This window comes from Pseudomonas sp. GM74 (assembly GCF_000282455.1).
Taxonomy (GTDB): domain Bacteria; phylum Pseudomonadota; class Gammaproteobacteria; order Pseudomonadales; family Pseudomonadaceae; genus Aquipseudomonas.
Genome location: NZ_AKJG01000046.1, coordinates 113,317 through 157,550 on the forward strand (window position 1 = coordinate 113,317; position 44,234 = coordinate 157,550).

Genomic DNA, 44,234 nt, shown 5'->3' on the forward strand with positions numbered 1-44,234 from the left:
AAACTGTGTATCCGTTGTGAGTCGCACATTGCATTGGTGGGAGCATTGCACGACAACAACATCACCTTCATTCAAGTGTTCACGCTTGTGTAAAAAGTTCATGGGGCCTCCTGGCCTTGTTTGCTGGCATCTTGACATTATCACTTTTTAATTCCCTGAGGCATCACCGGAATTTGATCTATGACTAACGAGCAACAAGCATTAGTTGAAATGCCCATCTGGATGGTTGTCGTACTGTCCTTGGTAGGTGGCGTGTCTGGCGAGATGTGGCGAGCCGACAAGGCCGGGGTTCGAGGCTGGCCGCTGTTGAGGCGGTTGGCGCTGCGATCCGGTGCCTGCGTTGCTTGCGGGTTGTCGACCATGATGCTGCTGCACGCTGCCGGGGTTTCAATTGTGGCGGCAGGGGGCATCGGATGTTTGACGGCCATGGCCGGCGCCGATGTTGCCATCGGGTTGTACGAACGCTGGGCGGCGAAGCGGTTGGGCCTTTCCGATTTGCCACCGAGCGGCGGGGGGGCGGCCTGAAATCGCCGGGGACCCTGGGGTTATCCGGTGGGTACGGGGTCGGAAACCCGCGGGAAAGTGTTAGCGGCAGGCTTGCCAGCTTACTGAAATTCAATCCATTGAAATTGAAAGGTTTGCATTGAAAAGCCGTTGAAAAGGAGGGCTTATGACAGAACCAATGTACCTGTCAAAGAGCGCCTTCGCGGCTCGGATCGGCAGGGCCCCCAGCTACATCACTTGGTTGAAAAACAACAACCGTCTGGTACTCACCGCCGATGGTAAACAGGTCGATGTCACGGCCAGCGAAGCGTTGATTCGCGACACCGCTGACCCGAGCAAAGCCGCCGTTGCTGATCGGCATCACCAGGATCGGCTGCAGCGTGACGTGTACAGCCAGCTGTCCAGCCAGGTCGAGCCGACTTCCATGGCTGCGCCGCCGCCAGTGATTGCCCCTACCGGGCAATTGCCGGACTTCCAAAAAGCCCGTGCCCTGCGCGAACACAACCTGGCCCAGCTCGCCGAGATCGAATTGCACAAGGCCAAGGGCTCACTGGTGTTCGCAACGGCGGTGCAGACGGGCGCTTACAACGCTGGCCGCATGCTGCGCGATCAGTTGCTGGGCATGCCGCCGCAGCTGGCTCCCGAACTGGCCTCCATGACAGACCCTTGGGAAATCGAAAAGCACCTGACGGCAGCGATCCGTCGCTCGCTGGAGGATGCCGAGCGCATGTCCTCAGCGGACCTTGAACACGCACTGACTATGAGTTGACCTATGCCCACGGACATTCCTGACGGTGCAGAGGTATACCGCGAGGCATATTTCCGTGGGCTGCGGCCCGATCCGGATGTCTGGATCGATCAGTGGGCCGATGAGTACATGCGCATCCCGCGTGACACCGGCGCCGCTGAGCCCGGCCAGTACCGTACCTCGCGCACACCGTATGCTCGCGAACCCATGCGGTGCCTGTCACCGGCTCACCCCTGCAAGCGCGTGATCACCATGGTTGCGTCGCAGCTGATGAAAACTCAGATTGGTCTCAACTGGATCGGCGGCCTGATGCACATGGCACCGTCGAACATCCTGGCACTGTTGCCCAGCCTGGGCCTGGCCAAGCGGGTGTCATCGCGGATCAGCAAAACCATCAAGGCGACGCCGGTATTGCGCGAGCGTGTCGCGGCTAACCGCTCCCGCGACTCACGCAATACCATGGACACCAAGGAGTTCGAGGGCGGGACGTTGTACGTCACCACTGCCGGCTCGGCGGCCAACTTGTCGGAACTGTCGGCGCGCTACGTGTACGGCGATGAGATCGACCGCTGGGAAGTGGACATCGGCGAGGAGGGCGACCCGATCGAGCTCGCGGAAACCCGTGGCAGTACCTTCGGCCGCAACGCCAAGTTCTACTTTTCCAGCTCGCCAACGATCAAGGGCGCCTCACGGATTTCCGACCTGTTCGACGGCAGCGACCAGCGTCACTACTACGTGCCGTGTCCGAGCTGCGGCCACATGCAAACTCTGGAATGGGAGCGGTTGCATTACTCGAAGGATTACAGCGTCGTGCACTACCAGTGCGCCGGGCCTGATTGCGACGTGCTGATCGAGGAGTTCCACAAGGGCGAAATGCTCGCCAGCGGCGAGTGGCGTGGCCATGCCGAAGGCGATGGCGAGACTGTTGGGTTTCACCTCAACGCGCTGTATTCACCGCTCGGCTGGATGGACTGGAAGTCGCTGGCCAAGCAATTCGAGAAGGCCAAAAAGGCCCAGGCCAAAGGCGATCTTGAGCCCATGCAGGTGTTCTACAACACCCGTCTGGCCAAAGTGTGGGACAGCGCGCAGGAGCAAACCAAGGCCGATACCTTGCGCAAACGGGCACGGATGGAGCTCTTCGGACTGGGGTCGATGCCGGCGGCGGTGTTGATGATCACCGGTTCCGTCGACGTGCAGGCCAACCGCCTGGAGTTCATGGCCATGGGCTGGGGCGTCGGCATGGAGCGTTGGGTTATCGACTACCAGATCGTCTCGGGCGATCCCGCCGATGAGCGCACCTGGGCCGCACTGGACGAACTGCTCAAGGCCAAGTACCGCCATCCATGCGGTGTCGGTCTCGGCATTCTCGCGGTGGCGGTCGACTCCGGTGGCCACCACACCGATGAGGTGTACCAGTTCTGCCGCGTGCGCCGCTGGCGCAACGTGTTCGCCATCAAGGGGGCCAGCAAACCCGGCAAGCCGGTCATTGCTCAGCGCCCATCCATGGTTGACGTGACCTGGAAAGGCCAGACCGAACGCAATGGCGCCGAGCTGTGGTTCGTCGGTACCGATACGGCAAAGGACTGGATCTATAACCGCTACCCATTCGAAGCCGGCCCGGGTGCATTGCACTTCGCCAATGACCTGCCCGATGACTTCTTCGATCAGTGCGTCGCGGAGCGCAAGGTGGCGCGCTACATCCGTGGTCACAAGCGTATCGAATGGGTCAAGGGCAAGGCCGAGCGCAACGAAGCGCTCGACCTGATGGTGTACTGCCTGGCCATGGCGCATTACCTGGGCATCAACCGCTACAAGGAGCATGACTGGGAGCGGGTGCGTCAGTCTCTGGCGCAGTCAGGATTGTTCGACGAGGCGTTGGGCATCAAGCCCGTGCAAGGCGAGCGTCTCAGCAATACCGCGCAGGCTACACCCGCTGTCGTACCACAACCGGCTCCGCAACACGCTGCGTCCGTCGTGCCATCACGACTTGCAGCACCGCCATCTCAACGCCGCAGTTCCACCAGCGGTTACCTGAAGAGACGCTGATATGTCATTTACCCAAAAGCACCTCGACGCGGTTGAGGCGGCCATCGCGCGCGGTGAAAAAACCGTGCGTTACACCGACCGTACCGTGGAATACCGCTCTGTCGACGAACTGCTCAAGGCTCGCGACGAAATCCGCACCTCGCTGGTGAACTCGGCCGGGCCGCGCTCCCGCGTCGTTCGGCTTTGCCACGGAGGCAAAGGACTCTAATGGCCCGCTATCCGACGCTAACCCGTAACGGATTCGTGTTGCCGTCGAACATCAAGGCCAGTTACGAAGGCGCCGGAGAGGGTCGTCGATCCACTGGCTGGGATGCGCCGGACAACGGGATCAACAGCATCAACACCCCGGCGCTGCGCAATCTGCGCTCACGCTCGCGGGCAGCGGTTCGAAATGATCCGTATGCCTATAACGTGATCGACAAGCGCGTCAGCAACCTGATCGGTACCGGCATTACGCCGCGACCGAAAACCGATAACGAAGCCCTGCGCAAACTGCTGCAAGAGCTTTGGGATGACTGGGTCGATGAGTCGGATGCCGATGAGCGCACCGACTTCAACGGCCAGCAGGCGCTGGTGGCCCGCACGGTGGAAACTTCGGGCGAATGTTTTTTGCGGTTGCGTCCGCGCGGCCTGGACGAAGGCTTCGCGGTGCCGCTGCAGCTACAAATTCTGGCCCCAGAGTTTGTGCCACATGACAAGTTCGAGACCACCCGCGACGGCAACTTCATTCGTGCCGGCATCGAATTCACCCCCGGCGGCAAGCGGGTGGCGTACTGGATGTACCTGGCGCATCCACGCGATGCCTCGTCGCTGAATGCGGGTTACAACCAGCTGGTGCGCGTACCAGCCGCGCAGGTGCTGCACATCTTTGAACCGGTCGAGCCGGGTCAGCTGCGCGGCGTACCACGCTTGTCTCCGGTGTTGAAGCGCTTGCGCAGCCTCGACAACTATGACGATGCGGTGTTGTTCCGTCAGGAAGTGGCCAACCTGTTTGCCGGCTTTATCACCCGGCCACCACCGGAGTCCGGCCCCGTGCCAAGGGACCCGGTCACCGGGCTGCCGCTGAGTCTGGATCGCGACGGCTTCACACCGATGGTCGCGCTGGAGCCCGGCACCATGCAGGAACTGGGGCCGGGTGAAGAGGTTGAATTCTCCAAACCACCGGACGCCGGCAACAACTATCCCGACTTCATGCGGCAGCAGTTGATGGCAGCTGCTGCGGGCACCGGGACGCCGTACGAAATCCTCACCGGCGACATGCGCGAGGTCAACGACCGGGCGCTGCGGGTCGTGCTCAACGAGTTCCGCCGTCGTCTGGAGCAACTGCAGTTCAGTGTGTACGTGCACCAGCTCTGTCGCCCGGTCCGGGCGGCCTGGATGGATATGGCCGTGCTGTCAGGTGTCCTCCAGCTGGATGACTATGCCCGGCGCCGTCGTGAGTACCTGCGCACCCGCTGGGTACCGCAAGGCTGGGCCTACATCCAGCCGGTGCAGGACGTGCAGGCACGGCGAATGGAAGTGCAGGCCGGCTTCGCTTCGCGCAGTGAAATGGTCCTGCGCACCGGTTATGACGCTGAAACGGTCGACGCGGAAAACGCCGCCGACCTAGCCCGGGCCACCAAGCTTGGCCTCAATTACACCACTCTTGAAACGTTCGTCCCCGTCGACGACAAGGAGCAACCATGAGCAAGAAGGCGCGGCCACGCGTTTATAACCGGGCGGGCAAACGCGTGCAGGTGCAGGACAAGACCTGGTACGCGCTGCAAGCCAGCGGCGAGGCTGCCGAGCGGGTGATCGAGGTCTTTGTCTATGGCGAGATCGGCGCCTGGGGCATTACTGCCAATCAGTTTGTGCAAGACCTGCGCGCGATGGACGATGGCGTGTCACCGGTGATCGCCGCGTTCAACAGCATCGGCGGCGACCTGTTCGACGGACTGGCGATGCACAACGCTCTGTCGCGTTTGGGCGAGCGCTGTACCGGTCGCATTGACGCATTGGCGGCCAGTGCCGCCAGCGTGGCGGTGTGCGGCGCGCACCGCGTCGTGATTGCGTCCAACGCCATGCTGATGATTCACAACCCGTGGACCTATGCGGCCGGGGACGCCGACGATTTTCGCAAGGTGGCCGATGTCCTCGATCAGACGATGGAAGCCATCATTGCGGCCTACAAGGCCAAGGCTCCGGACATCGATGAGGACGAGTTGCGGCGCCTGGTGGCCAATGAAACCTGGTTGACCGCCAGTGAAGCGGTGGCTCTGGGGCTGGCCGATGAAGTCGGCGACGGTGTGACGGTGAAGGCTTGCCTCGGCCAGGGGGCGGTGCTGCAGCGTTACCAGCACGCGCCGGCCGAACTTCTGGCTCAGTTCGACGAGCCACCCGAGCCGGATCCTGAGCTGGAGCCCGAAGATCCGCCGTTGGTACCACCGGTGGTCGACGCGGCCAAGCTGGCCCTGTTGGTCACCCAACGATGCGCCGAGTCGGGCATCAGCAACCTGGTCGAGCCGCTGCTCAGCTCCACCCGACTTGAAAGCGAAGAGATCGTCCAGGCCGGCCTGACGCGGGCCAAGGCCGTGAACGACCTTTGTGTAGCTGCGCGTTTGCCCGAGTTCAGTGTCGAGTATGTCGCGGCGGGCCTGGACGTTGCGGCGGTCCGAGCGCGTCTGTTCGACAAGATCGTCAGCAGCGGCAAGGGCTTCGAAATTGACAACAGCTTGCCGCTGGACAATGACCCCGCACCTAAGGTGCAGGCCAAGCAACTTGATCAACCTTCTATCTGGTCCGCGCGCCAAGCCGCGCAGTCCGGTCAATCCCGACCCGCAACAGGAGCAAGACGATGAGTATCCAACGAGAGCCGATGCATGCAGGCGAATTTCTCCTGTCCGAAGCGGCGGGCACCATTTCCCGCGAAGCTATCAATGTCGCCGCCGGTCCAGCATTGGAACCGGGGCAGATCCTCGGCCTAGTCAGCTTGACTGGTGAATTCGCCCCCTACAACCCGACGGCCGAAGACGGCAGCGAAAACGCGATCGCCATTCTCTACGGTCCGTTGGGCGAGTCGGATCTGGTCCGACGCGGGCGGGCAGTGGTGCGGCTGGCTGAAGTCAGCGAAGCCCATCTGACGGGGTTGGATCCTGCTGCTGAAAAGGCGTTGGCCACTCACTTCCTGATCGTTCGCTAAGACGGTCAACCTGATTATCCAACCCGCCGAGTGCGGGTTTTTGCATTCTGGAGATTGCTTCATGGCTGACATTGAAATCTTTAACGACGATGCGTTTTCGGTCTCCTCGCTGACCGCCGCCATCAATGAACAGGAATACCTGCCGGGCCGCATCAGCAGCCTCGGCCTGTTCCAGGAAGAGGGCATCACCACCCTGACCGTACAGATTGAAAAGGACGGCGACACCCTGGCCTTGGTGCCAGCCGGTGAGCGCGGCACCTCCGGGCTGGTGGTGGCTGGCAGCAAGCGCAATCTGATCCCGTTCAACACCGTGCACCTGCCGCAACGCTTTGCGATCAAGGCTGACGAGATCCAGGGCATTCGTGCCTTTGGTACCCGTTCTGAATTGCAGGCCGTGCAGGACGTGGTCAACAAGCGCCTGGCCAAAGCGCGCCGACAGCTGGATGCCACGCACGAATTTCAGCGTATGGGCGCGCTGAACGGCCAAATCCTCGACGCGGACGGCACCACCGTCTTGCTCGACATCTACAAAACCTTTGGTGTGACCCGCAAGAAAATGTCCATGGGGCTGAACAGTCCGGACACCGAGCTTCGCGTCAAGTGTGGTGATGCGCTGGACCTTCAGGAGGAAGCCCTGGGCAGTATCACCAGCACGGGCTCGCGTGCGCTGTGCGGTAAGAATTTCTGGAACAAGCTGCTGGTCCACAAGTCGGTCAAAGAGACTTACCTCAACAGTCAGCAGGCGGCTGCTTTGCGTGGTGATGCCCGTGAGAGTTTCGAGTTCGGCGGCATCGTCTGGGAGCGCTATCGCGGCAAGATCGCCGGTGTGACCTTCATCCACGACGACAAGGCGCTGCTGATTCCCGAAGGTGTGCCGGACCTGTACATCTCGGTGTTCGCGCCGGCGGACTACATGGAAACGGTCAACACCGAAGGCGTGCCGTACTACAGCAAGATCGAGCCGCTGCCGTTCAACAAAGGCATGGCCGGTGAAGCGCAGTCGAATCCGCTACACCTGTGCACGCGCCCGCTCGCGCAGATCCTCCTGGAACTCTGACCGTGGCCTTTCGCGACCTGGTCGCCGAGGTCGACGCGGTGGTGTTCGAGACGCTGGGCGACAGCGCACGGATCGAAGGTCGAGCCGAGCCGGTCCTCGGCATGTTCGCGGCGCCCTGGCTGCAGCCGAAGTTCGGCAAGCTCAACACCGGGTTGCGTGAGCCTCGTTTCGAAATCCGTGTCAGCGATTCCCACGGTCTGGAGCAGGGCCTGTTGGTCAGTATCGATTTACCGGCCCTGGACGGCGGTGGCGATTATGACCTGGTGCAGCTGGAGCCGAGCGGCGACGGTTTGGTTGCCTTGATCCTGAGGATGCGTGCATGAGCGTTGGTAGCTATTACAAGTCGTCGGCCGACGGCGGGATGGTCACCATCCAGTCGTCGTCGGCGGATCTGCAAGCGTTCCAGGACTTCGCCAAGGTGGTGCCCAAGGCGGCTGCGGCCGCGCATCGTCGAGCGATCAACAAGACGTTGGGCCGGTTGCGCACGCACATCGCCCGGGCGGTCAGTCGACAGGAACGCATCGCCGTTGCGGCGGTGCGTCAACGGTTGCGCAGTTACCCGGTCACCGGTGGGGCTATGAGCGGCAAGCTGTGGTTTGGCTTGAACGCCATCGAGTCCAGTCGGATCGGTCGCGCGCGGCAGACTGGCAGCGGCGTGTCGGTGGCAGGACGGCGTTACCAGGGTGCGTTCCTTAAACAGGTCTACGGCAATAAACCCGATATCTGGATCCGCACGGCGAGCAAGCATTTCGATGCGGACGATTACCCCGACAGTACGGTGTCATCAGGGCGCGGGCCGAGTTCGGGGTGGGTCGCTGAAAATGGCAGCCGGTTTCCACTGGCTAAGGCCAAGGTGTCCTTGGAACAGGCGCGACCGCATTTCGACATTTGGGTGCGTAAGGCCGATGAGATTTTGCTGCTGATCCTGCAGCAAGAACTCAACTTCGAGCTGCAAAAGTACTTGAGGAGTTAGTGCCGTGTCGGAAGAACCTTTTAGCCTAGGTCAACTGTATCGGGCCATTGAGCAACAACTGCTGGCGGAGATGCCGGGTGTGTGTGCGGTAACGGCCTGGCCGAATATTAAAGATCGCGTGGCGCTGCCAGCGGTGTTTCTGGAGATGGCCGAGATTGAACCCGGTGTCGATATTGGCACCGGCGAAACGACCTTGGTGTGCAGGTTCGAGGCACGCATCGTCGTCGATCCGATCAAACCGCTCCATCATCAGCAGGCCGTGCAACTGGCCACCCAGCTTGCGGTGATTTTGCGGGCGCAGACCTGGGGGCTGGCGGTTGAACCGGCGGTGTTCATTCAGGCCGGGCAGGACTGGACCCGGCCAGAGCTGGATGGCTACACCGTCTGGTTGGTGGAGTGGCATCAGCAGATTTACCTCGGTGCACAGCAATGGCCATGGCCGGATGAGCAACCGGGCTCGCTGTGGTTCGGTTTCAACCACGATCCGAAAGAGGCGTTCTTTCCGGCGGATGACGTGCCATGAGTTTCGCCCTTGCTGAACATGACCGCATGATTGCCGCCATGCTGATGCCCTGCGTGGTGGTCGGTGTGGATTTGGCAGCAGGCGTTGTTCGGGTGCAGGTCGGTGATTGGGTCAGCGCGTGGGTGCGCTGGCACAGTCTGGCGGCCGGCAAGGCCCGTCACTGGCGGGCGCCGAGCCTGAACGAACAGGGGGTGCTGTTCAACCCCAGCGGCCAAGCCGGCATGGGCACCTTCATTCCCGGGCTGTACGGGGATGCCGGTGGCCAACCGGACAACCGCGATCACGTGGAGGTCTGGCGCTTTGATGATGGCGGTTCGTTGATCTACGACTGGGCGGCCAAGAGCTATAGCATCACCCTGCCGAGCGGCACGGTGACCATCAAAGTCGCCAGCACGGAGGTGGTCGTAACGGACAGCGCCATCAACGTGACCACCGGGAACATCAACCTGAAAGCAGCGGTGACCATCGACGGCGCCTTACACGTCACGAAGGGCATCACCAGTGCGGGCGCAATCATCGACGCCGGTGGCAACAGCAACCACCACACGCATTAATTTCAATCTCCCAACGGCCCGCCATGTGCGGGTTTTTTTATGCCTGGAGCAAACACATGGCCAAGATCGATGCGCCTAACAACGACCCACAAGCGAGCCCTGAGCCGTTGCCGCAACCCGTGTCGGTACCAGTTTCTACGTTGATGAAGTTTCGCGACAAGGTCTACACGTCCCGCCAACTGATCCTGCCTGAAACGCAACGCAGCCTGCCGGTGGCCAGGGGCATGGTCGAAGTGCTGGGCTCCGACACCGAGGCCGTCAAGTTTCTGAAAGCCCATGACGAATTCGAACTGCTGAAGGAGTAACCCAGATGATCGGAATGGATCGCCACACCGGCCAGCCCATTTCCGGCATCGAGCATTTGCGGCAGTCCATCGGGGACATTCTGGGCACGCCACTGGGCAGTCGTCGGCATCGACCAGAGTACGGCAGTACGCTCCCGCGCTTTGTCGACCTGCCCATTAACGAAGGCTGGAAAAGCTCCGTGCAGGCGGAGGCCGCCAGGGCCTTGGGGCGCTGGGAGCCGCGTTTGAAGCTGGACCAGGTGCGGGTCATTTCGGTGATCGGTGGGCAAATCAATCTGAAAATCGCCGGCAAGTATCAAGGCGATGGCGTGCTGTTGGAGGTGGGCGTATGAGCATCGTTGATCTGTCGTCGCTTCCCGCGCCGAGCGTGCTGGAGCCGTTGGATTTCGAAGCCGTGTATGAGGAAGGCCTGGGGGTCTTTCGCGGCTACATGGGCGACAACTGGAACGCCGCGCTGGAAAGCGATCCGGTGACCAAGGTGTTGGAAGTCGGGGCCTACATCAAGGTCGGCAACCGTGCCCGAGTCAACGATGCCGGCAAGGCGCTGTTACTGGCACACGCCATCCGCGATGATCTCGATCACTTGGGAGCCAACGTCAATCTCAAACGGTTGGTCATTCAGGCCGAGGATCTTCTGGCGGTACCGCCGGTACCGGAGGTCAGGGAAGATGACGACCCGTTCCGTGAACGCATTCAGTTGGCCTACGAAGGGTTGACCACTGCCGGCCCGCGTGCCAGCTACATCCTGCATGCGCGCAATGCGTCGGGCCTGGTCGCGGATGCCACCGCCGAAAGTCCGGCACCCTGCAACGTTACGGTCACGGTGCTGAGTTCCGAGGGCAAAGGCGTGGCCAGTCCTGAACTGCTGGCCACGGTCAAGGCGGCACTGAATGACGAGGACGTCAGGCCTGTGGGTGATCGGCTGACCGTGCAAAGCGCGCAGATTATCGACTACCGCATCGATGCGATTCTGCACATGAGCAGTGTCGGGCCTGAGGTGGACGCCAGCCTGGCTGAGGCCAAAAGCCGCATTAACGCTTGGATCAATCCACGCAAGCGGCTCGGGGTCGAAGTGGCGCGCTCGGCGGTGGACGCGCAGCTGCATATCGCCGGCGTGTCTCGTGTTGAGCTGGTCGGCTGGGTCGACCTAGCCCCGACCAAGGCGCAGGCGGTGTACTGCACCGAAGTCACCGTAAATCTGGCGGGCTGACATGAACAGCCTACTGCCGAGCAATAGCACGCAACTGGAGCGCGCCCTGGAGGCGGCGTTCTACGAAAAAACCATTGTCCCGCTGCGCACGCTCTACAACGCCGACACCTGTCCGGTGCATTTGCTGCCGCACCTGGCGTGGGCCTGGTCGGTCGATCGCTGGGATTATCGGTGGAGCGAGGCGACCAAGCGCGCCGCGATCAAGGCGTCGTATTACATCCATGCCCACAAGGGCACCATCGGCGCCTTGCGTCGGGTGGTCGAGCCCCTGGGCTACCTGATCGAGATTATCGAGTGGTTCAACACGGTTCCGGAGGGGGTGCCAGGCACCTTCGCGCTCAAGGTGGGCGTGCTGGACACCGGGATCACCGAGGAAATGTATCAGGAGCTGGAGCGCCTGATCGACGACGCGAAGCCGGTGACGCGGCATCTGACGGGCTTGGCGATCAGCCTGGAAAGCCAAGGCATCTTGAACGTCGCGATCAGCGTGTACGAAGGCGATGAAATCGACGTTTACCCACCGGTTGCGCGTGACATCGAGGTCAGCGGCACCCTCGGCGTGGTTGGCCGCGAACACTCCATAGACACCCTGGACGTTTATTATGATTGATGCGACTTCGCAGTTTTTCGCCACCCTCACGAATGTGGGGATGGCCAAGCAGGCGAACGCCGACGCGCTCGGCATTGCCTGGACGTTTGCTCAAATGGGTGTGGGGGATGCCAACGGCACCGACCCGGTACCCAGCGCGACGCAGACCCAACTGATCAATGAGCGCCGGCGCCGGCCGCTGAATCAGGTGCGGGTCGACCCGAACAATGCAGCAGTGATCATCGCCGAACAGATTATCCCGGCCGATGAGGGGGGGTGGTGGATTCGCGAAATCGGCCTCTACGACGCGGACGGCGATCTGGTGGCGGTGGCCAACTGCGCGCCGAGTTACAAGCCAGTGCTGTCGCAAGGCTCGGGCCGCACGCAAGTGGTGAGGATGAATTTCATCGTGGCCAGCACCGGCAACATCACGCTGAAGATTGACCCTGCGGTGGTGTTGGCGACTCGCGAATACGTTGATACGCGGATCGTGGAAGAGCTGAATAAGCTCGACAGCAAGCAATCGGTGCGTGTGGCCACCACGGCCAACATCGTGCTGGCGGGCCTTCAGTCCGTCGACGGCGTGGCCCTGGCGGCCGGCGATCGCGTGCTGGTGAAAAATCAGGTCGTGGCCAAGGACAATGGCATTTGGCTGGTGGCGGCGCTGGCGTGGAAGCGCGCGGCGGATGCCGACAGCAACGCCGAAGTGACCTCGGCGCTGTTGACGTCGGTCGAGCAGGGCACCACGCAAGCCGACACCCGTTGGCAGTTGATCACCGATGGGGCGATTGTGGTCGGCACCACGGCGCTGACCTTTCAGAACGTGACGCAAGGCTTTGCGCCGCTCAACTCCCCAGCATTTTTGGGGGCGCCCACTGTTCCCACTCCGGCACCGTTCGACGTCAGCAAATTGGCGATCAACTCGGAGTTTTTGCAGCGGGCACTCGGCAGCTATTCCGGGTTTTCCCCGCTAAACGCATCCAGAAGTCTGACACTTGCTGATGTTGGGCGAGCGCTGTGGCCGTCTGTGGCGGGCCTTACGCTGACGTTGCCAACACCAACGAGTCTCGGCATACCCGGCGGTGCCGGCGTGGCATTAACCATTTTTTGCTCCTCTGCGGGCCTGACATTGGCGGCTGGCGTTGGGGCGGTTATCAACAACTCACTGTCTACATTCGTAATGAAATCCGGTCAGTCGCTCACACTGCTGGCAGTGGCGGGCAGCGGCTGGCAAATCATGAACTCGACGGCCGATCTAGTGGTTAACGCTGACTTCGCATCTCTTCTTGGGGCGACGTTTTCAAGCCAGCAACTCCCTGGTCTGTCGATCAAAGTTGGCAGTGTCAGCAACGCCTCGACGGCTACCTCAATTCCGTTGACGCTTCCCGTCGCCTTCCCGGTGGCCTGTGTCGCCCTGATCTTTACCACGGCGAATGGGTTGCCTGCGGCTTACCCCCATCAGGGGAAAGATCGGACCGGCGCGACGGTCTTAAGAGGCGCCAATGCCAACTATCAATTCGATTATGTGGCTGTGGGGTATTAATCAATGACCATCTACTACGGTCGCGTCAACGAAACACGGGGTGGGTTTTTTGATACGAATTCCCACGGTGAAATCGGCAGCCCTGACTGCACCATTCCGGAGGGTGCAAAAGCGCTTACCGATGAGATGTATGCCGAGTTAACGGCGCCCCGAACTGATAACAAGCTAGTCTACCCGGACCCCGATGGGTTCCCGGTGTTGATTGACCCGCCGCCGCCGTCGCCGGAGGAACAGGCCGCCACCGAACGCGCCTGGCGTGACGCGCTGTTGTCGGAAACGGATGGCGTCGTGACCCGGCACCGTGACGAGGTCGAGGAAGGACTGGCGACCACGCTCACGGCCGAGCAGTACAACGAACTGTTGGCGTACCGCCGGCAGCTACGCGACTGGCCGCAAGGCGCGGAGTTTCCCCTGGTGGATCATCGCCCGATCGCGCCGCCCTGGCTGGCCGAGCAAACCCAATAAACGCCCCGCACTGACGGGGCGTTTTCTTTTCCGTTACGCGACACATGATCACCCCTCACAGCCTCGCTCATGCGGGGCTTTTTCGTTTCTGGAGATTGACTATGAGTGGTTCCTTTTTTCACGGTGTCACGACTTCGCTGATCGAGACGGGGGCGCGCACTATCTCGCTGCCGTCGTCCTCGATCATCGGCCTGTGCGACACCTTCACCCCGGGCATTCTCGGCGGCGGCACGGCCAAGGCCGGCGACCTGGTACTGCTCACTTCTGAGCGCGAAGCCATTGCCGCCTTTGGTGCGGGCTCGGCGATCGCCAAGGCGGCAGCGGCCATCTACGTGCGCGCCAAGGCGGTGATCGTCGCGGTGGGCGTGCCCAAGCTCGAAGACGAAGCGCTGCAAACCTCGGCCATCATCGGTGGCGTATTGGCCTCCGGCCAGCGGACCGGCTTGCAGGCGCTGCTCGACGGCAAGAGCGTGCACAACGCCCAGCCCAAGTTGTTGATTGCTCCGGGACATTCCGCCACTCAAGCGGTGGCGACCGCCATGGATGCCCTGGCTGGCAAGCTGCGCGCGATGGCCATCATCGACGGACCGAACACTACCGATGAAGCGGCGATGGAATATGCCGAGAACTTCGGCAGCAAGCGCATTTACATGGTCGATCCGGGTGTGCAGTTCTGGGACACGATCGAGAGTGCGACAGTTGATGCCCCGGGCTCGGCCTGGGTCGCGGGTTTGTTCGCCTGGACCGATGCCAACTATGGCTACTGGGCGTCGCCGTCGAACAAGGAGTTTGTCGGCATCACCGGCACCACGCGGCCGATCGAATACCTGGACGGCGACGAGACGTGCCGGGCCAATCTGCTCAACAACGCGTTCATCGCCACGATCATTCGCGACGGCGGTTATCGCCTGTGGGGCAACCGCACGCTGTCCAGCGACCCGAAATGGTCGTTCGTCACCCGCGTTCGGACCTGCGACATCCTGATGGATGCGATCCAGGCGGGGCACAAGTGGGCGGTCGACCGCTCGATCACCAAGACCTACGTAAAGGAAGTGACCGAAGGTCTGGATGCGTTCATGCGTGATCAGAAAAACGCTGGCGCGATCATCAATTTTGAAGTGTTCGCCGATACCGAACTCAACACTGCCAGCCAGATCGAGCAGGGCAAGGTGTATTGGCGCATCCGCTTCACCGACGTGCCGCCGGCGGAAAACCCGAACTTCCTGATCGAAGTCACCAACCAGTGGCTGACCGAAGTCCTCGACGCTTAAGGAGCGCGCTAGATGATTCCTCAAACCCTGTTTAACACCAACCTGTTCGTCGACGGCGTGAACTTTGCCGGCGACGTGCCAAGCCTGACCTTGCCCAAGCTGACCACCAAAACTGACGAGTACCGGGCCGGCGGCATGGCCGGTGCCATCGAGATGGCCCAGGGCCTGGAAAAGATGGAAGCGACCTTTGTCACCAAGGGTGTGCGTCGCGAGTCGCTCAAGCACTTCGGCCTGGCCGATGGCTCGGCGTTCAACGCGTCGTTCCGGGGTGCCTTCCGCGGCCACAAAGGTACGGTCACGGCGGTCGTGGCGACCCTGCGCGGGCTGCTGAAAGAGGTCGACCTCGGTGACTGGAAAGCCGGTGATCCGGCGGAGATCAAACACGCGATCGCACCGGTGTACTACAAGCTCGAAATCGACGGGCGCGTGATGTACGAAATCGACATGATCGCCGGGATTCAGGTGATCGATGGCGTAGACCAACTCGCCGAAGTGCGCTCCGCACTCGGCCTCTAAGGGAATAGATCCGGATGACCATGCAAACTGCAAAAAAGCTGCCGGCCTGGCTGTCGATCACCACGGATCGCGCGGTGATTACCCTCTCGCGGCCGAGCGAGGTCAATGGGGTCAAGGTCGATACGCTGGTGCTGCGTGCGCCGCTGGTGCGCGAAGTCCGCGCCGCCGATCGCGCTGCCGGTGACGATGACGAACTGCGCGAGCTGCAGCTGTTCGCCAGCCTGGCCGAGGCGGGTCTCAAGGACCTGGAAGGCCTGAAGGTGGTGGACTATCGCCGTCTGCAGGCGGCTTATTCGAACCTGGTGCCGCACGCCGATTATTCGAAATCGCTCCCCGCCTGGTTGTCGGTCACCGCCGAAAACGCCGTGGTCAGCCTGTCGCGGCCGAGCGAGGTCAACGGCGTGCAGATCGACAAGCTGACCCTGCGCTCGCCCACGGTGCGCGAAGTGCGGGCCGCGGATCGGGCGGCTGGTGGGGATGACGAGCAGCGCGAACTGGTGCTGTTCGCCGAATTGGCCGGCGCAGCAATCGCCGATCTGGAGGGCCTGAAGGTGGTGGACTACAACCGCCTGCAGGCCGGCTATTTTCGCCTGGAGCAAGACGACGGGGTTTGATCCGGGGGTGATGAAGATGGTGGCGAAACGTCTCGCGGCGGACACCGGGTTTTCCGCTGCCGAGATTCAGTCGATGCCGTTTTCCGAGATGGTCTGGTGGCTCACGGATTGAGCCGCTTCCGGTAATGCTCTGCACAGGGGAGCCATGACATGGCGAACAAACTCTCCCTCGGGTTGGTGATCGGCGGGGCCGTCAGTCCTACGGTCGGCACCGCGTTCAATGAGGTCACCGGGCGCATCAAGCGCCTGGAAGCGGAAGGCAACAAGGCGCGGGTGCTGCAACGCACCATTGGCGACACCATTCGCCTGCGCGATGAATGGAAAAAGGCCCACGACAGCGGCGCCGCTGGGGCGTCCAAGCTGCTGGGTCGCCTGAATTCCAACCTCGACAGCCTGAAAAAACAGGGTATCGAGGTCGGTCGGCTGGACAAGGCCTACCGCTCGCTGGGGCAGACCGCGAACAAGGCGGAACTCAAGGCAAAGGGTTACCAGCAGATCGAAGCCGGCAAGGCCGGGATGAAAAGTACGGTCGGTCAGGCCGTCGCCGGGGTGGCGACGGTGGGCATTGCGACCAAGGTCAGTGCCGACTTCGGGGCCATTGTCCGTGACATCGCGATCAAGGCCGGGATTGCCAACGATCCAAAAGAAAAACAGGTGTCGCAGAAGATCATCGAGACTTCGCGCGATACCGGCATGGCGCGCAATGACGTCGCCGACGTGGTCAATCAATTGGTGGGGGCCGGTATGGACCTGGCCAAGGCGCTGGAATATGCCCCGGTCGCGGCCAAGTTTGCCGTGGGCCAGGGCTCGAACGGTGCCGATACGGCAAAGATGATCAATGCGCTCGGGCAGAACGCCAAGATCACCGATGCCAAACAGATGCAGCAGGCGCTCGAAGCCATCGCTTTTCAGGGGCAGGCCGGCAGCTTCGAGGCGGTCGACATGGCCCGCTGGTTCCCCGAGCTGTTGTCGAACATGGGCAACCTGAACATCACCGGCATGGACGCGGTGACGCAGCTGGGTGCGATGCTGCAGGTGCAGATGAAAACCGCCGGCGGCGCCGATGAAGCGGCGAACAACCTGAAAAACTGGATGGGCAAGATCGGTTCGACCGACACCGTGGAGGCCTACAAAAAGGCCGGCATCGACTACAAGGGCTCGATGCAGACCGGGCTGCAGAACGGCATGTCGACACTGGAGTCGAGCATGGCCTTGGCGCAGAAGTACATCCAGGCCACCGACCCGAAACGGGCGGCATTGATGGCTGAAGCCACGTCGAAGATCAGCCAGGAGGCGGATCCGGAAAAGGCCAAGGCCATGATGGCGTCGCTGGAGGAGGCCTTGCGCACCGGCGATCTGTTCGCCGACATGCAGGTCAAGGCCGCGCTTTCGGCCTACCTGCAGAACAAGGCGCTGTACAGCCAGCTGAAAAACGACTCGCGCGAAGCCTCAGGCATCCTCGACAAAAACCTCGCAGAGCGGCGCGAATCGTCGTCACAGAAGTGGGCCGAAATGGCGCAGTCGATGGACGATGCCATGCGTAGTGTAGGCGACGCCTTGCGTCCGGTGACGGATACCGTGGCGGAAGCGCTGACCAAAGTTACCAAGGGCATCAGCACGCTGGCGGACCGTTCGCCCGGAGTGGTCACCGGTATTGCTGCGGTTGGCGGTGGTTTACTCGCGCTGCAGACGGCGGTCAGCTCGTTCAAGATCGGCAAGGGATTGCTCAACCTGGCGCGCGGGACACTGGGCAAAGGCAAGTCCGGCGAGGTGCAGAAGGTCTTTGTCACCAACTCGCTGGAGGGGGATCGCGTTGGTGTGGGGGCAGAGCCCAAAAGCAAAACGGGTAAGGCCCTGTCCCTAGTCGAGACAGGATTGAAGGCTGTCGCGGCCATCAAGGGTTCGCCCGAGGCCAGTGACACTGCTGACGGACAGGCGAGTAAGAAAACCGGTGGTTTCGATCTGGTGGCGACCGGGCTCAAAGTGGTGTCGCTCGCCAAGGAGGCCACCGGCGACGGTGAGGTGCAAGCCGGTCTGGAAGACGGCAGCGTCAAGAAGGTGTTTGTGGTGAACGCGGCGGCCCTGAGCGGCGGTGGCGGGGGACCGATTGAGACTCGGCGCCGGGGCCGAGGGGCTCCTCGCAATGCCTCGCGGCGGCGTCGGGTTGCCACGCCGCCTAGGCCGAGCGGTCCGTCGCGTCCACCGGTACCCGCGCCTCGACCGGCAACACCATTGCCGCGACCGCCGATGTCTGTGTCTCGGGCGCCGGCACCAGTATCTGCACCACGCCCAACGGTCTTACTACAACCCCAGGCGACACCTACACGGGGGCCAGCGCTGCGACCTCCGGTGCCTGTGGCTCCAGCGCCGGTGCCTCGGCCAACTGTTCCCTTGCCGCGTCCTCCCGTGCCGCTGCCGCCAACCGGTGGCGTGCTGGCCAAGGTGGCGGCTGTGGCGGGGGCGGTGGGGAAGGTCGGCAAGCTGGGCAAAGTGATTCCGGGCGGCTCGCTGTTGGAGGCCGGAAGCATGGCCGTCGACACTTACCTGAATGCCGAGACGAAAGATCAAAAAGCCGAAGGTTACGGTGCGGCAGCGGGTTCGCTGGCCGGCACCATGGCCGGCGCTGCTGCGGGGGCGGCCATCGGTTCGGTGGTGCCCATCATTGGTACCGCGATTGGCGGCTTGGTCGGTGCGTACCTGGGCAGCATGGGCGGCACCGCACTGGGTGGAGTCGTAGGCAAATCGTGGTTTGGCGGTGAAGAAGAAAAGCCTGCAGCACCGGCAACGCCATTGTTGGTGGCGCCCCGGCCGGGCCCGGTGGTGCCGAGCTTGGCCAGCATGGGGCGATCTTTCAACGGGGCGAACGAGCCCGGCGCGCTGCTGATGGCGTCCAGTTCCACACCACCCAACCCAGCCTTGGGTGACGTCGCCCGTGCACTGGCAACACCGGCGCCGGTCAAACCAGCGACGGTGGCGATCCAGCCCAAAGAGCCAGAGAAACCGGCACCCACCAAAGTGGATCAGCAGTTCCAGTACTCACTGAGCATGCCGGTCACGGTGCAAGGTGACGTCAAAGATCCACAGCGTCTGGCCCAGGACCTGATGCCGCACATGCAGCGAATGATGGCCGACGCCGCGAAACAGAACGCGTCGAGCCAGTTGTTCGATGAACCCCACTTGTAAGGAGACCCCATGGCTTACATGGAGCAATTGCAGGCCGGCCTCAAGTACCTGGTCGAAGCCGGGGAGTCCGGACGCCGCAGTGCGGACGGCATGCTCGGCCCAGTCAACGGTGCGATCAGTGAAATTACCGGTGCCGCGTCCGAGCTGGAGAATATTCCGTTCGTGGGGCCGGCAATCGGCGCCAAGCTGCAGCGGGTAATGCGCGGCGTGAATGCGGCGCAAGCCAAAGTTGGCCAGGTGGTGGCCACCTACGGGCGGGCTACCCGGGCTGCCGCAGAAGTGCAGGAGCGCATGGGCACGCTGAAGGAGCAGGCGGGCAAGGCGGCGACGGCGATCAACAAGATCGCCGGCAAGGTCAGCCCGTCGCTAGCCAACATCATGCCCACCAGTGCGTTTGCCACCGATGCCACGCCGGCGCCGGAAGCGGTGAAGCCGTTCCCACACCTGCTGATCATTCAGCCGCAGGATCCCAAGGCCCAGCCGTACTACTTCAACCTGGACACGGCTGCCTTCGACGAACTGTCGCGGTCGACCGAGTTTCGCTGGGCCTCGCAAGAGCGCCTGTCGCGTCGGCCGGCGCAGCAGGCGGTGGGCATTGGTGAAGAGAAAATCACCTTGAAAGGTACGATTTACCCGGGCTTTAAGGGCGGGCTGAAGCAACTCGACACCTTGCGCAGCATTGGTGCTCAGTTGAAGCCGTTAACCCTGACCACCGGGTACGGCGATGTCATGGGCACCTGGTGCCTGAAGACCATCTCGGAAGAGCAGGGCGCACTGATGCATGGCGGGATTCCGCGTAAACAAGGATTCACTCTGGAGTTTGTGCGCTATGGCGACGACATGCAGAACGTCTGACGGCGATCTATTGGACAGCATCTGCCATAACTTTTATGGCCACCTGACGGGCAGTGTCGAAGCGGTGCTGGATGCCAATCAGGGCCTGGCCGATGAGCCGCAACCCTATCGCGCCGGCGTGGTGATCACGCTGCCGGATCTGGCGACACCGGTACAGGAGCAGGTCACGCTCTGGGATTGATGGTCTACACTCGTGGCGCTTGATAACTCAAGCTCCTTACTTTCATACCCGCCTTGTGCGGGTTTTTTTTTTGGAAAATTTCCATGACTCCTACGTTTCGCATCGTTGCCGATGGCGCTGATATCACAGCCCTGATCGATGATCGGTTGTTGTTGCTGCGAACCTCTGACAAGCCCGGCATGGAGTCCGACGAGTTCGAATTACGCATCGATGACCGTGCCCGCCAGGTTGGACTGCCTCGGCGTGGCGGTTTTATCGAAATCTACATGGGCTACGCCGAAACGTCGCTGGCCCGCCTGGGGCGTTACGTGGTCGATGAGGTCGAGGTCTCGGGACCGCCGGACACGTTGGTGATCAAGGGCAAGGCCAGTGACATGCGCGGCACCGGCAAGACCGTCCGCAGTGGCAGTTGGGAAAACGTGCCGTTGTCGACCATCGTGACCGACATTGCTGCCCGCAACGGCTGGCAGCCGGGGTGTCCGGTGTCGACCAAGGTGGTCCGGGCGGATCAGCTCAACGAGTCCGATTTCAATTTCCTCACCCGCCTGGCCAAACAGTACGACTGCACCGCCAAGGTGGCCGAGGGCAAGCTGCTGGTGATGCCGCGCCAAGGTGGTCAGAGCGCCAGCGGTAAGGCCTTCGGCACCATCACCCTGACACGCAGCGATGTCAGCCGCTGGCAGTTTCGTCTGGGCGATCGCAATGCACACAAGGCGGTAGCAACCAAACATCAGGACAAGAAAAACGGGAAGCTCGTGGTGGTCTCCCTGGACAACGATGACGTGCCCGATGGTCTGCCGGCGGTGCACACCGACCGGCATATCTATCCCAACAGAACCGCTGCCGAGGCGGCGGCCAAGGCCCGCTTGGCCGCGTTCAATCGCTCCGGTGCCGGTGTGCGTCTGGAGATGCCCGGGCGCACGGACATCTTCGCCGAGCGGTCGATCAATGCCCAGGGCTTCAAGGATGGGCTCGACGGTGAGTACCTGACCGATTCGGTCGAACAGGTTTACACCCAGTCCGGCTGGTCGACCACCGTGGAGTGCAACGGCGGCAAGCAGGGCAAAGCCAAGGCCAAAGGCAGGAAGAAAAAACCAGCTCAAGACCTGAAGGTCGTGCAGCTGAATCAATAGCAGCGTCCTCCGTCACAGCTATAGGAGCAAGCGAATGCCGTTAACTGAGCAACAACTCCAATGCATCATGCCCAACGCCCGCCGCCAAGCGGGCGTTTTTGTATCCGCGCTAAACGCAGCCATGGTCCACCGGCAAATCAACACGCCGAAACGTCAGGCCGCGTTCCTCGCGCAGGTCGGGCACGAATCCGGTCAACTGCAGTACGTGCGTGAACTGGGTGGCGATCAGTACCTGAGCAAATACGACTCCGGCAATCTGGCCGTGCGGCTAGGCAACACCCCGGAAGTGGATGGGGATGGCCAGCGTTATCGCGGTCGCGGCTTGATCCAGGTCACCGGCCACAGTAACTACCTGCGCTGCAGCCTGGCGCTGTTCGGGGACGAGCGCCTGCTGCGCATTCCTGAACTGCTCGAGCAACCGCAATGGGCGGCCGAATCCGCCGCGTGGTTCTGGTGGATCCGTGAACTGAACGCGCTGGCCGATCGGGACGAGTTCGAGGCGATCACCCGCAAGATCAACGGCGGCCTCAACGGCCTGGCGGATCGGCTGCTGCTGTGGGAGCGGGCGAGGGCGGTGTTATGCGTCTCGCCGACCTGATCCCAGCGCCGTATCGAGTGTTGGTAGTCGGCAGCCTATTGGTCGCCGTCGCGGGTGGTGCAGCTGCGATGGCCTGGCAGGTTCAGGACTGGCGCTACGGTAAGCAATTTGCCGAACAGGCTCGACTATACGCCGAGACCCTCAACCAACTGGCCCTGGCCGCGGCTGCACAACAGCGTGCCGAGAATGACAAGCGCCTGGCCCTGGAGCAGCGGCTTTCCGCCAGCGAACAAACTCATTACCGAGCCCTGAGCGATGCCCAACGTGATCAAGGTCGCCTGCGCGACCGCCTTGCCACTGCTGATGTGCGCCTGTCAGTCCTACTCGCCGCCACCGATTCAGCCAGCGGCTGCGCAATGCCAGCCACCACCGTCACCGGCAGTATGGTTTATGGCCCCACAAGAGCCCAACTTGACCCAGCGCATGCTCAACGAGTTATCGGCATCACCGATGCCGGCGACCAAGGACTGATCGCCTTGGCGGCCTGTCAGGCCTACGCCAAAGAAGTCTCAACACCGAAGTGAAAAAGAGCGACCGGTCTGGATGCGTCAACATCCAGCCCGGCCGCCGTCCCTGCAGAACGTCCCTGCAAGTCCAGCCAAGGCTCTTACTCCGTGCACGAAGCGCGGCGAGCCTAGCACCTGTTTATTCATACAGTAAAGGTCTTGCTATTTATGTCTACACCCATCATCCCTTGGATGGGCGGCAAACGCCGCCTGGCCGACCGCCTCATTCCTCTTTTCCCGCCACACGAATGCTACGTCGAAGTCTTTGCCGGCGGTGCCGCGCTGTACTTCATGCGCCCCCAGGCCGCGCCCGTTGAAGTCCTCAACGACATTAATGGCGACTTGGTGACGCTGTACCGTGTCGTGCAGAACCACCTCGAAGAGTTTGTGCGCCAATTCAAATGGGCGCTCAGCTCGCGCCAGGTGTTCGAGTGGCAGAAGATGACCCGCCCCGAAACCCTCACCGACATTCAGCGCGCCGCGCGATTCTTCTACCTGCAGCACCATGCCTTCGCTGGCAAGGTGTCCGGGCAGACCTTCGGTACCGCGACCACCGGCCCGGCCATCAACCTGCTGCGGATCGAGGAAAACCTCTCGGCCGCCTGGCAACGGTTGTCTGGCACCTACGTCGAAAACTTACCCTGGCTCGAATGCGCGGAACGCTACGACCGTGCCCATACCTTTCACTACATGGATCCGCCGTACTGGCAGACCGCCGGCTACGGTGTGGATTTCCCGTTCGAAAACTACGAACGGATGGCCGACTTCATGCGCCGTTGCAAAGGCAAGGTGATGGTGAGCATCAACGACCATCCGGACATCCGTCGGGTGTTCGAGGGATTGCACTTTGAAACGCTAGACATCCGCTACTGCAACACCAATCAGCGGAAAGGGAAAGTCGAGGTGAGCGGGGAACTGGTAATCATGAACTGGGAGCCGGCGGCGTTGGGTGGTTTGTTCTGAGTGTCCCTTGGTATTTTCCTAGCTAGAACACTAGGGTCAAGCTCGCAATGATGTCACTATGAGACTAAATAAAGCTGGCCATTTGACCACGCCATCGATAAAGTGGAAGCCATTTTTGCTCGGAATGGCTCCGCTTTCTATTTTAACAGGGCAAGACTTTAAGTAATTCATTTTAAGAGTACAAAAAATGCCCTTGTTTCCCTGTTTTTTGTCTGCCGTGTTTGTAGTGCGAAACCAGTCAGCAAGTATTGAAGGTATCCTGTCTGATGCGGTGGCTGTCATTGCGGACATCGTCGATGATTATGAATTGATTGTGGTGGATAACGCCTCAGATGACGACAGCATTTTAGTGTTGAAGCGGCTGACAGCTGAAAATGGTTTGGCCAACTTACAAGTGTATGCCCTGACCAAAGAGGTAGATGCGGATACCGCCTCGTGGGTTGGGCTGGAGAATGCGCTTGGTGATTTCGTTGTCGTTGTCGATCCGTTGGCCGATGACATTGGCTTTGTCCCTAATATGCTCGATGAGGCGGTCAGCGGTGCTGATGTGGTGTTTGCTAATAATGCGCAAAAGCCCGCTCAGAGTCTTGCTTATCGTGGGGCTAACGCCGTGTTTCATAGCCTCTACAATCGCTTCAATGGGGTCCATCTGGCCAAAGAGGCGCCGCAATACCGCATTCTAAGCAAGCGGGTGATCAATTTCATCCTGCAGCATCCACAGCCGGCGATGACCTATAGGCACCTTCCTGCAACGGGTGGATTCGCACGTGCTTACCTGAACTACAGTTCCGCGCCGCAGGCATCTCGGCCCAAGCGATTGGGCGAGAGCATCGACCGTGGCATGCGCTTGCTGGTCTCGACCACGCGTGCGCCGATGCGTTTGGTGACCTCGCTCTCCCTGTTTGGTGCCGTTGCCAACCTGGTGTACTGCGTTTATGTAGTCGCGGTTGGCATTTTAAAAACCGATGTTGCGCCAGGCTGGATCAGCTTTTCGCTGCAACACTCGGGCATGTTCTTTCTGATCTCACTCGTTCTGCTGGTATTAGGCGAATACATTCTGAATATGGCAAGCCTGTCGAATGAGGGCCCGCTTTATCATGTAGGCCAAGAGTTCACCAGTGCCCGCATGACTCGGCTTGAAAAGCTGAACATCGAAGAGGTTGTGTCAGATCCAGCCAAGGCGAAACCCCCGACCATTGAACGTGTTTTCTGATGTTGCGCCTCGATACAAGCCAACCCAGTCAGGATGCCGTGATAATTGGGGGGGGGTTCTACGGTGCGGCTATCGCTGTGTATTTGGCCAAGCAACGTGGCCTTAAGCGCATCCTGCTGATTGAGCGTGAACCGGCGCTGCTGATGCGTGCCTCTTACAACAATCAGGCGCGTGTGCATAACGGCTATCACTACCCACGCAGTTTCACGACCGCTTATCGAAGTCGGGTAAACCTACCAAAATTTGTACGGGACTGGCCACTCGCTGTGAAGCAAGACTTCACCAAGCTCTACGCTATTGCCCGGCGAAACTCGAAAGTCACGGCCAAACAGTTCGAACGCTTTTGTCGGGAAATTGGGGCGGATTTCCAGCCAGCAGATCCTGTATTGCGGGCCTTATTTGAACCCCGTCTGATCGAAGATGTGTACCTGGTCGGAGAATATGCGTTCGACACCACACAGCTCGCGAGCTGGGCAGAGCGCGAGCTGAAAGAAAGCGGGGTGCAGGTCCGCTATCAAACACGGGTGACCGCGATCTTGAAAGGGGCACAGCTGCCATTGCAGGTTGTGGCCGAGATGAAGCAGGGGAGCCAGGAAGTAATCAGCTGTCGCTATGTATTCAACTGCACCTATAGCGGCCTTAATCAGATTAAGGGCGATTTCCCCGGTGTTAGTGTCGGTCTTAAGCAAGAAATTACGGAAATGGCCCTGATGCAGATGCCCGAATCACTCAATGGGTTGGGTATCACGGTGATGGATGGTCCGTTCTTCTCAATGATGCCTTTTCCCGCGCGCGGACTGCATACCTTGTCCCATGTTCGCTATACGCCGCACATGCACTGGAATGACCAGCCAGGTGTTGACCCTTACGAAAAACTGCGCCATTACGAACGCGATACCCGCGTGGATCGGATGGTTAGAGATGTTGGGCGGTATATTCCTGAAGTATTGAAAGCCAAGCACATCGACTCGTTATTCGAGATTAAAACCGTTTTGGTCAAGAACGAGGGCGATGACGGAAGGCCGATCCTTTTTGAGAGGCACGCAGAGTTGCAAGGCTGTTATTCGGTGCTTGGCGGTAAAATTGACAATATTTATGACGTTCTTGAAACGCTTGAAGCTGAAAACATTATCGGCATCGATGATCAAGAAAAATCTACATTTGGAGAGGTGAATGTTTAATTCGCTTATTGGTTATTCGGGTTACGTGGGCGGCACCCTTCTTAAACAGGAAAATTTCACATCGCTTTATCGCTCAACCAATATTGGCAATATCGATAATCAATCCTTCGAGACGGTAGTGTGTGCCGGTGCTCCGGCGCAGAAGTGGATCGCCAACCTGGAGCCAGTAGCGGATCGACAAAAAATTGAGGAGCTGATCGCACACCTTAAAACCATCCAGTGCAAAACCTTTATTTTGATCAGTACGGTGGATGTCTTTAAGAGTCCTATAGGCGTTGACGAGGACACCCCGGTCGATGAGTCGGGTCTGCATGCCTATGGTCTGCATCGTCGATTGCTGGAGACATTCGTCGAAGAGCATTTCCCGAGCCACCTGATTGTTCGTCTGCCAGGGTTGGTTGGCCCAGGTCTGCGCAAGAACGTCATCTTCGATTTTCTGAATGACAACAACCTACAGGCCATTGATAGCCGGGGGGTGTTCCAGTTCTACCCGATGGTTAACCTTTGGTATGACATTCAAACGGCACTCAATGCCGGTTTGAAATTGGTTCACCTCACGGCAGAGCCCGTTAGTGTGGCGGATATTTCCCAGCAGGGGTTCGGTAAATCCTTCACCCATACCTTGGCCAACCCCGCTGCGACCTATGATCTGCAGACCAAGCACGCCCAAGTATTTGGTGTGTCGGGTGGCTATCAATACAGCGCCCGCGAAACGATCCTGGCGGTTAGGGCCTACGCGCAGTCTGAGCCGCTCACGATTAAAGCCGATGCGGGGATGAGCGCATGAGGTTGGCGATTTCCAATATTGCGTGGGACACCGCCGAAGATGAAGCGGTTGCGACGCTGCTTCAGCGGTTTGCGGTTGATGCCATAGATGTCGCACCTGGTAAGTATTTTCCAGAACCCACCAAAGCTACGAATGGGGATATTGCTCAAGTCAAAGACTGGTGGGCTGAACGCGGGATTGAGATCACCGGCATGCAAGCGTTGTTGTTCGGCACCACGGGGCTGAATCTCTTTGGCTCCGCTGAAAGCCAGGCGGCCCTGCTAACGCATTTGGCGGCGGTATGTCGTATCGGCGCTGGCCTGGGGGCGACTCGGGTGGTCTTTGGCTCACCGAAGAATCGTGATCGCAGTGGGTTGAATGATCAAGAGGCTTTGGACATGGCGATTCCTTTTTTCCGGCAGTTAGGGGATATCGCTCAGGCTTCCGGGGTGACTATCTGTCTTGAGCCCAATCCTACCTGTTACGGCGCTAATTTTATGACCACCAGTGCGGAGACCGCTCAGGTGGTGAAATGCGTCGCGCATCCAGCCATCCAGATGCAGCTAGACACCGGTGCGATCACTATTAACGGAGAAAGTTCTCTGGTGGTCTTGCACGACTGTGCCGAGCTGATTGGGCATGTACATGCCAGCGAACCCGACCTGTTGCCTTTGGGCGATGGTGGTACTGAGCATGGACAAATGGCTGCCGCCCTGTTGCAGTACCTGCCCACCCATGTGGTCTCCATCGAGATGGTGGCAACCAAGGATGAGGCGCATGTGGTGTCGATTGAACGAGCCCTTCAGGTGGCGACGCAGCATTACCGCAGGGCAGGTGTTGAGGTGAGCGTATGAGCATGAAGTGGCTTATCCTCATTCTCGGCATTCTCTCCAATGCTTCCGCCAGTGTTCTGGTGAAGATGGCCATGATGCCCCCGCGCAAGTTTCCCTCCCCCAGCGACCCCATGGCGGCGTTGAGTAATTGGCCATTTTGGCTGGGGCTTGGGCTATACGGTGCGGCTTTTCTGCTCTATGCCGCTGCCTTGGCGCGTCTCCCGCTGAATGTGGCACACCCCGTTCTGACCGCCGGAGCGGTGGCGACTGTCGCCCTGTTTTCGGTCGTATTTTTTCGTGAATCCTTCCACTGGACTACAGGGGCAGGGATCGTACTGGTAATTGCCGGCGTAGGGCTGATCACAGCTCGCGTGGCTTGATGGTAAACATGATGACCTCTTCTGATATTGCTCCTGCTGCCCGCGAAACGTGGCAAGTACCCTCCTTTGACACGCGACTCTGGCTTGGCCGTCAGCACTCTTGGTGCGTGGTGATCCCTGTCATCAATGAGGGTGAACGCATCAAGAGCCTCCTGGCCAGAATGGCGGCGCTCAAAATCGAAAATATTGCCGACATCATCATTGTCGATGGCGGCACCACGGATGGCTCGCTGGAGTTGCAAGCGTTACAGCTGGTCGGCGTGCGAGGGTTGCTGGTCAAGACGGCCCCCGGGAAACTCAGCGCCCAGCTTCGTTGCGCTTATGCCTTTGCACTCGATCATGGCTATGAGGGGGTCGTGACCATTGATGGTAACGACAAGGATGATCCTGAAGCGATATCGCGCTTTATTGACGCGCTGAAACAGGGCGTTGATTTTGTGCAGGCCTCGCGCTTCGTCGCGGGAGGTGTGGCCGAGAACACCCCTAAATCGCGAGACTTCGCGATTCGTTTTATCCATGCTCCAATGTTGAGTATCTCGTCTGGTTTTAAATGGACGGATACCACACAAGGTTTTCGCGCCTATAGCCGTAAACTGTTGCTGGACCAAAAAATCGCATTGTTTCGTGATGTATTTATGACTTACGAGCTGCTGGCTTATCTGTCTTATCGTGCACCCAAGCTGGGCTATCACTGTATAGAACTTGCGACAGTTCGACGTTACCCAAAAGGTGAAGTGCCGACTAAGATAAGTGGTGTGAAGGGTAACTTTCAAGTTCTTGCCGTTTTATTGAAAGCATGTTTTGGGTTTTATAATGAAAACTGATTCGGTTATTGTGGCGCAGTCGGGGCAGCGATTAAGCTATTTCTTTGTCTTGGTGCTAGGTTTTTTTTATGCTATTTTTTTGCACTACACACTTGGAATGGATGGGCTTTTTGATACTGCTAACTACCACTTATTTATAGGTTGGGCCGCTTTAAATTTTTCATCATATGATTATGGGGCGGTAGCCCAGCTTCATACATATTTTAATCCGCTTATAGATATGGTGAACTATAAGGCTTTTATGGTTCATCCGTATGTGGGGGCTGCCTTTCATGCTGTTTTGTTTTCCTTAACGATACTTTTTTGCTATTTGCTAGCCGGTTTTTCGTTTGTGGCGGATAAATATAAACTAAGTACCATTGCAGCTCTTGCTATTGGTGCCACAGGCGCGATGACCGTTTCTTTATTTGGAACATTTACAAATGAGCATGTAACGGCTTTATTTGTATTGATCGCTCTTTTTCTTACCGTGAAAAATATTGAGGTAGGGGGCGGCTGGCTTTTTTTTGCCGCAGGAATCTTTATTGGTTTCGCTGCCGGCTTGAAGCTTACTGCGTTTTCATATGTAATTGGGCTCTTGGTTACAATATTCGTATGCAGCAAGTTTAATCTAAAAATTATTATTTTTGCATGTGTGGGCGCCGGGCTTGGTTTTTTACTTGCAGATGGTCTGTTCATGATCTTGCGTTTTGAGTTAGTTGGAAATCCCGTATTTCCATTGGCAAATGAAATTTTTAAATCGCCATACTTCCCATACGCATGGAGTTCTTATAGTCCTTTTGAACTTAAAAAAATAACTTATTATTTATCGCTTCCATTTATTTGGCTGACTGCTGCTGATTTTTCTGAAAACATTAGTGTTCGAGATGGAAGGTTTTTGTTGGCATATATTGGGTTTGCATTAATTGTTGCAGCCACGATTCGAAAAAGATTTCTCACAAAAAAACAATTTACCATAGTGCTTTTCTTCCTGGTGTCATGGTTTTCGTGGATATTAATTTTTCGGATATACCGATACCTTGTTGTTCTTGAACTGCTGTCTGGAGTGGTTTTTTTAATTGGGGTTTCAGTTTTTTTTGGACAAAAGAACTTATATCCAAAACTATTTTCGATACTGGCAGCTTCGTGGTTGCTATATTGCGTTACTGTGTACCCAGGTTGGAATAGGCGAGCATGGCAAGATGATTTTTGCAAGAGCGACTTAATCGATGTAATTGGTGAGGATAGCGTAGATATTGTTTTCTATGCGGATTTACGACTTTCTTATCTTTCTCCACAATTGAAGTCTTCAAATATTCGTTTCGCGAGTTTGTGGTCTCAACCATGGTATGACTCCAGACCAGGTGCAACCCCGATTGATCCTAAGGGAGTTGAAATATCGGATAAATCAAAGGTGTATTTTTTACAGTATTCTAAAGTAGATCCTCGATCTAAAAGCAGCTATCTAAATAGTTTGTTTGGAACTGATACCTACAGCTGTAAAGAGATTCATACTAATATGTCATCTAATCCTTATCTTTGCTCTTTTAAAAAATTATCCGATGTAAAACTATCAACAGTTTTCGTTGGCGAAAGCTATCGTGCTGAAACGGGACGTTGATTTTGTGCAGGCCTCGCGCTTCAGGGCGGGAGGCGTGGCCGAGCCCCCCCCTAAATCGCGAGACTTCGCGATTCGTTTTATCCATGCGCCAATGTTGAGCTTCTCGTCTGGTTTTAAATGGACGGATACCACACAGGGTTTTCCCGCCTATAGCCGTAAACTCCTGCTGGATCAAAAATTTTTACTGTCTCGTGATTTATTTATGACTTACGAACTACTGGCTTATCTTTCCTATCGTGCGCCGAAGCTGGGCTATCACTGTATAGAGTTGGCGACAGTTCGACGTTACCCAAAAGATGAAGTGTCGACCAAGATAAGTAGTGTGAAGGGTGATTTTCAAGTTTTTACCATTTTATTGAAAACATGTTTTGGATTTTATAATGCAAATTGATTCAGTTTTTGTAACGCGGTCGGGGCGGCGATTAAGCTATTTCTTTGTCTTGGTGCTGGGTTTTTTTTACGCTATTTTTTTGCACTACATACTTGGGATGGATGGGTTTTTCGATACTGATAACTATCACTTGTTTATAGGTTGGGCTGCTTTAAATTTTTCATCATATGATTATGGGGCGGTAGCCCAGTTTCATACATATTTAAATCCACTTATAGATATGGTGAACTATAAGGCTTTTATGGTGCATCCGTATGTGGGTGCTACCTTTCATGCTGTAGTGTTTTCTCTAGTGATACTTTTTTGCTATTTGCTAGCCAGCTTTTCGTTTGTGGCGGATAAATATAAACTAAGTACGGTTGCGGCTGTTGCTATTGGTGCCACAGGCGCGATGAGCGTTTCTTTATTTGGAACATTTACAAACGAGCATGTAACAGCTTTATTTGTATTGGTCGCTCTTTTTCTTGTCGTGAAAAATATTGAGGTAGGGGGCGGCAGGTTTTTTTTTGCTGCAGGAATTTTTATTGGTTTCGCTGCCGGCTTGAAGCTTACCGCGTTTTCATATGTGATTGGACTCTTGGTGACAATATTCGTATGCAGCAAGTTTAATATAAAACTTATATTTTTTGCATGTTTAGGCTCTGGGTTTGGTTTTTTACTTGCAGATGGCCTGTTTATGATCTTACGTTTTGAGTCGGTTGGAAACCCCATATTTCCAATGGCGAACAATATTTTTAGATCGCCATACTACCCAAGCGCATGGAAGTCTTATGGTTCTTTCGAGCTTGAAAACATCACTTATTATTTATCGCTTCCGTTTGTTTGGTTGACTGCTGCTGACTTTTCTGAAGCCAAACAACTTCGAGATGGAAGGTTTTTGTTGGCGTATATTGGTATTGCATTAATTGTTGCTGCCTCGCTTCGAAAGAGATTTCTCACAAAAAAACAATTTACCATCGTGTTTTTTTTCTTGGTGTCATGGTTTTCGTGGATTTTGATTTTTCGGATATACCGATATCTTGTTGTTCTTGAGTTGCTGTCTGGAGTGATTTTTTTAATTGGGGTTTCAGTTTTTTTTGGACAAAAATTTTTTTCTCCAAAACTATTATCGATAATGGCCGCGTCATGGTTTTTGTATTGCGTCACTGTGTACCCAAATTGGGGTAGGCGAGTATGGCAAGATGAATTTTGCAAGAGCGACTTAATCGATGTAATTGGTGGAGATAGTGTAGATGTTGTTTTCTATGCTGATGCTGGGCTTTCTTATCTTTCTCCGCAATTGAAGTCGTCAGATATTCGTTTCGCGAGTTTGCCTTCTCAGCCATGGTATGAATCCAGGCGGGATGTAATCCCGATTGATCCTAAGGGAGTAGAAATATCGGATAAATCAAAAGTGTATTTTTTACAGTTTTCTAAAGTGGATCCTCGATCTAAAAGTAACTATCTAAATAGATTGTTTGGAGGTGATATCTACAGCTGCAAAGAGGTACATACTAATATGCAGCTCAATCCTTATCTTTGCTCTTTTAAAAAATTATCCGATATAAAACTATCAACGGTTTTTGTTGGCGAAAGCTATCGTTATGATACTGATAAAATTTTGCTTTCAAGTGGATGGTCAAGAAAGGAGGAAGGGCACGTATGGACCGAAGGGTATAGATCAAGTGTTCTTTTTAAAATAGACAGTATCCCTGAAGGCTGCAACCCATTTGTTAAAATTAGCGGAGTGGCTTTAGGTGGGCAACTGCTTTCAGCCTATATAAATGGGGTCGAGGCAAATAAAGAGAAGCTGAGCGGTAAATTTGAAAGTGTAATTAATATTGGTAGAATAATTGCTAGCGATAAAAATACTATCAGATTGGATCTTGATCTACCAAACGCAACTGCCGCCAATAGTAGCGATCCCAGAGTGCTGGCAATTGCTTTGAGTTCTTTGAGTTTTGGTTGCAGTCGCTAGTGTCCAAAGTTATGTGAATACTCACTCGCGTTTTACGGCAACAGCTTTGCGCTCTCGCGGGAATCTGTAGCAGGTTTTCAATTATGAGCGACATGAAATGCGACAGTGTAGGATTGAGACGGAAGAGGTTTGAATCCTATACGCTCGGGTACGTTCTTATGGCAAGGATCTGGATCTGGACCTGAAGCGAGTCACGTTGGCGATTTTATGTCCGCCACGAATGACCGTTTCTGGTCGATAGCAGCGATCAAAAGACTTTATATTTCCCATCATTGGGCTTGCCTGAAGCGACCATGAAGTCGTTTCGAGTTGGTTGAAACCTAGCGGAGATCCATGCCCTTAAGCCGAGCCAGGCCCTGTTTGATATGGCCTGCATTTTCGCCAATCGCCTCCAGAGCACCTCGAACATTACCACCGACCTCTGCGGAGCCCCTATGCTCCACCCACAGCGTAAGCTCCATTACGGCGGCCTCCAGCGCCAGCTGGTTGTGGTAAATCCTTTCCAATACATCCGGCAGCGAATAATCACCTGACATGGACCGACTCCATCCGAGAATGCCTCAAGCATAGCAGCGACAGTGCCCGCAACAGGAACTACAAAGTGGTCGTCTAAATTTTGCTACGGAGACGGCAGGATGGTTGTCGGATTAAATTTGGTCGGAGTAGGTGCGGACCACTAGCATCAAATGGCGAACACGCATGAAAGCGTGCAAGGGGGCGAGGAGATTTTCTTGTTAGAGCGGAAGTTTACAGCGGGTGAGGGGGTGGTACTGGTACAAAACTGGTACGAGTGAAAAGGCTATTGGCTGTAGGCCTTGTAAGTAGCGGAGGTTAGCGCTGGTCGGTCCAATCCATCATCGGCGCGACGGAGAAACGGCGGGAGAGCGGGGCGGGTGTGGCGGTGGTTACGGACATGGGGGATCTGGAATCGGTGAGGCTGGGAGGAGGGGGAGTTTATCAGGAATGGGATGGTGGGGTTTCGGTGATCTTGTAATGTTGCTCGGGGTATTTGAGATGTAACGGCACACAGAGATGTGGTTGGTTCGGTTTTAGTGAATAAATCTTTCCGCGTTCTCCGGTGGAAATCATTCGACATCAGTGTCTGGCTGGAGGTAAAACGTTACATTAGATGACAAATAGCCACTCGGTCTAGCAGTGGTTGTGTTTAAGAAAGCATCAAATTAGCTCCGTTGGTTTGTTGGGTGAAGTATTGTTGGAAACTTTATGTGTTTTGCGGGGCGTCGTAGGTGTTAAGAGTCCGGTTTGTATTGATGCTAGATAACAAAAAATATAAGGAGTTGGTATGGGGTTTTTAGACAAGGGCGTAGATCCGGCTGATTTTGAAAGGTTTAAATCTGAGGTGAATTCTCAGCTTAAAGCGCTGACAAGTGAAATAAGGTTGAAGGTCACAGATTCTGAAGCGGCCGCTCGCGCCTCTGCTGATAATGCATCAGATATTGAGGAAAAAATCAAAAGTACAAAAGTCGGCGTTGATAACGCTATAAAAGAGCTTCTGGAGTATAGCGAGGCTGTAAAGGAAGAGGTGGCCGGCGTTAAGTCTCTCGTCGAGGTGGCCAAGACCTCGGTCAATGAAATCAAAAGTCTTGCTACCAAAAATGAAAGCATTTGCGCTAAGGCAGTTGAGTTAACTGACTCAATCTCTTCTGCTAGCACGGTTATGAGTAGTGAACTTTCTGTAATTAAGGCCGCATTACTAGAAGCTCAGAAATTACCTGACCAAGTTGTCACAGTAACGAAGCTGTTGGATAGTTCTGCGGTGGTTGCTCAGGATATTGAAGCCCTCCTCACCCATTCGATGAAGAAAAAGTCTGAAATTGACGAACTGCACAAATCCATTCTTGGGACTGAGGTGAAAGGTGCTGATGGGTCAGTTGAACGCGTTGATGGGTTGGTTGACTCTTTAAATCGTGCATATGGTTCCGTGGAAGCAAAAGTGACGGCGCTAGAGAGTGAGGTTGACGGTGCGGTTAAGGGGGTGATTGAGAAATATGAAGCTGATCTGTCTCAGGATAGGGAGCGGTTTGAAAGTCTTATTTCAGAATCGAAAGAGCGGTACTCAGCTATTGATGATGAGATAACGGGGTTGTTGCCCGGCGCAATGGCGGCTGGATTAAGTGCTGCATATGAAAAGAAAAAAGATGATGAAGTGGTATCGTCGGAGAAGTATGAGTTAAGTTTTAAGGTTGCAATTGCTTTAATGGTCGCTGTTTCTTTGATACCGTTTGGGGTTGATGTGTTTCTTCTTGGGTGGAAAGGGGCTGACTTAGTTCAGGTGATTAAAGACACTCCTAGTTTGATAGTGTCGATTTTGCCTCTTTATTTTCCCGTGCTTTGGTTCGCGTATTCGTCAAATAAAAAACTTAATTTGTCTAAGCGTTTGATTGAAGAGTATACGCATAAGGCAGTTCTGGGGAAAACGTTTTCTGGTTTGTCTAATCAGATAGAGTCTCTACCTCGAGAGAGTGTTGTTAGAGATGAGTTGAGAACCCGCTTGTTGTTTAATTTGTTACAGGTTAGCTCGGAAAATCCAGGTAAGCTGATTACCGATTATAATAAGTCAGACCATCCATTGATGGATGCTTTGGAGAATAGTGCGAAATTATCTGATTCAGTAGAAACGCTGTCAAAACTTCCTGGATTTTCAATGCTTGCGAAAAAGCTAGCTACGAGAACTGATGAATTATTGAGTGCTCAAGCCGAGAAAGTCGAAAACGGTCTCGCGACTCAGGAGGTAATGGAAAAGCCTGTCGTTAAGGATGCTAGCGCTACCACAGCCAGTGTTGCCTAATTACTGGTGGGACGCCTAAATTTTGGTAGTCTCATTTCACGGTGATACCAATCGAATAGAAATAGGAGATTATGCAAATACAAGACCTTGTAAAGTGAGTCGAGGGGGGCGTCTAAGCTGGACGCCCCTCTTTTTCATCAGGACGCCTCAGCATCCATCCGCCGCGCAATCACATCCAACACATCACAACCATCGCGCAACGGCACGCAGCACAACAACGCAAAGTCGCTGAGAACCACCGTATCGCTGGTGATGTCACCACGCATCGCCAGATTTTCAAGAATCTGCGTTACCGCTCGAATTCTGTAACTGGCCGTGCTGAGCAGTGAATGCAGAGGTTGTGTGGTGTTGACGAACAGCGAGGGCAGGTCATCGGCATTGCTGGTTAAAGCCATGTACTCATTCATAAGTGAAGCTCCATTAGTTTATGAGAGCTATCACTCAATCGTCGCCAAACGAGAGGGTGGTAGCCGTACGCGGGTTGGCGAACCGGGCAATGGAGAAACCGGCAGACCCTGGGGTCTCCCGCGCACAGCCACCATAAAACAGGCAGCCAGGTGCGTTCCGAAGCGCTCCGAAATGGTCGAAGGCTTCGGTTCAATTGCAATCGAGTCGCCAAACCCGACACGCCGTGAGGGCGTGGGCCGGACTATAGGACTCGTGGCAAAGGTGCAGCAATGGCGGAGTGTACGGACAATTCCTGATGTCGTGTAGGACGCTGCTCTTTTTGAACACTGGCACCGATTTTTAAGACATCGCAATTCCTGAACCAACGCTGACTTGCCGAAAAGTTTCATGATGTTTCGTTGAGGTGAGACATAGGATGACCTCCAAAGGTCATGTCCCCCCGCGTCTCAACCTGCAGGTATCAAAAAAATGATCGCAAACCTCGTCAAAGTCTCGCTGATTGCCGGTGCTTTGTTGTTGAGCGCCTGTTCGGGTGTGAGCACCCACAGCGATTATTCGGCCAACTCCGTGCAACCTGCCGGCTTCGGCCCGGGGCCTACCAGCAACCCCGACAAGATGAATTTCCACGGCAGCGCACTGGGCAACAGCTTCGGCGAATACGGTTCAGGTTTGCTGCACGACAATTGATGCGTGGTCCGCAATGAAGAAGGGCGCCCCTTTGGATGCGCCCTTTTTTGTGCGAAAAAAACGATCCGTTACTTGGCGTCAGGCACCGCCAGCCACTGGCGCAGGATCTTCTGGTAGTTGCCTGTCGCCTTGGCCAGGTGCAGCCACTGATCGATGTACAGCTTCCAGGTGATGTCGTCCCGGGGCAGCAGGTAGGCTTTTTCGCCGTATTGCATGTAGTGCGTGGGGTTGACGGCGCACAGGCCCGGTTTGAGCTTCTGCTGGTACAGCGCCTCCGACGCATCGGTGATCATCACGTCGGCTTTTTTATCCAGCAGTTCCTGAAAGATGCTCACGTTGTCGCGCAGTTGCAATTGCGCCTTGGGCAGGTAGGCGTGGACGAAGGCTTCGTTGGTGCCGCCGGCGGGTTCGACCAGGCGAACCGTTGGCTGGTTGATCTGTTCGACGGTCTGGTACAGCGCCTGGTCTTCGCAGCGCACCAGGGGGATTTTGCCGTCAACGTCCAGGATGGTGCTGAAGAAGGCTTTTTTCTGCCGTTCCAGGGTGACCGAGACGCCGCCCATGGCGATGTCGCACTTGCCGGCGAGCATGTCGGGCATCAGGGTTTTCCAGGTGGTGGGCACCCACTCGACCTTGACGCCAAGGCTGTCGGCCAGGGCGCGGGCCATGGCGATGTCGATGCCGGAGTATTCGCCGTCCTCGGCTTTGAGGGTGTAGGGCTTGTAGTCGCCGGTGGTGCAAACCCGCAGTTGTCCCTTTTGCATGACGCTGTCCAGATGCGAAGGTTCTGCCTGGGCGCCAAGGGAGAGTGCGAGCAAGCCGCCGAGCATCATTGCTCTTTTGATTTTCGTCATTGTTATCGGGCTTTTGTGCTGGAGTGGTTTTGAAGGGGAGAGTGTAGTGAAACTTTCACCGGTGTGAAAAATCAACGCCCCCTGAAGATGGCTCATTCCACTTCCGGGCTCAACGTCCCCAACCACGCCACCAAGCCCACAATCAAAACCGCCGCGGTCATTTCCACCACCACACTGCGTCGAAGTGCGTGGGCTGCCACGCGATATTGGCCCTCCCGCAACGACCGCTCCAGCAAGGGGCCAAGGTGAAATCGGTTCAGCGCCGCCAACACCAGCATCCCGGCAAACAGCAGTACTTTGATCGCCAGCAGAATTCCGTAGGGGCTGAGTAAAACCTCATCGAGTTTCGGCCCGACGATGAACAGGTAGTTCACCACGCCCGTGACGGTGATGCCCACGACGATCAGCGCACCGACAAGCTCAAATCGCCTGACTGCGCGAGCCAGCAAGCGTATGTGTGCTTCGGTTTGCAGGGCTTGGGGTTGTGCCATCAAGGCAAACGCCAGCAACGCGCCGAGCCAGGCGCCGGCCGCCAACAGGTGCAGGATGTCCGAAGTAAAGTGCCAGATTCGGCGACTGCCTTCGTCCATGGCGCCATGCCCGCTCCAGGCCAGGCTGGCGAGGGCGATGCCGCCGGCAATGGAGGCGATCACCAGGCTGATGCCGGGTGCGCGTGGGTTGAGCATCGATGCAACGCCCGCGACCGCCAGTGCAATCATCCGCACGGCCCAGGCCAGCCCGACGTCTGTCTCGAACAGCATCATTTCGAGATGAGGGCGCAACTCGGTAACGTCTGATTCGCCGCTCATGGTGCGGGCCATCAGCACCATGCCGGGGATGGACAGCAGTGCGCCGAGCCCGGCTGTTGCCGTCAACAGCCGGCGAAAGGGCAGCACCGTCCCGGATAGCCGCTCCTGCCCCTTGAAGCTGTAGAACCCGAACAGCGCCACGCCAAACAACAGCATCAAATCCACATACAACACAAACCGTAGAACGACGTTGGCCGAGTCGCTCATCGATCATTTCACTTTGAACGTGACGTTGCCGGTGATCGGGTGGGTGTCCGACGACACCGCGCGCCATTCGACCTTGTAAGTGCCGGCAGTCAGGGGTGTTGTGGGAGTAATGAACATGGTCTTCGGATCACTGCCGCCGCTGACTTTGGCCTTGACCGGCATCGGGGCGTGGGCCATGCCGGCCATTTCGGTCATCAGCAGTTTGGCGCCGGAAAACTGGGTGACGAGGTTTTCGGAGAAGTGCAGTTCGATCTTGTCGGGCGGGGCACCTTCTGCGCCTTCCACCGGCGTGGAGGCGAGCAGTTTGGGGTGCGCTTGAGCGAGGGTACTCATGAGCAGGCCGCTGAGTAACGCGATAACGACGGCGGTGGGTTTGATGAGGCGCATGCAAGGTCCTTTACCGCTCGAAGCGGTTGTTGTTGGTTTTGGGTGAGTCTGTTCAGAACCACAGCCGAACACCGAGCACGAGGCGGGTTTCGCTGCGGTCCTGGTCTTCGTCGTTGGCGTAGTCGGCGGTGTTGCCGTAGGTGCGGTTCCAGGTCACGCCGAGGTAGGGCGCGAATTCCCGGCGGATTTCGTAGCGCAGGCGCAAACCCGCCTCGGTGTTGGACAGCCCCGCGCCGATGCCTCGCTGCGGGTCGTTTTTGCCATAGGCATTGAGCTCGACGGTCGGCTGCAGGATCAGCCGATTGGTCAGCAGGATGTCGTAGTCGCCTTCCAGCCGCACGGCGCTCTGGCCGCCTTCGCCGATGAAGGCCGTGGCTTGGGCCTCGAAGTTGTACAGCGCCATGCCTTGCACGCCGAACGCGGCCCAGGTTTGCGGGGCGCCGGGTTTGAAGTCCTGGCGCACGCCGCTGACGACGTCCCACCACGGGGAAATGGCGTGGCCCCACAGGGCCTGGATTTCCGCGTCCTCGGTCACGCCGTTGGTGCGCTCGCCTTCGGAGCGCAGCCACAGGCGATCGATGTCGCCGCCGACCCAACCGGACAAATCCCAGGCCAGGGTGCTGCCGTCGTCGGCGTCCTGCCACTCGAGTTTGTCGGCGAGGAAAAATGAATTGAGCGTGCTGTCATGTACGTGGTGACCGGCGGGATCGGCGTACACCGCAGCGCGATCGGCATCGGTCAGCACCGGGATCGGCGTGCGGCTTTCGCTGGGGGCGGCGGGCTGCATCTGGCCGTCGTCCATGCCTTGCATCTGGCCGTGGTCCATCTGGCTGTGATCCATGCCTTGCATGTCATCGCTGGCGGCTATCGCCGTCGAGGTCGCGAGTGCCAAAAAAAACGGGGTGAATCGAATCATGGGGTGCGCCTCATTCTTCCACGCGAACTTCACGGAACATGCCCATTTCCATGTGGTACAGGAGATGGCAGTGATAGGCCCAACGGCCGAGCGCATCGGCAGTGACCCGATAGCTGCGCCGGGAGCCGGGTGGCATGTCGATGGTGTGTTTGCGCACCATGAACTGGCCGTTCTCGTCTTCGAGGTCGCTCCACATGCCATGCAGGTGGATGGGGTGCATCATCATCGTGTCGTTGACCAGCACGATCCGCAGCCGCTCGCCGTACTTGAGGCGCAGAGGCTCTGCATCAGAAAACTTCACGCCGTTGAACGACCAGGCGAATTTTTCCATGTGGCCGGTCAGGTGCAGCTCGATGGTGCGGCCAGGGTCGCGGCCGTCCGGATCTTCGAAGGTGCTGCGCAGGTCAGAGTAGGTGAGCACGCGGCGACCGTTGTTGCGCAGGCCCATGCCGGGATCGTCGAGTTTTGGTGAGGTGGACATGGCTTGCATGTCCACCAGCGGGTTGTCGGTTTCCGAGGCCGGGTGGGACTGCATGCCGGGCATGTCGCCCATGGCCATGTTGCTGTGATCCATGCTTGCCATGCTGCCGTGGTTCATGCCGGCCATACCCATGCCGCCCATGCCCATGTCATCCATGGTCACCAGAGGGCGTGGGTCCAATGGCGGCAGTGGCGCAACCTGTCCGGCCTTCATTGCCAGGGTGCCCCGTGCGTATCCGGTGCGATCCATCGCCTGGGCGAACAGGGTGTAGGCCGTTTCGGTCGGTTCGACGATAACGTCGAAGGTTTCCGCCACGGCAATGCGAAACTCGTCGACGCTCACCGGTTTGACGTGCAGGCCATCGGCGGCGACCACGGTCATTTTCAGGCCGGGGATGCGCACGTCGAAGTAGGTCATGGCCGAGCCGTTGATGAAGCGCAGCCGCAGCTTTTCCCCCGGGCGGAACACCCCGGTCCAGTTCGAGTCCGGTGCCTGGCCGTTCAACAGGTAGGTGTAAGTGGCGCCGCCGACGTCCGCGAGGTCGGTGGGGTTCATCTTCATCTCGGCCCACATTTTGCGATCGGCGACGGTCGGCCCCCAGCCTTTTTCGCTGACGTCGTGGATGAAGTCGCCCACGGTGCGTTTGTTGAAGTTGAAGTAATCGGACTGTTTTTTCAGCGTCTTCATCAGGCCGACCGGGTCTTCGTCGGTCCAGTCGCTGAGCATCACCACGTAGTCGCGGTCGTACTGGAACGGCTCCGGGTCCTTGGCGTCGATCACCAGCGGGCCGTAGACGCCGGATTGTTCCTGGAACCCCGAATGGCTGTGATACCAGTAGGTGCCGTTCTGCCGCACGGTGAACTGGTAGACGTACAGGCCGCCAGGCTCGATGCCCTTGAAGCTCAGCCCCGGCACGCCGTCCATGTTGGCCGGCAGCAGGATGCCGTGCCAGTGAATGGATGTGCTGTCCTTGAGTCTGTTGCGCACCCGCAGCGTCACCGTATCGCCTTCGCGCCAGCGCAGCAGCGGGCCGGGAATGCCGCCGTTGATGGTCATCGCGGTGCGCGGGCTGCCGCTGAAGTTGACCGGGGATTGGCCGATGGACAGCTCGAAATCATTACCGGCCAACACCTGGGGTTCGCCGGGACTGCTGATCGCCCAGACCGGCGTGCGCCATAACCCGAGGCCGCCGAAGAGCCCGCCGATGGCCAGGCCTTTGACGAAGGTGCGTCTTGAAGTGTGGGAGTGCATGCCGTGTGTTCCGCCCGTCAGCCTGTTGAACTTGTCGACGAGGCTAGCGGGCGGTGCCTTTCAGCAGGCTGAGGCGGGGATTACAGTTTTGACAGGTTGGACGTCGCTTTCTGGCTTGAAGTGGACTTTTCCCTTGAGGCCACGGTGTCGCCGCCGCAGTTGATGTAGGAAGACGACTTCAGCCAGCGTTGGTCCGGGTAGTAGGAAAACAACAATTGCCCGCCCTTCATCGAATCAATCAGTCGATGGGCAATCGCCGGCCTGACGGCCGGGCAACCCAGGCTGCGGCCGATGCGGCCATTGGCGCGGGCCAGCACCGGGCTGACATAGGGCGCGCCGTGAATGACGATGGCCCGGTCAAAGGCGTTGTCGTTGAAGCCGGGCTCCAGGCCTTCCATGCGCAGCGAGTAACCGTTCTGGCCGAGATAGCTTTGCTGGGTGCGGAACAGACCGAGGCTGGTGGCGTGGCTTTCGTTGCGGTTGGAGAACAGCGTCGCCATGTTTTCACCGCTGTTGCGACCATGGGCGACCAGTTCGTGAAACAGCAACTTGCGCCGCTTAAGATCAAAGACCCAAAGACGTTGTTCGGTCGAGGGCAGGGAGTAATCGATCACCGCCAGTCTTTGGGCGGGGGCGATACCTTGTGCGCGGCTGCATTGGGTGGCGCGAACGGCCAGGGCAATCACTTTGGCGTCGGCACCGGGGGCTGCTTTGACCAGCGCGTTTTCAAGCGAATCGGCGTAGGCTGACGTTACTGAAAGGCACGTCAGTAAAATGGCAAATAAAAGGCCAAAGCGGTTTAGCGCCATAGTCGGGTCTCATCATGATAATTTCGAGTCTAGCTGGCAGCGAGTGGAAAGCTAGCCGTTTGAAACGGGGGATTAAGGATTATCCATGGTGCAATTAACAAGGTCATTCGTCATAAGCCGCATGTTTTTTATGGGCTTTCTGATCAGCGGTGCGGCGTTTGGGCAAATTTCGCCGATTGAGCCGGTATCTGTAGCGAGCAGCACAATCGATGCCGCAACGCCCGGCGATGCGGTCGGCCATGCGATTCAGGCGACGCTGGAACCGCTGCGGTCGGCCTTTCCGCCGTTGCTCACGTCCAGGCGCCATCAGCGCGTGGATGTCAGCCGGGTGGTGCTCGATTTCTATATGCATCGCAATTATCGCGCCGCGTGGACAGACGATCGTGACGTGGCGCAATTACTCAAGAGCCTGGAAGACACCCGAATCGACGGCCTGAATCCGGCGGATTTTCGCATCACCGAACTGGCACAGGCCCATGAATCGCTGGCGGCGGCCATGCCTTCCACGGCGCAACGGGCGATGTTCGACATGGCGGCGACCCGCACGTTCATCACCGCGCTGCTGCAACTGCGACGGGGCAAGGTCGATCCGTCGCGGCTGGACATTCACTGGAATTTCGAACCTGCCGGCGGCAATGCCCGCGAGGACATGAACAACCTGTTCGCCGCCCTGGATGACCATGACGTGGGGCGTGCCTTTGCCGAGGCACCTCCTCAGGAAGAGATTTACCGCAACTTGCGTGAGGGCCTGGCCCGGTTGCGCCAGGTCCGTGATGCGGGCGGCTGGCCGAAAGTCACCGAAGGGCAATCGCTCAAGCCCGGCATGGACGGTGTGGCGGTCGCACAATTGCGTGCGCGTCTGGTGGCGGGCGGTTACCTGGACCCGCACCTGTCGAAAAAGGCCGGTTACGACGGCAAGGTCATTGCCGCGGTGAAGAAGTATCAGACTGAGCAATACCTGGGTGCCGATGGCGTGGCGGGGGCGGCGACGCTGGCGGCACTGAACGTGCCTGTCGAGGCGCGGATCGATCAGGTGCGGGTCAACATGGAGCGCGCTCGCTGGCTGTTGTACAAACTTCAGGGAACCTTCGTGATCGTCGATATCGCCGGCTACAAGGTGGCGATGTACCGCGACGGTCTGCCGATCTGGCGTTCGCGGGTGCAAGTCGGTAAACCGGTGCGCAGTACGCCGGTGTTCCAGGCCGAAATCACCTACATCACCTTCAACCCGACCTGGACCGTGCCGCCGACCATCCTCAAGCAGGACGTGATTCCGAAAGTCCAGAACGATCCGGGCTATCTGGCGGCCAACCGCATTCGTGTGCTCGACCGTGAAGGCAATGTGCTCGACCCGTCGGACGTTGACTGGAGCAATCCGCGAGGCATCCACCTGCGTCAGGATGCCGGGCCCGACAGTTCGCTGGGGCAGGTGGTGATCCGCTTCCCCAACGACTATGCGATTTACCTGCACGACACGCCACACCGAGAGCTGTTTGCCAAGACGGTCCGGGCCACCAGTTCGGGCTGCATCCGCGTGGAAAACCCGCTGCAACTGGTCGAGTTGTTGTTCAACGACCCGGTGCGCTGGAACAGCGCCGGCATCCAGAAGCAGTTGGCCAATGGCCGGACCGAGAACGTCCTGCTGCCGGTGAAAGTGCCGGTGTTGTTGGCTTACTGGACTGTGGACCTGAGCAACGACGGGCGGGTGACGTTCAAGCCCGACATTTATGATTACGATGCCAGGGTGTTGCAGGGCTTGAGTCAGCCTACGAAACTGCCCGCGCTGGACTTGCGTCGCGCAGAGATACCGCTGGTGGTGACGGGGCAGAGCAATCAACCCTGAAAGGGTAAAATAGGCACCACTGGGGCTAATGCCAGTCAGTTAAGCAATTTCATCCGCGACACCCTTTGTAGCAGCTGCCGAGCCCGCGAGGCTGCGTTCGGCTGCGAAGCAGT

General features: G+C 57.6%; 49 protein-coding genes (1 of these 49 running past the window's edge). 40 read left to right on the forward strand and 9 right to left on the reverse strand.

Annotation, left to right across the window (positions count from 1 at the left end):
• Positions 1-102: the start of a DUF1883 domain-containing protein gene (locus tag PMI34_RS17810; RefSeq protein WP_008048898.1), read on the reverse strand. The gene continues 165 nt to the left of window position 1, outside the view; the window shows 102 of its 267 coding nt (coding positions 1-102); it begins with the start codon at positions 100-102; its stop codon lies beyond the left edge, outside the window.
• Between the two features lie 78 nt (positions 103-180).
• On the opposite strand from PMI34_RS17810, the gene PMI34_RS17805 reads away from it, so the two are divergent.
• The 37 genes from PMI34_RS17805 (at position 181) to PMI34_RS28035 (ending at position 32,660) form a co-directional block, all read left to right on the forward strand.
• Positions 181-525 (forward strand): phage holin family protein, encoded by a 345-nt coding sequence (locus PMI34_RS17805; RefSeq protein ID WP_008048900.1) that lies wholly within the window; start codon positions 181-183, stop codon positions 523-525.
• Positions 526-670: 145 nt separating this feature from the next.
• On the forward strand, positions 671-1,273 hold the full coding sequence (locus tag PMI34_RS17800) for a hypothetical protein (protein WP_008048902.1): 603 nt from the start codon (positions 671-673) through the stop codon (positions 1,271-1,273).
• Positions 1,274-1,276: 3 nt separating this feature from the next.
• Positions 1,277-3,298 carry a phage terminase large subunit family protein gene (locus tag PMI34_RS17795; RefSeq protein ID WP_008048904.1) on the forward strand — a complete coding sequence of 674 codons (2,022 nt, stop codon included), beginning with the start codon at positions 1,277-1,279 and terminating at the stop codon, positions 3,296-3,298.
• Position 3,299: 1 nt separating this feature from the next.
• Positions 3,300-3,506: a phage head-tail joining protein gene (locus PMI34_RS17790; RefSeq protein WP_008048905.1), complete on the forward strand. Its 207-nt coding sequence runs from the start codon at positions 3,300-3,302 to the stop codon at positions 3,504-3,506.
• On the forward strand, positions 3,506-4,984 hold the full coding sequence (locus PMI34_RS17785) for a phage portal protein (RefSeq protein ID WP_008048906.1): 1,479 nt from the start codon (positions 3,506-3,508) through the stop codon (positions 4,982-4,984). Before PMI34_RS17790 ends, PMI34_RS17785 begins: the two co-directional genes overlap by 1 nt.
• Positions 4,981-6,135, forward strand: a complete 1,155-nt coding sequence (locus PMI34_RS17780) for a head maturation protease, ClpP-related (RefSeq protein WP_008048907.1) — start codon at positions 4,981-4,983, stop codon at positions 6,133-6,135. Before PMI34_RS17785 ends, PMI34_RS17780 begins: the two co-directional genes overlap by 4 nt.
• Entirely contained in the window at positions 6,132-6,476 is a 345-nt protein-coding gene (locus PMI34_RS17775) for a head decoration protein (protein WP_008048908.1), read from the forward strand. Before PMI34_RS17780 ends, PMI34_RS17775 begins: the two co-directional genes overlap by 4 nt.
• Positions 6,477-6,537: 61 nt before the next feature.
• A complete protein-coding gene (locus tag PMI34_RS17770; protein WP_008048909.1) occupies positions 6,538-7,533 on the forward strand; it encodes a major capsid protein in 996 nt (331 codons plus the stop codon).
• Between the two features lie 2 nt (positions 7,534-7,535).
• Positions 7,536-7,856, forward strand: coding sequence for a head-tail joining protein (locus PMI34_RS17765; RefSeq protein ID WP_008048910.1), 321 nt, complete (start codon positions 7,536-7,538; stop codon positions 7,854-7,856).
• Positions 7,853-8,506 carry a hypothetical protein gene (locus tag PMI34_RS17760; RefSeq protein WP_008048911.1) on the forward strand — a complete coding sequence of 218 codons (654 nt, stop codon included), beginning with the start codon at positions 7,853-7,855 and terminating at the stop codon, positions 8,504-8,506. Before PMI34_RS17765 ends, PMI34_RS17760 begins: the two co-directional genes overlap by 4 nt.
• A gap of 4 nt (positions 8,507-8,510) precedes the next feature.
• Positions 8,511-9,029: a hypothetical protein gene (locus PMI34_RS17755; protein WP_008048912.1), complete on the forward strand. Its 519-nt coding sequence runs from the start codon at positions 8,511-8,513 to the stop codon at positions 9,027-9,029.
• Positions 9,026-9,583 (forward strand): phage baseplate assembly protein V, encoded by a 558-nt coding sequence (locus PMI34_RS17750; protein ID WP_008048913.1) that lies wholly within the window; start codon positions 9,026-9,028, stop codon positions 9,581-9,583. The genes PMI34_RS17755 and PMI34_RS17750 overlap by 4 nt, the downstream gene beginning before the upstream one ends.
• Positions 9,584-9,639: 56 nt before the next feature.
• Positions 9,640-9,888, forward strand: a complete 249-nt coding sequence (locus tag PMI34_RS17745) for a hypothetical protein (RefSeq protein ID WP_008048914.1) — start codon at positions 9,640-9,642, stop codon at positions 9,886-9,888.
• 5 nt (positions 9,889-9,893) lie between these two features.
• Positions 9,894-10,220: a GPW/gp25 family protein gene (locus PMI34_RS17740; protein WP_008048915.1), complete on the forward strand. Its 327-nt coding sequence runs from the start codon at positions 9,894-9,896 to the stop codon at positions 10,218-10,220.
• Entirely contained in the window at positions 10,217-11,098 is an 882-nt protein-coding gene (locus PMI34_RS17735) for a baseplate assembly protein (protein ID WP_008048916.1), read from the forward strand. The genes PMI34_RS17740 and PMI34_RS17735 overlap by 4 nt, the downstream gene beginning before the upstream one ends.
• A gap of 1 nt (position 11,099) precedes the next feature.
• The gene (locus PMI34_RS17730) at positions 11,100-11,708 is read left to right on the forward strand and encodes a phage tail protein I (RefSeq protein WP_008048917.1); all 609 of its coding nucleotides are present in this window, start codon (positions 11,100-11,102) and stop codon (positions 11,706-11,708) included.
• The gene (locus tag PMI34_RS28020) at positions 11,701-13,230 is read left to right on the forward strand and encodes a phage tail protein (RefSeq protein WP_008048918.1); all 1,530 of its coding nucleotides are present in this window, start codon (positions 11,701-11,703) and stop codon (positions 13,228-13,230) included. Before PMI34_RS17730 ends, PMI34_RS28020 begins: the two co-directional genes overlap by 8 nt.
• Positions 13,231-13,233: 3 nt before the next feature.
• Positions 13,234-13,695 carry a phage tail assembly chaperone gene (locus PMI34_RS17725; protein WP_008048921.1) on the forward strand — a complete coding sequence of 154 codons (462 nt, stop codon included), beginning with the start codon at positions 13,234-13,236 and terminating at the stop codon, positions 13,693-13,695.
• A gap of 101 nt (positions 13,696-13,796) precedes the next feature.
• Positions 13,797-14,966, forward strand: a complete 1,170-nt coding sequence (locus PMI34_RS17720; RefSeq protein ID WP_008048922.1) for a phage tail sheath subtilisin-like domain-containing protein — start codon at positions 13,797-13,799, stop codon at positions 14,964-14,966.
• A 12-nt stretch (positions 14,967-14,978) separates the two neighbouring features.
• On the forward strand, positions 14,979-15,482 hold the full coding sequence (locus PMI34_RS17715; protein WP_008048923.1) for a phage major tail tube protein: 504 nt from the start codon (positions 14,979-14,981) through the stop codon (positions 15,480-15,482).
• Between the two features lie 20 nt (positions 15,483-15,502).
• Positions 15,503-16,096 carry a phage tail assembly protein gene (locus tag PMI34_RS29715; RefSeq protein WP_157222715.1) on the forward strand — a complete coding sequence of 198 codons (594 nt, stop codon included), beginning with the start codon at positions 15,503-15,505 and terminating at the stop codon, positions 16,094-16,096.
• A gap of 150 nt (positions 16,097-16,246) precedes the next feature.
• Positions 16,247-19,279: a phage tail tape measure protein gene (locus PMI34_RS17710; protein WP_008048925.1), complete on the forward strand. Its 3,033-nt coding sequence runs from the start codon at positions 16,247-16,249 to the stop codon at positions 19,277-19,279.
• A gap of 9 nt (positions 19,280-19,288) precedes the next feature.
• Positions 19,289-20,134: a phage tail protein gene (locus PMI34_RS17705; RefSeq protein WP_008048926.1), complete on the forward strand. Its 846-nt coding sequence runs from the start codon at positions 19,289-19,291 to the stop codon at positions 20,132-20,134.
• Positions 20,109-20,315 (forward strand): tail protein X, encoded by a 207-nt coding sequence (locus PMI34_RS17700; protein WP_008048927.1) that lies wholly within the window; start codon positions 20,109-20,111, stop codon positions 20,313-20,315. Before PMI34_RS17705 ends, PMI34_RS17700 begins: the two co-directional genes overlap by 26 nt.
• A gap of 83 nt (positions 20,316-20,398) precedes the next feature.
• Positions 20,399-21,448: a phage late control D family protein gene (locus tag PMI34_RS17695; protein WP_008048928.1), complete on the forward strand. Its 1,050-nt coding sequence runs from the start codon at positions 20,399-20,401 to the stop codon at positions 21,446-21,448.
• Positions 21,449-21,482: 34 nt separating this feature from the next.
• Positions 21,483-22,046 carry a glycoside hydrolase family 19 protein gene (locus tag PMI34_RS17690; RefSeq protein WP_008048930.1) on the forward strand — a complete coding sequence of 188 codons (564 nt, stop codon included), beginning with the start codon at positions 21,483-21,485 and terminating at the stop codon, positions 22,044-22,046.
• Positions 22,028-22,570: a lysozyme gene (locus PMI34_RS17685; protein ID WP_008048932.1), complete on the forward strand. Its 543-nt coding sequence runs from the start codon at positions 22,028-22,030 to the stop codon at positions 22,568-22,570. The genes PMI34_RS17690 and PMI34_RS17685 overlap by 19 nt, the downstream gene beginning before the upstream one ends.
• Before the next feature lie 150 nt (positions 22,571-22,720).
• On the forward strand, positions 22,721-23,515 hold the full coding sequence (locus tag PMI34_RS17680; RefSeq protein WP_008048933.1) for a DNA adenine methylase: 795 nt from the start codon (positions 22,721-22,723) through the stop codon (positions 23,513-23,515).
• A gap of 187 nt (positions 23,516-23,702) precedes the next feature.
• A complete protein-coding gene (locus tag PMI34_RS17675) occupies positions 23,703-24,728 on the forward strand; it encodes a glycosyltransferase (protein WP_008048934.1) in 1,026 nt (341 codons plus the stop codon).
• Positions 24,728-25,909, forward strand: coding sequence for an NAD(P)/FAD-dependent oxidoreductase (locus PMI34_RS17670; protein WP_008048935.1), 1,182 nt, complete (start codon positions 24,728-24,730; stop codon positions 25,907-25,909). Before PMI34_RS17675 ends, PMI34_RS17670 begins: the two co-directional genes overlap by 1 nt.
• Positions 25,902-26,696 (forward strand): NAD(P)-dependent oxidoreductase, encoded by a 795-nt coding sequence (locus tag PMI34_RS17665; protein ID WP_008048936.1) that lies wholly within the window; start codon positions 25,902-25,904, stop codon positions 26,694-26,696. Before PMI34_RS17670 ends, PMI34_RS17665 begins: the two co-directional genes overlap by 8 nt.
• Entirely contained in the window at positions 26,693-27,529 is an 837-nt protein-coding gene (locus PMI34_RS17660; RefSeq protein ID WP_008048937.1) for a sugar phosphate isomerase/epimerase family protein, read from the forward strand. The genes PMI34_RS17665 and PMI34_RS17660 overlap by 4 nt, the downstream gene beginning before the upstream one ends.
• 2 nt (positions 27,530-27,531) lie before the next feature.
• Positions 27,532-27,888 carry an SMR family transporter gene (locus tag PMI34_RS17655; RefSeq protein ID WP_032829556.1) on the forward strand — a complete coding sequence of 119 codons (357 nt, stop codon included), beginning with the start codon at positions 27,532-27,534 and terminating at the stop codon, positions 27,886-27,888.
• Between the two features lie 11 nt (positions 27,889-27,899).
• Positions 27,900-28,712 carry a glycosyltransferase family 2 protein gene (locus PMI34_RS17650; protein ID WP_032829557.1) on the forward strand — a complete coding sequence of 271 codons (813 nt, stop codon included), beginning with the start codon at positions 27,900-27,902 and terminating at the stop codon, positions 28,710-28,712.
• Positions 28,702-30,312, forward strand: a complete 1,611-nt coding sequence (locus PMI34_RS28030; protein WP_008048941.1) for a hypothetical protein — start codon at positions 28,702-28,704, stop codon at positions 30,310-30,312. Before PMI34_RS17650 ends, PMI34_RS28030 begins: the two co-directional genes overlap by 11 nt.
• A complete protein-coding gene (locus PMI34_RS28755; RefSeq protein WP_177318802.1) occupies positions 30,293-30,703 on the forward strand; it encodes a hypothetical protein in 411 nt (136 codons plus the stop codon). The genes PMI34_RS28030 and PMI34_RS28755 overlap by 20 nt, the downstream gene beginning before the upstream one ends.
• The gene (locus PMI34_RS28035; RefSeq protein ID WP_008048942.1) at positions 30,693-32,660 is read left to right on the forward strand and encodes a hypothetical protein; all 1,968 of its coding nucleotides are present in this window, start codon (positions 30,693-30,695) and stop codon (positions 32,658-32,660) included. Before PMI34_RS28755 ends, PMI34_RS28035 begins: the two co-directional genes overlap by 11 nt.
• A gap of 320 nt (positions 32,661-32,980) precedes the next feature.
• Here the strand turns inward: PMI34_RS28035 and PMI34_RS17645 are convergent, their stop codons facing one another.
• Positions 32,981-33,196 (reverse strand): hypothetical protein, encoded by a 216-nt coding sequence (locus PMI34_RS17645; protein WP_008048944.1) that lies wholly within the window; start codon positions 33,194-33,196, stop codon positions 32,981-32,983.
• A 767-nt stretch (positions 33,197-33,963) separates the two neighbouring features.
• Here PMI34_RS17645 and PMI34_RS17640 point away from each other — a divergent pair.
• A complete protein-coding gene (locus PMI34_RS17640; protein ID WP_008048946.1) occupies positions 33,964-35,469 on the forward strand; it encodes a hypothetical protein in 1,506 nt (501 codons plus the stop codon).
• A 137-nt stretch (positions 35,470-35,606) separates the two neighbouring features.
• Here PMI34_RS17640 and PMI34_RS17635 read toward each other — a convergent pair whose 3' ends face one another.
• Entirely contained in the window at positions 35,607-35,876 is a 270-nt protein-coding gene (locus PMI34_RS17635) for a hypothetical protein (RefSeq protein ID WP_008048947.1), read from the reverse strand.
• 469 nt (positions 35,877-36,345) lie between these two features.
• On the opposite strand from PMI34_RS17635, the gene PMI34_RS17630 reads away from it, so the two are divergent.
• Positions 36,346-36,564 (forward strand): hypothetical protein, encoded by a 219-nt coding sequence (locus PMI34_RS17630; RefSeq protein ID WP_008048948.1) that lies wholly within the window; start codon positions 36,346-36,348, stop codon positions 36,562-36,564.
• 68 nt (positions 36,565-36,632) lie between these two features.
• On the opposite strand, the gene PMI34_RS17625 is transcribed toward PMI34_RS17630, so the two are convergent.
• The 6 genes from PMI34_RS17625 to PMI34_RS17600 all read right to left on the reverse strand — a co-directional run bounded on the left by PMI34_RS17625 (position 36,633) and on the right by PMI34_RS17600 (position 42,278).
• A complete protein-coding gene (locus PMI34_RS17625) occupies positions 36,633-37,394 on the reverse strand; it encodes a transporter substrate-binding domain-containing protein (protein ID WP_008048951.1) in 762 nt (253 codons plus the stop codon).
• Between the two features lie 116 nt (positions 37,395-37,510).
• Positions 37,511-38,434 carry a copper homeostasis membrane protein CopD gene (gene copD / locus PMI34_RS17620; protein WP_008048952.1) on the reverse strand — a complete coding sequence of 308 codons (924 nt, stop codon included), beginning with the start codon at positions 38,432-38,434 and terminating at the stop codon, positions 37,511-37,513.
• 3 nt (positions 38,435-38,437) lie between these two features.
• Entirely contained in the window at positions 38,438-38,821 is a 384-nt protein-coding gene (gene copC / locus PMI34_RS17615; RefSeq protein WP_008048953.1) for a copper homeostasis periplasmic binding protein CopC, read from the reverse strand.
• Between the two features lie 52 nt (positions 38,822-38,873).
• Entirely contained in the window at positions 38,874-39,737 is an 864-nt protein-coding gene (locus PMI34_RS17610) for a copper resistance protein B (RefSeq protein WP_008048955.1), read from the reverse strand.
• A 10-nt stretch (positions 39,738-39,747) separates the two neighbouring features.
• Positions 39,748-41,469: a copper resistance system multicopper oxidase gene (locus tag PMI34_RS17605; protein ID WP_008048956.1), complete on the reverse strand. Its 1,722-nt coding sequence runs from the start codon at positions 41,467-41,469 to the stop codon at positions 39,748-39,750.
• An 80-nt stretch (positions 41,470-41,549) separates the two neighbouring features.
• Positions 41,550-42,278 carry a murein L,D-transpeptidase catalytic domain family protein gene (locus PMI34_RS17600; protein WP_008048957.1) on the reverse strand — a complete coding sequence of 243 codons (729 nt, stop codon included), beginning with the start codon at positions 42,276-42,278 and terminating at the stop codon, positions 41,550-41,552.
• Positions 42,279-42,363: 85 nt separating this feature from the next.
• On the opposite strand from PMI34_RS17600, the gene PMI34_RS17595 reads away from it, so the two are divergent.
• A complete protein-coding gene (locus PMI34_RS17595; RefSeq protein ID WP_008048958.1) occupies positions 42,364-44,121 on the forward strand; it encodes a L,D-transpeptidase family protein in 1,758 nt (585 codons plus the stop codon).
• The last annotated feature ends 113 nt before the right edge of the window (positions 44,122-44,234 follow it).

Coding starts and splice junctions, on each gene's coding strand:
- PMI34_RS17805 (WP_008048900.1), top strand. CDS start 181: ATGACTAACGAGCAACAAGCATTAGTTGAAATGCCCATCTGGATGGTT.
- PMI34_RS17800 (WP_008048902.1), top strand. CDS start 671: ATGACAGAACCAATGTACCTGTCAAAGAGCGCCTTCGCGGCTCGGATC.
- PMI34_RS17795 (WP_008048904.1), top strand. CDS start 1,277: ATGCCCACGGACATTCCTGACGGTGCAGAGGTATACCGCGAGGCATAT.
- PMI34_RS17790 (WP_008048905.1), top strand. CDS start 3,300: ATGTCATTTACCCAAAAGCACCTCGACGCGGTTGAGGCGGCCATCGCG.
- PMI34_RS17785 (WP_008048906.1), top strand. CDS start 3,506: ATGGCCCGCTATCCGACGCTAACCCGTAACGGATTCGTGTTGCCGTCG.
- PMI34_RS17780 (WP_008048907.1), top strand. CDS start 4,981: ATGAGCAAGAAGGCGCGGCCACGCGTTTATAACCGGGCGGGCAAACGC.
- PMI34_RS17775 (WP_008048908.1), top strand. CDS start 6,132: ATGAGTATCCAACGAGAGCCGATGCATGCAGGCGAATTTCTCCTGTCC.
- PMI34_RS17770 (WP_008048909.1), top strand. CDS start 6,538: ATGGCTGACATTGAAATCTTTAACGACGATGCGTTTTCGGTCTCCTCG.
- PMI34_RS17760 (WP_008048911.1), top strand. CDS start 7,853: ATGAGCGTTGGTAGCTATTACAAGTCGTCGGCCGACGGCGGGATGGTC.
- PMI34_RS17750 (WP_008048913.1), top strand. CDS start 9,026: ATGAGTTTCGCCCTTGCTGAACATGACCGCATGATTGCCGCCATGCTG.
- PMI34_RS17745 (WP_008048914.1), top strand. CDS start 9,640: ATGGCCAAGATCGATGCGCCTAACAACGACCCACAAGCGAGCCCTGAG.
- PMI34_RS17740 (WP_008048915.1), top strand. CDS start 9,894: ATGATCGGAATGGATCGCCACACCGGCCAGCCCATTTCCGGCATCGAG.
- PMI34_RS17735 (WP_008048916.1), top strand. CDS start 10,217: ATGAGCATCGTTGATCTGTCGTCGCTTCCCGCGCCGAGCGTGCTGGAG.
- PMI34_RS17730 (WP_008048917.1), top strand. CDS start 11,100: ATGAACAGCCTACTGCCGAGCAATAGCACGCAACTGGAGCGCGCCCTG.
- PMI34_RS28020 (WP_008048918.1), top strand. CDS start 11,701: ATGATTGATGCGACTTCGCAGTTTTTCGCCACCCTCACGAATGTGGGG.
- PMI34_RS17725 (WP_008048921.1), top strand. CDS start 13,234: ATGACCATCTACTACGGTCGCGTCAACGAAACACGGGGTGGGTTTTTT.
- PMI34_RS17720 (WP_008048922.1), top strand. CDS start 13,797: ATGAGTGGTTCCTTTTTTCACGGTGTCACGACTTCGCTGATCGAGACG.
- PMI34_RS17715 (WP_008048923.1), top strand. CDS start 14,979: ATGATTCCTCAAACCCTGTTTAACACCAACCTGTTCGTCGACGGCGTG.
- PMI34_RS29715 (WP_157222715.1), top strand. CDS start 15,503: ATGCAAACTGCAAAAAAGCTGCCGGCCTGGCTGTCGATCACCACGGAT.
- PMI34_RS17710 (WP_008048925.1), top strand. CDS start 16,247: ATGGCGAACAAACTCTCCCTCGGGTTGGTGATCGGCGGGGCCGTCAGT.
- PMI34_RS17705 (WP_008048926.1), top strand. CDS start 19,289: ATGGCTTACATGGAGCAATTGCAGGCCGGCCTCAAGTACCTGGTCGAA.
- PMI34_RS17700 (WP_008048927.1), top strand. CDS start 20,109: ATGGCGACGACATGCAGAACGTCTGACGGCGATCTATTGGACAGCATC.
- PMI34_RS17695 (WP_008048928.1), top strand. CDS start 20,399: ATGACTCCTACGTTTCGCATCGTTGCCGATGGCGCTGATATCACAGCC.
- PMI34_RS17690 (WP_008048930.1), top strand. CDS start 21,483: ATGCCGTTAACTGAGCAACAACTCCAATGCATCATGCCCAACGCCCGC.
- PMI34_RS17685 (WP_008048932.1), top strand. CDS start 22,028: ATGCGTCTCGCCGACCTGATCCCAGCGCCGTATCGAGTGTTGGTAGTC.
- PMI34_RS17680 (WP_008048933.1), top strand. CDS start 22,721: ATGTCTACACCCATCATCCCTTGGATGGGCGGCAAACGCCGCCTGGCC.
- PMI34_RS17675 (WP_008048934.1), top strand. CDS start 23,703: ATGCCCTTGTTTCCCTGTTTTTTGTCTGCCGTGTTTGTAGTGCGAAAC.
- PMI34_RS17670 (WP_008048935.1), top strand. CDS start 24,728: ATGTTGCGCCTCGATACAAGCCAACCCAGTCAGGATGCCGTGATAATT.
- PMI34_RS17665 (WP_008048936.1), top strand. CDS start 25,902: ATGTTTAATTCGCTTATTGGTTATTCGGGTTACGTGGGCGGCACCCTT.
- PMI34_RS17660 (WP_008048937.1), top strand. CDS start 26,693: ATGAGGTTGGCGATTTCCAATATTGCGTGGGACACCGCCGAAGATGAA.
- PMI34_RS17655 (WP_032829556.1), top strand. CDS start 27,532: ATGAAGTGGCTTATCCTCATTCTCGGCATTCTCTCCAATGCTTCCGCC.
- PMI34_RS17650 (WP_032829557.1), top strand. CDS start 27,900: ATGACCTCTTCTGATATTGCTCCTGCTGCCCGCGAAACGTGGCAAGTA.
- PMI34_RS28030 (WP_008048941.1), top strand. CDS start 28,702: ATGAAAACTGATTCGGTTATTGTGGCGCAGTCGGGGCAGCGATTAAGC.
- PMI34_RS28035 (WP_008048942.1), top strand. CDS start 30,693: ATGCAAATTGATTCAGTTTTTGTAACGCGGTCGGGGCGGCGATTAAGC.
- PMI34_RS17645 (WP_008048944.1), bottom strand. CDS start 33,196: ATGTCAGGTGATTATTCGCTGCCGGATGTATTGGAAAGGATTTACCAC.
- PMI34_RS17640 (WP_008048946.1), top strand. CDS start 33,964: ATGGGGTTTTTAGACAAGGGCGTAGATCCGGCTGATTTTGAAAGGTTT.
- PMI34_RS17635 (WP_008048947.1), bottom strand. CDS start 35,876: ATGAATGAGTACATGGCTTTAACCAGCAATGCCGATGACCTGCCCTCG.
- PMI34_RS17630 (WP_008048948.1), top strand. CDS start 36,346: ATGATCGCAAACCTCGTCAAAGTCTCGCTGATTGCCGGTGCTTTGTTG.
- PMI34_RS17625 (WP_008048951.1), bottom strand. CDS start 37,394: ATGCTCGGCGGCTTGCTCGCACTCTCCCTTGGCGCCCAGGCAGAACCT.
- copD (WP_008048952.1), bottom strand. CDS start 38,434: ATGAGCGACTCGGCCAACGTCGTTCTACGGTTTGTGTTGTATGTGGAT.
- copC (WP_008048953.1), bottom strand. CDS start 38,821: ATGCGCCTCATCAAACCCACCGCCGTCGTTATCGCGTTACTCAGCGGC.
- PMI34_RS17610 (WP_008048955.1), bottom strand. CDS start 39,737: ATGATTCGATTCACCCCGTTTTTTTTGGCACTCGCGACCTCGACGGCG.
- PMI34_RS17605 (WP_008048956.1), bottom strand. CDS start 41,469: ATGCACTCCCACACTTCAAGACGCACCTTCGTCAAAGGCCTGGCCATC.
- PMI34_RS17600 (WP_008048957.1), bottom strand. CDS start 42,278: ATGGCGCTAAACCGCTTTGGCCTTTTATTTGCCATTTTACTGACGTGC.
- PMI34_RS17595 (WP_008048958.1), top strand. CDS start 42,364: ATGGTGCAATTAACAAGGTCATTCGTCATAAGCCGCATGTTTTTTATG.